This window comes from Streptomyces sp. NPDC005494 (assembly GCF_042872025.1).
Taxonomy (GTDB): Bacteria; Actinomycetota; Actinomycetes; order Streptomycetales; family Streptomycetaceae; genus Streptomyces.
Genome location: NZ_JBIAJR010000004.1, coordinates 56653 through 114323, shown reverse-complemented (window position 1 = coordinate 114323; position 57671 = coordinate 56653). Strand labels below are relative to the sequence as shown.

The 57671-nt window shown below is 70.6% G+C and carries 45 protein-coding genes (2 of these 45 only partly in view); 25 read left to right on the top strand and 20 right to left on the bottom strand.

Annotation, left to right across the window (positions count from 1 at the left end; all coding sequences use genetic code 11):
- Nucleotides 1-2125, bottom strand: partial view of a GH92 family glycosyl hydrolase gene (locus ACFYQ6_RS14350; protein WP_361583789.1) — the 5' portion only. It extends 1724 nt beyond the left edge of the window; the window shows 2125 of its 3849 coding nt (coding positions 1-2125); its start codon is at nt 2123-2125; the stop codon falls past the left edge of the window.
- Between the two features lie 494 nt (nt 2126-2619).
- On the opposite strand from ACFYQ6_RS14350, the gene ngcE reads away from it, so the two are divergent.
- The 9 genes from ngcE (at nt 2620) to ACFYQ6_RS14305 (ending at nt 14792) form a co-directional block, all read left to right on the top strand.
- Nucleotides 2620-4068, top strand: a complete 1449-nt coding sequence (ngcE, locus tag ACFYQ6_RS14345) for an N-acetylglucosamine/diacetylchitobiose ABC transporter substrate-binding protein (protein WP_361583792.1) — start codon at nt 2620-2622, stop codon at nt 4066-4068.
- Between the two features lie 50 nt (nt 4069-4118).
- Nucleotides 4119-5042: a sugar ABC transporter permease gene (locus ACFYQ6_RS14340; protein WP_361583795.1), complete on the top strand. Its 924-nt coding sequence runs from the start codon at nt 4119-4121 to the stop codon at nt 5040-5042.
- A 97-nt stretch (nt 5043-5139) separates the two neighbouring features.
- Nucleotides 5140-6057, top strand: coding sequence for a carbohydrate ABC transporter permease (locus ACFYQ6_RS14335; RefSeq protein ID WP_361583798.1), 918 nt, complete (start codon nt 5140-5142; stop codon nt 6055-6057).
- A gap of 311 nt (nt 6058-6368) precedes the next feature.
- Nucleotides 6369-7568, top strand: a complete 1200-nt coding sequence (locus tag ACFYQ6_RS14330) for an ROK family transcriptional regulator (protein ID WP_145812074.1) — start codon at nt 6369-6371, stop codon at nt 7566-7568.
- Nucleotides 7569-7687: 119 nt separating this feature from the next.
- Nucleotides 7688-8797: a substrate-binding domain-containing protein gene (locus ACFYQ6_RS14325; protein WP_361583802.1), complete on the top strand. Its 1110-nt coding sequence runs from the start codon at nt 7688-7690 to the stop codon at nt 8795-8797.
- 196 nt (nt 8798-8993) lie between these two features.
- A complete protein-coding gene (locus tag ACFYQ6_RS14320; protein WP_014153351.1) occupies nt 8994-9782 on the top strand; it encodes an ATP-binding cassette domain-containing protein in 789 nt (262 codons plus the stop codon).
- Complete coding sequence (locus ACFYQ6_RS14315; RefSeq protein ID WP_361583804.1) at nt 9779-11056, top strand: sugar ABC transporter permease; 1278 nt, start codon at nt 9779-9781, stop codon at nt 11054-11056. The genes ACFYQ6_RS14320 and ACFYQ6_RS14315 overlap by 4 nt, the downstream gene beginning before the upstream one ends.
- 173 nt (nt 11057-11229) lie before the next feature.
- Nucleotides 11230-13143 carry a 1-deoxy-D-xylulose-5-phosphate synthase gene (gene dxs, locus ACFYQ6_RS14310; RefSeq protein WP_361583806.1) on the top strand — a complete coding sequence of 638 codons (1914 nt, stop codon included), beginning with the start codon at nt 11230-11232 and terminating at the stop codon, nt 13141-13143.
- Nucleotides 13144-13289: 146 nt separating this feature from the next.
- Nucleotides 13290-14792: an amino acid permease gene (locus ACFYQ6_RS14305; protein WP_388763102.1), complete on the top strand. Its 1503-nt coding sequence runs from the start codon at nt 13290-13292 to the stop codon at nt 14790-14792.
- 5 nt (nt 14793-14797) lie between these two features.
- Here the strand turns inward: ACFYQ6_RS14305 and ACFYQ6_RS14300 are convergent, their stop codons facing one another.
- Together ACFYQ6_RS14300 and ACFYQ6_RS14295 are read right to left on the bottom strand one after the other, a co-directional pair.
- On the bottom strand, nt 14798-15199 hold the full coding sequence (locus ACFYQ6_RS14300) for an NTP pyrophosphohydrolase (protein ID WP_388763100.1): 402 nt from the start codon (nt 15197-15199) through the stop codon (nt 14798-14800).
- 17 nt (nt 15200-15216) lie between these two features.
- Nucleotides 15217-16320 carry an LCP family protein gene (locus ACFYQ6_RS14295; protein WP_361583814.1) on the bottom strand — a complete coding sequence of 368 codons (1104 nt, stop codon included), beginning with the start codon at nt 16318-16320 and terminating at the stop codon, nt 15217-15219.
- Nucleotides 16321-16666: 346 nt separating this feature from the next.
- Between ACFYQ6_RS14295 and ACFYQ6_RS14290 the strand changes: the two genes are divergently transcribed.
- From ACFYQ6_RS14290 to ACFYQ6_RS14265, 6 genes are all read left to right on the top strand, one after another.
- The gene (locus ACFYQ6_RS14290; protein WP_361583817.1) at nt 16667-17791 is read left to right on the top strand and encodes a hypothetical protein; all 1125 of its coding nucleotides are present in this window, start codon (nt 16667-16669) and stop codon (nt 17789-17791) included.
- A gap of 269 nt (nt 17792-18060) precedes the next feature.
- Nucleotides 18061-19737: a stealth family protein gene (locus ACFYQ6_RS14285; protein WP_388763098.1), complete on the top strand. Its 1677-nt coding sequence runs from the start codon at nt 18061-18063 to the stop codon at nt 19735-19737.
- Nucleotides 19738-19752: 15 nt separating this feature from the next.
- Nucleotides 19753-21363: a sugar phosphotransferase gene (locus tag ACFYQ6_RS14280; protein ID WP_388763097.1), complete on the top strand. Its 1611-nt coding sequence runs from the start codon at nt 19753-19755 to the stop codon at nt 21361-21363.
- Between the two features lie 92 nt (nt 21364-21455).
- Nucleotides 21456-23123: a stealth family protein gene (locus ACFYQ6_RS14275; protein ID WP_361583824.1), complete on the top strand. Its 1668-nt coding sequence runs from the start codon at nt 21456-21458 to the stop codon at nt 23121-23123.
- On the top strand, nt 23120-25216 hold the full coding sequence (locus ACFYQ6_RS14270) for a glycosyltransferase family 4 protein (RefSeq protein ID WP_388763095.1): 2097 nt from the start codon (nt 23120-23122) through the stop codon (nt 25214-25216). The genes ACFYQ6_RS14275 and ACFYQ6_RS14270 overlap by 4 nt, the downstream gene beginning before the upstream one ends.
- A 21-nt stretch (nt 25217-25237) precedes the next feature.
- A complete protein-coding gene (locus tag ACFYQ6_RS14265) occupies nt 25238-26635 on the top strand; it encodes a GDSL-type esterase/lipase family protein (protein WP_361583829.1) in 1398 nt (465 codons plus the stop codon).
- 143 nt (nt 26636-26778) lie between these two features.
- Here the strand turns inward: ACFYQ6_RS14265 and ACFYQ6_RS14260 are convergent, their stop codons facing one another.
- From ACFYQ6_RS14260 to ACFYQ6_RS14240, 5 genes are all read right to left on the bottom strand, one after another.
- A complete protein-coding gene (locus tag ACFYQ6_RS14260; RefSeq protein WP_388763093.1) occupies nt 26779-28908 on the bottom strand; it encodes a 3-hydroxyacyl-CoA dehydrogenase NAD-binding domain-containing protein in 2130 nt (709 codons plus the stop codon).
- On the bottom strand, nt 28905-30125 hold the full coding sequence (locus ACFYQ6_RS14255) for a thiolase family protein (RefSeq protein WP_388763092.1): 1221 nt from the start codon (nt 30123-30125) through the stop codon (nt 28905-28907). Before ACFYQ6_RS14255 ends, ACFYQ6_RS14260 begins: the two co-directional genes overlap by 4 nt.
- A 268-nt stretch (nt 30126-30393) precedes the next feature.
- Nucleotides 30394-31668: an HRDC domain-containing protein gene (locus ACFYQ6_RS14250; RefSeq protein ID WP_361583838.1), complete on the bottom strand. Its 1275-nt coding sequence runs from the start codon at nt 31666-31668 to the stop codon at nt 30394-30396.
- A gap of 117 nt (nt 31669-31785) precedes the next feature.
- Nucleotides 31786-32448 carry a response regulator transcription factor gene (locus ACFYQ6_RS14245; protein WP_033300087.1) on the bottom strand — a complete coding sequence of 221 codons (663 nt, stop codon included), beginning with the start codon at nt 32446-32448 and terminating at the stop codon, nt 31786-31788.
- A gap of 218 nt (nt 32449-32666) precedes the next feature.
- Nucleotides 32667-33326: a DUF3000 domain-containing protein gene (locus tag ACFYQ6_RS14240; protein WP_361583841.1), complete on the bottom strand. Its 660-nt coding sequence runs from the start codon at nt 33324-33326 to the stop codon at nt 32667-32669.
- A gap of 92 nt (nt 33327-33418) precedes the next feature.
- On the opposite strand from ACFYQ6_RS14240, the gene hemE reads away from it, so the two are divergent.
- Nucleotides 33419-34528 carry a uroporphyrinogen decarboxylase gene (gene hemE, locus ACFYQ6_RS14235; RefSeq protein ID WP_388763090.1) on the top strand — a complete coding sequence of 370 codons (1110 nt, stop codon included), beginning with the start codon at nt 33419-33421 and terminating at the stop codon, nt 34526-34528.
- Here the strand turns inward: hemE and ACFYQ6_RS14230 are convergent, their stop codons facing one another.
- Nucleotides 34529-35917: an FAD-dependent oxidoreductase gene (locus ACFYQ6_RS14230; RefSeq protein WP_388763088.1), complete on the bottom strand. Its 1389-nt coding sequence runs from the start codon at nt 35915-35917 to the stop codon at nt 34529-34531.
- A 50-nt stretch (nt 35918-35967) separates the two neighbouring features.
- Nucleotides 35968-36978 carry a DUF4349 domain-containing protein gene (locus ACFYQ6_RS14225; RefSeq protein ID WP_388763087.1) on the bottom strand — a complete coding sequence of 337 codons (1011 nt, stop codon included), beginning with the start codon at nt 36976-36978 and terminating at the stop codon, nt 35968-35970.
- A gap of 128 nt (nt 36979-37106) precedes the next feature.
- Here ACFYQ6_RS14225 and hemG point away from each other — a divergent pair, with 128 nt between their 5' ends.
- Nucleotides 37107-38594, top strand: coding sequence for a protoporphyrinogen oxidase (gene hemG, locus ACFYQ6_RS14220; RefSeq protein ID WP_361583850.1), 1488 nt, complete (start codon nt 37107-37109; stop codon nt 38592-38594).
- 4 nt (nt 38595-38598) lie between these two features.
- A complete protein-coding gene (gene hemQ, locus ACFYQ6_RS14215) occupies nt 38599-39312 on the top strand; it encodes a hydrogen peroxide-dependent heme synthase (RefSeq protein ID WP_277331306.1) in 714 nt (237 codons plus the stop codon).
- Between the two features lie 277 nt (nt 39313-39589).
- Here hemQ and ACFYQ6_RS14210 read toward each other — a convergent pair whose 3' ends face one another.
- The 5 genes from ACFYQ6_RS14210 to ACFYQ6_RS14190 form a co-directional block, all read right to left on the bottom strand.
- A complete protein-coding gene (locus ACFYQ6_RS14210; protein WP_361583853.1) occupies nt 39590-40366 on the bottom strand; it encodes a TIGR04222 domain-containing membrane protein in 777 nt (258 codons plus the stop codon).
- A 219-nt stretch (nt 40367-40585) separates the two neighbouring features.
- The gene (locus ACFYQ6_RS14205) at nt 40586-41590 is read right to left on the bottom strand and encodes a TIGR04222 domain-containing membrane protein (protein ID WP_388763085.1); all 1005 of its coding nucleotides are present in this window, start codon (nt 41588-41590) and stop codon (nt 40586-40588) included.
- Nucleotides 41591-41595: 5 nt separating this feature from the next.
- Nucleotides 41596-42888, bottom strand: coding sequence for a DUF692 domain-containing protein (locus ACFYQ6_RS14200; RefSeq protein WP_388763083.1), 1293 nt, complete (start codon nt 42886-42888; stop codon nt 41596-41598).
- A gap of 498 nt (nt 42889-43386) precedes the next feature.
- Complete coding sequence (locus ACFYQ6_RS14195; RefSeq protein WP_388763422.1) at nt 43387-44136, bottom strand: DUF4142 domain-containing protein; 750 nt, start codon at nt 44134-44136, stop codon at nt 43387-43389.
- Between the two features lie 236 nt (nt 44137-44372).
- Nucleotides 44373-45137 carry an aminoacyl-tRNA hydrolase gene (locus ACFYQ6_RS14190; protein WP_361583860.1) on the bottom strand — a complete coding sequence of 255 codons (765 nt, stop codon included), beginning with the start codon at nt 45135-45137 and terminating at the stop codon, nt 44373-44375.
- A 72-nt stretch (nt 45138-45209) separates the two neighbouring features.
- On the opposite strand from ACFYQ6_RS14190, the gene ACFYQ6_RS14185 reads away from it, so the two are divergent.
- Genes ACFYQ6_RS14185 through ACFYQ6_RS14175 form a run of 3 tightly spaced genes read left to right on the top strand, consistent with a single transcriptional unit; the run spans nt 45210 to nt 47868 of the window.
- Nucleotides 45210-45887, top strand: a complete 678-nt coding sequence (locus ACFYQ6_RS14185) for an AIM24 family protein (protein ID WP_361583863.1) — start codon at nt 45210-45212, stop codon at nt 45885-45887.
- A gap of 11 nt (nt 45888-45898) precedes the next feature.
- Complete coding sequence (locus tag ACFYQ6_RS14180; RefSeq protein ID WP_388763081.1) at nt 45899-47674, top strand: ATP-binding cassette domain-containing protein; 1776 nt, start codon at nt 45899-45901, stop codon at nt 47672-47674.
- A 14-nt stretch (nt 47675-47688) separates the two neighbouring features.
- Nucleotides 47689-47868, top strand: coding sequence for a hypothetical protein (locus ACFYQ6_RS14175; RefSeq protein ID WP_361583869.1), 180 nt, complete (start codon nt 47689-47691; stop codon nt 47866-47868).
- A gap of 85 nt (nt 47869-47953) precedes the next feature.
- Here ACFYQ6_RS14175 and ACFYQ6_RS14170 read toward each other — a convergent pair whose 3' ends face one another.
- From ACFYQ6_RS14170 to zapE, 4 genes are all read right to left on the bottom strand, one after another.
- Nucleotides 47954-48913 carry a polysaccharide deacetylase family protein gene (locus ACFYQ6_RS14170; RefSeq protein ID WP_388763080.1) on the bottom strand — a complete coding sequence of 320 codons (960 nt, stop codon included), beginning with the start codon at nt 48911-48913 and terminating at the stop codon, nt 47954-47956.
- A gap of 113 nt (nt 48914-49026) precedes the next feature.
- Entirely contained in the window at nt 49027-50418 is a 1392-nt protein-coding gene (locus tag ACFYQ6_RS14165; RefSeq protein ID WP_361583874.1) for an alkaline phosphatase PhoX, read from the bottom strand.
- Nucleotides 50419-50551: 133 nt separating this feature from the next.
- Nucleotides 50552-50977: an OsmC family protein gene (locus tag ACFYQ6_RS14160; RefSeq protein ID WP_356746051.1), complete on the bottom strand. Its 426-nt coding sequence runs from the start codon at nt 50975-50977 to the stop codon at nt 50552-50554.
- A gap of 82 nt (nt 50978-51059) precedes the next feature.
- Nucleotides 51060-52181, bottom strand: a complete 1122-nt coding sequence (zapE, locus tag ACFYQ6_RS14155) for a cell division protein ZapE (protein WP_361583877.1) — start codon at nt 52179-52181, stop codon at nt 51060-51062.
- 37 nt (nt 52182-52218) lie between these two features.
- Between zapE and ACFYQ6_RS14150 the strand changes: the two genes are divergently transcribed.
- The 4 genes from ACFYQ6_RS14150 to msrB all read left to right on the top strand — a co-directional run bounded on the left by ACFYQ6_RS14150 (nt 52219) and on the right by msrB (nt 55493).
- Nucleotides 52219-52992, top strand: a complete 774-nt coding sequence (locus ACFYQ6_RS14150) for a pyrimidine reductase family protein (RefSeq protein ID WP_361583879.1) — start codon at nt 52219-52221, stop codon at nt 52990-52992.
- A gap of 190 nt (nt 52993-53182) precedes the next feature.
- The gene (locus ACFYQ6_RS14145; RefSeq protein ID WP_361583882.1) at nt 53183-53635 is read left to right on the top strand and encodes an indole-3-glycerol phosphate synthase; all 453 of its coding nucleotides are present in this window, start codon (nt 53183-53185) and stop codon (nt 53633-53635) included.
- Nucleotides 53636-53680: 45 nt separating this feature from the next.
- A complete protein-coding gene (murC, locus tag ACFYQ6_RS14140) occupies nt 53681-55075 on the top strand; it encodes a UDP-N-acetylmuramate--L-alanine ligase (protein ID WP_388763078.1) in 1395 nt (464 codons plus the stop codon).
- 10 nt (nt 55076-55085) lie between these two features.
- The gene (gene msrB, locus ACFYQ6_RS14135; protein ID WP_203183216.1) at nt 55086-55493 is read left to right on the top strand and encodes a peptide-methionine (R)-S-oxide reductase MsrB; all 408 of its coding nucleotides are present in this window, start codon (nt 55086-55088) and stop codon (nt 55491-55493) included.
- A gap of 104 nt (nt 55494-55597) precedes the next feature.
- Here the strand turns inward: msrB and ACFYQ6_RS14130 are convergent, their stop codons facing one another.
- A protein-coding gene (locus tag ACFYQ6_RS14130) for an MMPL family transporter (RefSeq protein WP_388763075.1) crosses the window boundary here: on the bottom strand, nt 55598-57671 show its 3' portion. It continues 119 nt past the right edge of the window; 2074 of the gene's 2193 nt are visible here — the last part of the coding sequence; its start codon lies beyond the right edge, outside the window; it ends in the stop codon at nt 55598-55600.

The window sequence follows — 57671 nt, the reverse complement described above, 5'->3', positions numbered from 1 at the left end:
GCTCGAAGCCCGAGTTCGGGTAGAGGTAGAGCCGGTACAGGCTGGAGTAGAGCGTGGTCAGCTGGTCGGCGTTCGCACCCTCGACCTCGACCTTGCCGAGGATCTTGTCCCAGGCCTTCTGCGCGTTCTTCCTCACCTTGTCGAAGGAGGCCTTCTCCGGCAGCTCCATGGCCAGGTTCTTCTTCGCCTGGTCGACGCTGATGAGCGAGGTGGCCAGCCGCAGGTTCACCGTGCGGTCCTTGCCCGCGTCGAAGCGGAAGAAGCCGGTCACGTCGTCACCGCCGCCGCCCTTCAGCTTTCCGCTGTCGGTGACGGGAGCGTCGAAGACGCCGTATACGAACAGCCGGGTGGCCCCGGTCGAGCCGCCGCTCTTCACGTCGGAGAAGCCGGTGAAGGAACCGGTCGCCGGGTCGAGGGTGAGACCGCCCCTGTTGTCGACGTTGTCGAAGACCAGGCTCGCGTCGTCACCGGGATAGGTGAAGCGCATCCGCGCCGCGTGGTCGGTGGGCGTCATCTCGGCCTTCAGGCCGTTCTCGAACGTCACCCCGTAGTAGTGCGGGGTCGCCTTCTCGTTCTCGTGGCGGAAGGGCAGCGCACGCGCCGTGCGGGAGGCGTCGGGCGTGCCGGAGGCCGCCGACGGCATCATCTGGAACGTCTGGCGGTCGCCCATCCAGGGGCTCGGCTCATGACTGGCGCTGAACGCCTGCAGCGTGGGCAGGTTGTCCTCGTTGTTGCCGCGCGCGTAGTCGTATATCCAGCTGGTGGAACCGGCGTTGGTCACCGGAGTCCAGAAGTTGAAGCCGTGCGGGACCGCGGTGGCGGGGAAGTTGTTGCCGCGGGAGAAACCGCCGCTGGAGTTGGTGCCGCGCACCGTGGACGCGTAGTCCGAGAGGTGCGCCTTGCGCTTCTCGGGGGCCTTCGGGGCGATCGTGACGTCGTCGATCCAGCCCTGGAACTTCGAGGAGCCCTTGGGGGAGTCGTACGCCACCAGGATCCGGTCGACCGTCTTGCCGGCGGCGACCGCCCCGATGCGAGAGGCGACCTTGTTCCACTGGTTCACGTACAACCGCTTGGCGTCGGCCTGGCCCTGCGGGGTCAGCAGTCCGCCGTGGCTGTCGGTCGCCTTCAGCCGGCTCAGGTAGGTGCCGTCGGTGAAGGCCAGGTCCACCGCCACGTGCGTCGCGGGGTAGTCCAGGTCGGTCTCGGTCATCTGCGGGTAGACCAGGTAGGACAGCTGGGTGTCCTTGGTGACGACGGTGTCGACGTCGAAGACCTTGTTGTACGAGTAGGCCCGGCCGTCCGGCTTGTGCGTGCCCGCGTACCGCAGGGCCTTCTTGCCGGTGAACCCCGCGCCCTGCTTGGCGGTCGGGGAGCCCGAGGGGCCGCGGTCGGGCTGGGAGCGCATGTCGTCCGGGGCGGGCGTGGAGGTGTCACCGTCGGAGAACTGGACGTCGGCGAGCTGGATCGCGTCGGACGCCCCGTTGTTCTTCGAGATCTCCAGCCGGAAGTGCTGGTAAGCGGTGTCCGCCGTGAAGTCGTACGACTTCGTCTGGAAGCGCTCGGAGAACGTCTGTCCGGTGCGCGTGTCCAGATCGGTCCAGGACTTCCCGTCGGTGGAGCCCTTCAGCGTCCAGTCCTTGGGGTCCCGCTCGTCGTGGTCGTTGGCCGAAGTGAGGGCGTACGTCACGACTTTGACGGGCTCGGCGAGGTCGAACTCGACCCAGCCGGAGGACTCGAAGGCCAGCCACTTGGTGCCGGACTCCACGTCGACCAGGTTCTCCTTGACCTCGCCGCCGCCGGTGTTCTCGCCGCTGGCGCGGACATCTGTCACCTGATCGGTGACATTGCCCGGGATTCCGGCGGAGAATCCGCCGTCGACACCCGATGCCCGCTTCTTCCCGTCAGGACCTTCCTCGACCGTGTTGCGCCAGTCCGGCTGCTTCTCGTCGGCCTCGAAGGAGGAGCTGAACGACGTGTCGCCGGACGGCTTCTGCGGGGCGCCGAACGACTGGGCGACTGCCGTGGCGGGGGCTGCGAGGGTCAGCACGAGAGAGGCCGCGAGCACCGCGGCCGACCGGCTGTGTCTGTGGCGCGAGCCTTGCTGGGGACCACGTGGGGGCTGCATACGAGCCATTCCTCCCGGGGGGCGTGCTGAGGACAACGTTGTCATCGTGGGATACGGGTTCCAGTAGGGAGGCAAGTGGCCGGATGTGTCAAGGGTGTTGCATGGGATGGTCCTGGTGATTCGACCGTATTGCGGAAAGCGGTGTTTCCGTGAGAAGGCACTCCGTGCCGAGGTGACCGTGAGGTCTCAACTCGGGAAAGACTGCCGCTCAACCATGCATTCGATCTTGCTCAGTTGGCGGCAAGTGGACTATACCTGTCGGCGTCTGCACAGCCGCTTCACAACGGCGCGCGGACACGGGGGAGGGGGCACGGCTGCGGGCGCGTGAAAGGGTCCGCCGTACGGTCCTCCGTAAATCCCCCACTGCACCTGGAATCCGGCAATATGCACGACCCAAGCGCAACTGACCGCGGTGGCGGGGCCCTTCGCCTAGGCGAATTCTTTACGGGTGACCGGTACACCGCCTGAGTCCTGGAGAAGGCGAGGACTTGAGCATGGGATCCACCTCCGGCCGCACGAATGAGGGCCTTGGCCGTCGCGATGTGATCAAGCGTTCTGCCGCACTCGGCCTGATCGCCGTCCCGACGATGAGCTTCCTGGCGTCCTGTGCGAGCAGCGACAGCGGAAGTGACGAGAAGGTCGAGAAGGGCACCAAGAGCGCGAAGAACCCGCTCGGTGTCAACGAGACCGCAGCCCTCGAAGTCGTGATCTTCAACGGTGGCTTCGGCGAGCAGTACGCCATCGACGCCGAGAAGAAGTACAACGAGGCCTTTCCCAAGGCACCGAAGGTCAAGCACTCCGCGACCGAGAAGATCCAGTCGATCCTTCAGCCGCGCTTCAACGGCGGAACCCCGCCGGACCTGATCGACAACTCCGGTGCCGAGCAGATGGACATGGGTGTCCTGGTCGGCAAGAAGCAGCTCGCCGACCTGACGCCGCTGATGGACGCCCCGTCGTACGACGACCCGGCGAAGAAGGTCCGCGACACGCTGCGCCCCGGGGTCCTGGAGATGGGCCAGTTCGACGGCGACCCGGTCTGGGTCATGTACTACGCGTACACCGTCTACGGCGTCTGGTACTCGCAGACCAACCTCGAGAAGCTCGACGCCGCGTACCCGGAGACCTGGGACGACATGCTCGCCCTGTGCGAGAAGGCGAAGAAGAAGGGCATCGCCGGCTGGACGTACCCCGGCAAGTACCCGTACTACCTGCCGTTCTCCCTGTACCCCTTCATCGCCAAGATCGGTGGCCGTGAGGTCCTCGACAAGATCGACAACCTGGAGCCGAACGCCTGGAAGGACCCGGCCGTCAAGGCCGCGTTCGAGGCGTACTACGAGCTCTACAAGAAGGGCTACATCCTCAAGGGCACGCCCGGCCTGACCCACATCCAGTCGCAGACCGAGTGGACCAAGGGCAAGGCGCTCTTCATCCCGAACGGTTCGTGGGTGGAGAACGAGGCCGCGCCCACCACGCCCGAGGACTTCAAGATGATGGTCGGGGCTCCCTCCAGCCTGGACGCCTCCGACAAGCTGCCCTTCGGCACCGTCTGGGCGTCCGGCGGCGAGCCCTTCATCGTCCCGGCGAACTCCAAGAACCCCGAGGGCGGCATGGAGCAGCTGCGCATCATGCTCAGCGAGGCCTCCTCCAAGAACTTCACCCAGAAGGTCAAGTCGCTGACCGCCCTCAACGGCGGCACCGACGGCCTGACGCTGTCCACCGCGCTGCAGTCCGGCGTAGACGTCCTGGCGAAGGCCGGCGAGAACGTGGTGAACCCGCGGCTGCAGGACTGGTACGCGAAGCTGCAGAAGGAGCAGATCGGTATCGCCGGAATCGGCGAGATGATGGCCGGCCGCGCGACCCCGGCGGAGACCATCAAGAAGATCCAGGGCTTCGCCGACGCGGCGGCCAAGGACCAGTCCATCAAGCACTACAAGCACCAGTGAGCAACCGTCACCAGCGGCGGCACCCGCTCGGAAATCGGGGTCGGTAAACGATGCAGCACGGCAAGTACCGGTTCATCGTGGGGTTTCTCGTGGCCCCACTGGCGTTGTACGCCATCTTCGTCATCTGGCCCTTCGCCCAGTCCATCTACTACTCGTTCACGGACTGGACCGGACTGAGCCCGGACTTCCAGATGGTCGGCTTCGACAACTACAGCCGGATGCTCGACGACGACATCTTCTGGAAGTCACTGCAGCACAGCGTGCTGCTGGCGCTGCTGCTGCCGCTGGTGACGCTGGGCCTCGCGCTCTTCTTCGCCTTCATGCTCAATGTCGGCGGCCGTCGGCGCAAGAACGCCGCGGTCGCCGGGGTGCGGGGCTCCTCCTTCTACAAGATCGCCTATTTCTTCCCGCAGGTCCTGTCGATCGTGATCGTGGCCCTGCTCTTCCAGTTCGCGTTCAACCCCACCTCCGGAATGCTGAACGCGACGCTGAAGTCCGTCGGCCTCAAGAGCCTTCAGCCGGACTGGCTCGGCGATCCCGATCTGGCGCTCTACTGCGTGATGGTCGTGCTGATCTGGTCGACGGTGGGATTCTTCGTCGTCCTCTTCTCCGCCGGGATGGCGTCGATCCCGAAGGACTTCTACGAGGCCGCCCTGCTCGACGGAGCCGACCGCGTCACGACCTTCTTCAAGATCACGCTGCCGCTGCTGTGGGACACGGTGCAGTCCGGCTGGGTCTACATGGGCATCCTGGCACTCGGTGTCGAGGCGTTCACCGCCGTACAGGTCATGACGGTGGGCCCCGGTGGCCCCGACTACTCCACCACCGTCCTGCCGCTGTACGTCTACCAGACGGCCTTCCGGGACGCCCAGGCCGGCTACGCGACCACGATCGGGGTCGGGCTGCTCATCGTCACCATGCTCTTCGCGGGCATCGTGATGCGGCTCGGCCGACGCGAGCGGCTGGAGTTCTGATGCCGTACCCCGCGCGGTCCGGCGACCGGAAGGCCGGCTCCAGGCAGAACAGTTCGGTCCCGGTGGCCGGCCCGACAGTTGCACGAGGTGAGCACCGATGAAGGTCACTGAGACTCCGCCCGCCGTCCCGGCACCGCGCTCGCCGGTGACCAAGGCGCACACCCCGGAGGAGGGGCCGGCGAAGAGCAGCGAGGGCAAGGTCCTCAACGTCTTCTCGCACGGTGTGCTGGTCATCTGGGCGGTGCTCGTGGTCATGCCGCTGCTCTGGGCGGTGATGTCGTCCTTCAAGACGGACGACGCGATCCTGTCGACGCCGTGGAAGCTGCCCGACGGCCTGCACTTCGAGAACTGGTCACGGGCCTGGAACCAGGCCCATATGAGTGACTACTTCTTCAACACCATCCTGGTGGTGGGCGGTTCGCTCATCGGCACGCTGCTGCTCGGCTCGATGGCGGCGTACGTGCTGGCGCGGTTCGACTTCCCCGGGAACCGTTTCATCTACTTCCTCTTCATCGGCGGGATGAGCTTCCCGATCATCCTGGCGCTGGTCCCGCTGTTCTTCGTCATGAACAACATGGGCCTGCTGAACTCGGTGCACGGGCTGATCCTGGTCTACATCGCCTACTCGCTGCCGTTCACCGTCTTCTTCCTCACCTCGTTCTTCCGGACGCTGCCGACCTCGATCGCCGAGGCGGCGATGCTCGACGGGGCCTCGCACACGCGGACGTTCTTCCAGGTGATGCTGCCGATGGCGAAGCCCGGCCTCATCAGCGTCGGCATCTTCAACTTCCTGGGCCAGTGGAACCAGTACATGCTGCCGACGGTGCTGAACACGGACCCGGACGGCAAGGTGCTCTCGCAGGGCCTCGTCGAACTGGCCACCAGTCAGGGCTACAAGGGGGACTGGTCCGGTCTCTTCGCGGGTCTGGTCATGGCGATGCTGCCGGTGCTCGCCGCCTACATCGTCTTCCAGCGCCAGGTCGTGGCGGGACTCACGGCGGGGGCGCTGAAGTAGGGAGACCCCCGGGCACGTGGGGGCGCTGAAGCAAGGGAGACCCCTCGGCGCGCGTTCACGTATCAGCTCTTGTCGTCACCCTGGCAACAACAGTCACCAGAAACGAACAGGCCCTCCGGGCCAGGAACCACCCCCCGGTCCTCGGCCGGGGGGTGGTTCCGTACTGGTTGAGCCCGTTTTCGCCCCTGTCCGGATGTGGAGGCTCGATGCTCATCGGAGGCTGTCACTGCTCAAGGTCTTGACGGGGAGCACCCCAAAACGCTCAGCTTAGAGTTCACATGTTAGAGAAAACGGCAGGAGTGAGTGAGTCGATGGAGACTCCGGGGTCGCAGACATCTCTGCATCGGGCCAACCTTGAGCGGGTCGTACGTGCCGTGAGGATGGCGGGGTCCCTGACCCAGGCGGAGATCGCCAGGAGCACCGGCCTCTCCGCAGCCACTGTCTCCAACATCGTGCGTGAACTCAAGGACGGCGGCACGGTCGAGGTGACCCCCACCTCGGCGGGCGGGCGCCGCGCCAGGAGCGTCTCCCTGAGCGGGGACGCGGGCATTGTCATCGGGGTGGATTTCGGGCATACCCACCTCCGGGTGGCGATCGGCAACCTGGCCCACCAGGTCCTGGCCGAGGAATCCGAGCCGCTGGACGTGGACGCCTCGTCGGCGGAGGGCTTCGGCCGGGCGGAACAACTGGTCAACCGCCTGATCGAGACCACGGGCATCAGTGCCGCGAAGGTGATCGGCGTGGGCCTCGGCGTGCCGGGCCCGATCGACGTGGAGTCCGGCACGCTGGGCTCCACCTCGATCCTGCCGGGCTGGACGGGCATCAACCCGAGCCAGGAGCTCGCCGGCCGCCTCGGCGTGCCGGTGTACGTGGACAACGACGCCAACCTGGGCGCGCTGGGCGAGCTCGTGTGGGGCAGCGGCCGCGGGGTCAAGGACCTCGCCTACATCAAGGTCGCCAGCGGCGTCGGAGCCGGGCTGGTGATCGACGGGCACATCTACCGCGGCCCCGGCGGCACCGCCGGCGAGATCGGCCACATCACGCTCGACGAGGCGGGCCCTGTGTGCCGCTGCGGCAACCGCGGCTGCCTGGAGACCTTCACGGCGGCCCGGTACGTCCTGCCCCTGCTCAGGCCCAGCCACGGGCCCGATCTCACGATGGAGCGGGTGGTGCAGCTGGCCCGCGAGGGCGATCCGGGCTGCCGCAGGGTCATCGGGGACGTCGGACGGCACATCGGCAGCGGGGTGGCCAACCTCTGCAACCTGCTCAATCCGAGCCGCGTCGTGCTCGGCGGATCCCTCGCGGAGGCGGGGGAGTTGGTCCTCGGGCCCATCCGGGACTCGGTCTCGCGCTACGCCATTCCCAGCGCCGCGCGGCAGCTCTCCGTGCTGCCCGGCGCGCTCGGCGGGAGGGCCGAGGTGCTCGGTGCACTGGCCCTCGTGCTCAGCGAGATGGGGGATTCAACCCTTTTGGAGAGCACCCTCCCCGCCGCGACGCCTGCCTTCACTTAGATAACGAATGGCACCGTTGTCATCTCGTTAAGTATTTACTCCTTGACGCTGACCTCGCGGCCGAGTTGACTTCCAGCCACCTCGGCCGCAACGTCGCGGCCTCGTCAGGGAGGTTCGAAATGAACACGCGTATGCGTCGTGCCGCCGTTGCCGTTGCCGCCACCACCATGGCCGTCTCGCTCGCTGCTTGCGGGAGTGCCAAGGAGTCGGGCGACAAGGCCTCCACCGACTCGGGCAAGAAGGGCGACGATCTCAAGATCGGTCTGCTCCTCCCCGAGAACGTCACGGCCCGTTACGAGAAGTTCGACAAGCCGATCATCGAGAAGAAGGTCGGCGAGCTCACCGGCGGTAAGGCGGAGGTCGTCTACGCCAACGCCAAGCAGGACGCCACGCTGCAGTCGCAGCAGGTCGACACCATGATCACGAACAAGGTCGACGCGCTGATCATCGACGCGGTCGACGCCAAGGCCATCGAGAACAGCGTGAAGAAGGCCAAGGACGCGGGCATCCCCGTCGTCGCCTTCGACCGCCTCGCCGAGGGCCCGATCGACGCCTACACCTCCTTCGACAACGAAGAGGTCGGCCGCGTGCAGGGCACGGCCCTGCTGGAGGCCCTGGGCGACGCCGCCAAGCCCACCATCGTGATGATGAACGGCTCGATCACCGACCCGAACGCCGCGCTCTTCAAGAAGGGCGCCAAGTCCGTCCTCGACGGCAAGGTGACGTACGGCAAGGAGTACGACACCAAGGAGTGGAAGCCGGAGAACGCCAACGCCAACATGGAGGGCGCGATCACGGCCCTCGGCAAGGACAAGATCGCCGGCGTCTACTCCGCCAACGACGGCATGGCGGGTGGCATCATCCAGGCCCTCAAGTCCGCCGGTATCTCCAAGCTCCCGCCGGTCACCGGCCAGGACGCCGAACTCGCCGGTGTGCAGCGCATCGTCACCGGTGAGCAGTTCATGAGCGTCTACAAGCCCTACCCGCAGGAGGGCGTCGTCGCCGCGGAGATGGCCGTCGCGCTCGCCAAGGGCGAGAAGCTCGACACCATCGCCACGTCCGAGGTCGACAACGCCGGCACGAAGGGCATCGCCACCGTGCTCGTCCCGGTCGTCTCGCTGACCAAGGACAACATCAAGGACACCGTCATCAAGGACGGCATCTACACGCTCGACGAGATCTGCACGGCCAAGTACAAGGCCGCCTGCACCGCCGCGGGCCTGCAGTAGGCCCCTTCCGCCCGGCCGGCCCTCCACGGCCCGCCGGGCGGACCCGAAGCCTGTCCGGTGCCCCGCCCACCAACTGTCCCGCTGCCGGGCGGGGCGCCGGACGGAACGCTTCGTCCCCTCCTTTTTCATGCTTCTGCTCAAACCACCGCGCCTTCCCCCAGGCGCGGTATCCCCGCCGGGTCAGGCGGCGAAGGAGATGGTTCACGTGTCCGCTACGCCCGTGTTGGCGTTGCGAGGGGTCTCCAAGCGATTCGGTGCCGTCCAGGCGCTCACCGACGTAGAGCTTGAGGTCCACGCCGGTGAGGTGGTCGCCCTGGTGGGTGACAACGGTGCCGGTAAATCAACGCTGGTCAAGACGATCGCCGGGGTCCACCCCATCGATGACGGAGTCATCGAGTGGGACGGTCGCGCGGTCCAGATCAACAAACCGCACGATGCCCAGAACCTGGGGATCGCGACCGTCTACCAGGACCTCGCGCTCTGCGACAACATCGACGTCGTCGGCAACCTCTACCTCGGCCGGGAGCTCCGCAAGTTCGGAATCCTCGACGAGGTCGAGATGGAGCGGCGGTCCCGCGAGCTCCTGAGCACGCTGTCGATCCGCATCCCCAGCGTCCGCATACCGATCGCGTCGCTCTCCGGCGGTCAGCGCCAGACGGTCGCCATCGCGCGTTCGATGCTGGGCGAGCCCAAGCTCGTCATCCTCGACGAGCCCACCGCCGCACTCGGCGTCGAGCAGACCGCCCAGGTCCTCGACCTCGTCGAGCGGCTGCGCGAGCGAGGCCACGCGGTCATCCTCATCAGCCACAACATGGCCGATGTGAAGGCCGTCGCCGACAAGGTCGCCGTGCTCCGGCTGGGCCGGAACAACGGGGTCTTCGACGTGAAGACCACCTCGCAGGAAGAGATCATCTCCGCCATCACGGGTGCCACGGAGAACGCCGTGACCCGTCGTGCGGCGCGCAACGCGGAGGCCCAGAAGTGACAACCGACAAGACGTCCACCGCAGTGGTCAACCCGGAGGCGGCCAAGGGCGCCGACACCGTGGTCGACCCCAGGCTCCTCGTGCGCGAGCAGGGCCTCGGCGGCTACATCACCGAGTTCAAGCGCAAGATGCGCGGCGGTGACCTCGGCTCGATCCCCGTGATCATCGGCCTGATCATCATCTGCGTCGTCTTCCAGAGCCTGAACTCCGAGTTCCTCTCCGCGAAGAACGTCAGCGACATCGCCGTCACGATGGTGGCCACCGGCATGATGGCCGTCGGCATCATCTTCGTGCTGCTGCTCGGCGAGATCGACCTCTCGGTCGGCTCGGTCAGCGGTGTCTCCGGCGCCGTCGTCGCCGTCCTCAGCGTCACGCACGGGATGAACGAGTGGCTCGCCGTCCTCGTCGCGATCCTCAGCGGCGCCGTCATCGGCGCCATCCACGGCTTCTTCTTCGCGCGGATCGGCGCTCCCGCGTTCGCCGTCACCCTCGCCGGCCTGCTGTTCTGGCTGGGCTTCATGCTCCAGCTGCTCGGCGACACGGGCACGATCAACCTGGACAGCGACGGTGTCGTCGGCAAGCTGACCACGTACTACTTCGCGGACGTCGCCGCCGCCTACGGCCTCGCCGCCGTCGCGGTGATCGGTTACTTCCTCTCCGCGTTCCTGGACACCCGCCGCCGCGAGGCCGCGGGCGTCCCGTCGCGGCCGCTGGTCGACATCGTGATCCGCACCGCCGTCCTCGCCGTCTTCGGCTTCGGCGCTGCGTTCATGTTCAACCAGTACCGCGGTCTCCCGCTGGCCCTGGTCCTCTTCCTCGTCGTGCTGGTCGGTACGGACTTCGTCCTGCGCCGCACCGCCTACGGCCGGAAGATCTTCGCGCTCGGCGGCAGCGTCGAGGCCTCCCGCCGAGCGGGCATCAACGTCACCGCGATCCGCGTCTCGGTCTTCGCCATCGCCGGCACCTTCGCGGCGATCGGCGGCCTGTTCTGGGCCTCCAAGATCGCGGCGGCCAACCAGGGCTCCGGCGGCGGCGACCTCCTGATGAACGTCATCGCCGCGGCCGTCATCGGCGGCACCAGCCTCTTCGGTGGCCGGGGCCGCACCTGGAACGCGCTGCTCGGTGTCATGGTGATCGTCTCGATCCAGTACGGTCTGGCCCTCGAAGGCATCGCCACGCCGATCAACTACATGATCACCGGTGCTGTTCTTCTCGTCACGGTCGTCATCGACTCCATCACCCGCAAGACGCAGAAGACGGCCGGTCGCGCCTGACCGTCGTACCTGCACACACGTGCCCGGCATCCTCCGCGATGCCGGGCATGTGCGCGTCCGGCCGACCCCGGCGCGGCGCGGCTGAATGCGCCGCCCGATGACCGGGCCCGCCGGCGGAACATTAGACTCATCGGATCGACTCGCTCGACCAGCTCACACGCAAGGAGGCACGGGTGGATCTGCTGACCCGCATCAGGGGACCGCGCGACCTGGACCGGCTCGACTCCGAGCAGCTGGACCAGCTCGCCGGCGAGATCCGTACCTTCCTCGTCGAGGCGGTGTCCAAGACCGGCGGCCACCTCGGCCCGAACCTGGGCGTGGTCGAGCTGACCATCGCCCTGCACCGGGTCTTCGAGTCCCCGCAGGACAAGGTCCTCTTCGACACGGGCCACCAGAGCTATGTGCACAAGCTCCTCACCGGCCGGCAGGACTTCTCGAAGCTCAAGAGCAAGGGCGGCCTCTCCGGCTACCCCTCCCGCGCCGAGTCCGAGCACGACGTCATCGAGAACTCGCACGCCTCGACGGTGCTCGGCTGGGCCGACGGCCTCGCCAAGGCCAACGAGGTCCTGGGCAAGGACGACCACGTCGTCGCCGTCATCGGTGACGGCGCGCTCACGGGCGGTATGGCCTGGGAGGCGCTGAACAACATCGCCGCCGCCAAGGACCGCCCGCTCGTCATCGTCGTCAACGACAACGAGCGCTCGTACGCCCCGACCATCGGCGGCCTCGCGAACCACCTCGCCACCCTGCGCACCACCGACGGGTACGAGCGGTTCCTGGCCCGTGGCAAGGACCTCCTGGAGCGCACGCCCGTAGTCGGCAGGCCGCTGTACGAGACCCTGCACGGCGCGAAGAAGGGTCTCAAGGACTTCATCGCACCGCAGGGCATGTTCGAGGACCTCGGCCTGAAGTACGTCGGCCCCATCGACGGCCACGACATCGAGGCCCTGGAGTCGGCGCTCCAGAGGGCCAAGCGCTTCGGCGGGCCCGTCATCGTCCACTGCCTCACCGAGAAGGGCCGCGGCTACACCCCGGCGCTCCAGGACGAGGCGGACCGCTTCCACGCGGTCGGCAAGATCCACCCGGACACGGGGCTGCCCATCTCCACCTCCGGCCTCGACTGGACCTCGGTCTTCGGCGAGGAGATGGTCAAGCTCGGCCACGAGCGCGAGGACATCGTCGCGATCACGGCCGCCATGCTCCAGCCCGTCGGCCTCGGCAAGTTCGAGGAGGCGTTCCCGGACCGGATCTACGACGTCGGGATCGCCGAGCAGCACGGCGCGGTCTCCGCGGCCGGCCTGGCCACCGGTGGACTGCACCCCGTCTTCGCGGTCTACGCGACGTTCCTGAACCGCGCCTTCGACCAGGTCCTGATGGACGTCGCCCTGCACAGGTGCGGGGTGACCTTCGTCCTGGACCGGGCCGGTGTCACGGGCACGGACGGCGCCTCGCACAACGGCATGTGGGACATGTCGATCCTGCAGTGCGTGCCGACCCTGCGCATCGCCGCCCCGCGCGACGCGGACCAGGTGAGGGCCCAGCTGCGCGAGGCCGTCGAGGTCGACGACGCCCCCACCGTCGTCCGCTTCTCCAAGGGCGCGGTCGGCCCGGCGGTCAAGGCCGTCGGCACGGCGGGCGGCATGGACATCCTGCGCGAGGCGGGCTCGGACACGCCGGACGTCCTCCTGGTCTCCGTCGGCGCCCTCGCGCCGATGTGCCTGGAGATCGCCGCTCTGCTGGACGCCCAGGGCATCTCCACGACGGTCGTCGACCCGCGCTGGGTCAAGCCCGTCGACGAGGCGCTCGCCCCGCTCGCGGCGCGGCACCGGGTCGTCGTCACCGTCGAGGACAACAGCAGGGCCGGCGGCGTCGGCTCCGCCATCGCCCAGGCACTGCGGGACGCGGACGTCGACGTACCCCTGCGTGACTTCGGCATCCCCCCGGTCTTCCTCGACCACGCCTCGCGCGGCGAGGTCATGGCGGAGATCGGGCTGACCGCGCCGGACATCGCCCGTCAGGTCACCGGCCTCGTCGCCAAGCTCGACGGACGGTACGAGAGCCGGGCCGTGGAGCCCGTCCGCGACTGATCCACCACGCGTGCCCGATGGGCCGGTCGCCACCCCGCACGGGTGGTCCGACCGGCCCATTCGCGTGAAATCGGGCCGCGCGGAGCCTGCCGGGGGCGGCCGTTTACGAATCATGGCGTGCACGACGAGTGCGTGGAGGTACGCCGGTGAGCACGCAGCAGGACATGCCGCCCAGCGGAGACGGACTGTTCAGGACCAAGACGGTCGAACAGTCCATCCGTGACACAGAGGAACCGGAGCACGCGCTCAAGAAATCCCTCTCCGCGCTGGACCTCACGGTCTTCGGAGTGGGTGTCATCATCGGCACCGGCATCTTCGTCCTCACGGGCAAGGTCGCCAAGGAGACCGCGGGCCCCGCGACGGCCCTCGCCTTCGTCGCGGCGGGCATCGTCTGCGCGCTCGCCGCGCTCTGTTACGCGGAATTCGCCTCCACCGTCCCGGTGGCCGGATCGGCGTACACCTTCTCGTACGCCTCCCTGGGCGAGCTCGTCGCCTGGATCATCGGCTGGGACCTGGTGCTGGAGTTCGCCCTGGGCACCGCGGTGGTCGCGGTCGGCTGGTCGGGCTACGTCCGCTCGCTGATGGACAACATCGGCTGGACCATGCCCGAGGCGCTCTCCGGCCCGGACGTGGCGAGCGGATTCGGCTTCGACGTCCTGGCGTTCGCCCTGGTGCTGATCCTGACGGTCATCCTGGTGCTCGGGATGAAGCTCTCCGCCCGGGTGACCACCGTCGTCGTCGCCATCAAGCTGGCCGTCGTCTTCATCGTGATCATCGCCGGGCTCTTCTTCATCAAGGCGTCCAACTACACGCCCTTCATCCCCGAAGCCCAGAAGCAGGAGGGCGGATCGGGACTCGACGCCCCCCTGGTCCAGCTGATCTTCGGCTACGAACCGACGAACTTCGGCGTCATGGGCATCTTCACCGCCGCGTCCATCGTCTTCTTCGCGTTCATCGGCTTCGACGTCGTGGCCACCGCGGCCGAGGAGACCAAGCTCCCGCAGCGTGACATGCCGCGCGGCATCCTGGCCTCGCTGGTCATCTGCACCCTGCTCTACGTCGCCGTCTCCATCGTGGTCACCGGCATGCAGAACTACACCGAACTCTCGGTCAGCGCCCCGCTCGCCGACGCCTTCAAGGCGGTGGGGCACCCCTTCTACGCGGGTGTCATCAGCTTCGGCGCCGCGGTCGGTCTCACCACGGTCTGCATGATCCTGCTGCTCGGCCAGACCCGGGTGTTCTTCGCGATGAGCCGCGACGGGCTGCTCCCGAGGTTCTTCTCGGTGACGCACCCGCGCTTCGGCACCCCGTACCGCCCGACCATCCTGCTCGGCGTGATCATCGCCGTCGTGGCCGGCTTCACGAGCATCAACGAGCTCGCGACCCTGGTGAACATCGGCACGCTGTTCGCGTTCGTGGTCGTCGCACTCGGCGTGATCGTGCTGCGCCGCACCCGCCCCGAGCTGCACCGCGCCTTCCGCACCCCGTGGGTTCCGCTGCTGCCGATCGTCTCGGTGGCCGCGTCGGTCTGGCTGATGCTGAACCTTCCGGCGGAGACATGGCTCCGGTTCGGGATCTGGATGGTGATCGGCGTGCTCATCTACTTCGCGTACGGGCGGCGCAACAGCCGTATGGCGAAGGGCCGTTGAGCCGGTCACTCACGCCGCGTCGGAGGCAGAGGCCGTACCGTGCGAGGGCCCGCGCACCGGGCCCCGTACGCCTCGGCCCGCTGCCGCAGCTCGCGGTCGGCCGTGACCACGAGGCAGGAGCGTACTCCGTGGGCGGCGGCGGCCAGCGTGACGATCAGATCGTCGCCGCTGCCCGGCGCCGCCTCCACCCGTACTCCCGGTACGGAGGCGACCGCGCGCGCGGCGCCCTCCACGACCAGCACGACCTCGACGGGACCGGGCTGCCCGGGCAGGCCGTCCGCGGCGTAGGAGACCAGTGAGTCGCGCAGCCGCTCAGCCGCCCGGCGCCGGTCCCGCCACCATCCGTCGGGGACCGAGCCGACGACATTGGCGGCGTCGACGATCACGAGGGTCTTCTCACCGGTCATCCCTGAAGGATGACAGGTCAGCCGCCGGTGGCCGGAGACTTCTTGGCCGACTCGGGAATGGTCCCGTCCGTCCGGATCGCCTTCCAGAGGTCACCGGCCTGGGGCTCCGCCGCCACCACGCGGTTCGGGTCCTGCTTGTCGTAGGCGACCGGCAGCATGATCGTCTCCATGCTTGAGGGGTCGACGCCGTTCATCGAGCGGGCGAACTCCGCGAGCGAGGTCAGCGAGGCGAGCCCCTCGTCGGTCGTGAGCGACTTTGTCGCGGAGTTGGCGATCTTGTACGTGCTCGTCGGGCTGCCCAGCAGGTCCTGCGACTTGATCTCCGTCAGCAGGGCCATCAGGAACTGCTGCTGGAGCCCGATCCGGCCCAGGTCGCTTCCGTCGCCCACGCCGTGGCGGGTACGCACATAGGCGAGAGACTCGGTGCCGTTGAGCTTGTGCGTGCCGGCCGTCAGGTCGAGCCCCGAGGCGGAGTCCTTGATCGGCTCGTCGACCTTGACGGTGACCCCGCCGATCGCGTCGACCAGATCCTTGAACCCGGCGAAGTTGATCTCCAGGTAGTGGTCGATCCGGACCCCGGACATCTTCTCCACGGTCTTCACGACACAGGCCGGACCGATCTGGGAGTAGACGGAGTTGAACATGACCCGCTCGGCGGACGCCGTCTTCGAACCGTCACTCTTGACGCACTCGGGCCTGGTCACGAGGGTGTCGCGCGGGATGGAGACCGCGGTGGCCTCGGTGCGGCCCTCGGGTATGTGCACCACCAGCGCCGTGTCCGATCGGGCCCCGCTGACACCGCCGCCCCCGCCCAGCTCCTTGTTCTCCGCCCCGGCGCGCGAGTCGGAGCCGAGGACGAGCAGGTTCTGCCCTGTGGTGGGGAGCTTCTCGGGACGGTCCTCACCGAGCGCCTTGTCGATGTCGACGCCCTTGATGTTGCCGTCGAGGTCCTGGAACATCCAGTACGCCGTGCCGCCACCGGCGAGCAGGAGGACGACCAGCACCCCGAGCGTGATCTTGAGGCCGCGGCGGCGCTTCTGTTCCTTCTTCCGGCCGCGCTTCGGCGCTTCCGCCCGTCGAGAGGCGCGCGGGCCCGTGGGTACGGCGTCGTCGTGGCTCATCCTGCACGAGTCCCTTGGTCTGTGGCCCGTGAGGGCTGGGTACGGAGTTGGGGACTCGGGTGGGGCCGGTCCACTCATGTGGGGGGCTGGCCGAGTAGTATAGACAAATTTTCGAATCGTGTGTAATTCTTCGCGGGCTCTTCGCGCCCCGTACGCATTCACCTCCGGCCACACGGGCGGCGAACACCGGCGTGCGGAAAGGTGAACGCGGGTCGGCAGTTCGGTGGCGATCGAACGGAGATTCTATGATGGCGGGTGCCAAGCCCTTCGCGCGTCCCTGACGCGGCCGTGCGGCAGCCGGTGCCGGGGTCCGGGCGGGGAATCGTGGGAAGGACGACCTCACATCATGCGGGTCAAGTCTGGGCGCGCCGACCGAGGGACCACCCCGGTACGAGCTGTTCGGAACAACGAGAGCGGCGAACGCCACGCGGCCGTGGGCGCCGTCGCGGGTCAGTGGCTGCTGCGAGGCAAGGACGGAAGGCTCACCGCTTACGCGCGCCACCCGGACGGGGTGCTCCGGTGGACGGAGACGCGACCGGGGGGACCCGAGTGGTCGGGCCCGGACCTCTTCAGGATTCCGCGGCTGACGCACCTGTCCCTCGCGCAGGGTGCCGACGGATACGTGCATTTCCTCGGCCGCCGTTCCGTCCCGAAGAAGGACGGCCCGCCCGTCGTCGATGTGATGCATGCCATCCAGTACCAGAGCGGCAGGGCTCTCAGCTCGTGGCACTCCCTCGGCAATCCGCGCAAGAACACCGACCAGGCGTCCGGCATGGGCGCACCCGTGGGCACCGTGGGTCCGTCCGGGCTGCTGAACTTCTTCGTGCGGACCGGTGCCGGCGGTGTGATGCTCCGGCGCGACGACAAGGACGGCAAGTGGGAGTCGTGGCACAACATGAACGCCCGTGGAGCCGAGGAGGGGATCGCCGTCACGCCGGGCGCGTCAGGCGCTGTGGATCTCCTCGTGCAGGGACCGGGCGTCGCGATGCACTGGAGTCAGACCTCTCCGGGCGGGGCTTTCACACGGGAGCAGGACATTCCCGTGCAGATGGCGCCGGCCAGTGTGACGGGACTGGAGACAGCCCCGGGGCGGTGCACGTACTACTGGACCGATCCCGCGACGGGCGGCGTGATGGCGTACCGGGTCGGGGGCTGGGTCATCCCACTGGGCGGGACCCCGGCCGACGGGCCGGTCTCCGTCCTGAGGGCAGTCCTCGACGGCTACGACTGCACGGTGCTGGCCCACCGTGATCTCGACGGGCACGTCATGGTCGCGGCGTGCGGCACCGAGAACGAGGGGGGAGGCCTGTGGTGGTCGCCGACCGGTGAACGGACGGACATGCCTCCGGCCCTGGCGGTCGACAGCGCGGGGCGCGTGGTGCTGGCGGTGATCGGAGCCGACGGGGCTCTGTACGTCGCCCGTCAGAACCGCGAGCCGGGCCTGGCCATGGCGCCCGCCGTGCGCGTCTGACATTCGAACCCACGCACGAGACCTGTCGGTCATCAGCGCCATGGTCGATATGTACCCGATATCAAGCCTTTTGGCGTTTTGTGGCTTTCGAGCCTGACATTGACACGGAGCCTACAACTGATGAAGATGTGATCGCTCTGTGAAAGTTGAAAGTTCTTTCAGTCGCCATCAATGACTACTTGTGGCAGACGAAGCCCGCAGAGTAGCGGCATCCACGGGGGATCCGCGAAGGCTCTGCTGGTCGTCGGCCGCAGGCAGATCAAGGAGTGATGGCGCGTGCTTCGGCGATGGTCCGGCCCCGGTGGGGGGTGGCGGGGGTGACGATCATTCCCGGACCCGCTGTGCGGCCTGTCGCCGGCACGGTCCCCGGCCTCGCGCGGACCCCTCTCGCGACCGCGCCCTCGCCCGCTCCGCAGCCGAGCGCGCCCGGCGGTGCGAGGGACGACGTCTACGTCGAGCCGGGACTCACTCCCCTCGGCGCCCGGGAGGCCAATCGCTCCGCCGTCGCCGACCTGCTCCAGTCCGCAGGGGTGTCCTTCTTCGCCGTGCGCGGAACCTCCGACCACGGGACCGTCGTCGCGGTCGCCGAGGAGGACAGGGAGGCCGTCCTCGGCGCCCTCTTCAGAGGCATGGGGCAGTACGCCGGCCATCTGAGTGTCATCGACGCCGGCCAGGCCGCGCCCGTCGCCCCGCGTTCGTCCCGGGACCCCAAGGCCTGGCGGGGTGTCCGTACGGCGTCCGCCGTGCAGGTCAGCTGGTACCGCACCGACCCCGGCAGGCACCTGCTGATGGGCCACGAGTACGGCTGCACGGTGGAGTTCTGGCGGTGGCACGGGACACATCTCGTCGCTCCCCGGGCCAACCGTGTCACCTGGGCCGTGTCGGGTGAGGGCGGCAACGTCCTCGGAGCCCCGCGTCTGTTCAGCCGTTTCGTGTCCGACCACACGTCGCGCCGCGACGCGCCCCCGCTCGCCACGCGTCCCGAGTTCCTGGTCAGTTGTGTCGAGGACATCGCCTTCCCGGTCGATGCCGTCTACACGTGGGTGGACGGGAACGATCCCGCCTGGCAGCAGCGCAAGGCATCGGCGAAGGGTGAGGTCTATCACGCCGAGTCCGCGAGCGACGCCCGCTTCATCAGCCGCGACGAGCTGCGCTACTCGGTCCGCTCGCTCCACATGTTCGCCCCCTGGGTGCGCACCATCTACATCGTCACCGACGACCAGGTCCCGGCATGGCTCCGCGAGGACGTACCCGGCATCCGGGTGGTGAGCCACCGGGAGATCTTCCGGAACCCCGCCGACCTGCCGACGTTCAACTCGCACTCGATCGAGAGCCAGCTGCATCACATCGAGGGGTTGTCCGAGCACTTCCTGTACTTCAACGACGACATGTTCATCGGCCGCCCGGTGGCGCCGCACGCCTTCTTCACACCGAGCGGCACAGCCCGTTACTTCCCCTCGCGCAACCGGATACCGCAGGGGCCCGTCGTCGAGACCGACACCCCCGTCGACGCTGCCTGCAAGAACAACCGCGCGCTTCTGAAGGAACGCTTCGGCAGGGTGATCACCCAGCCCATGGAGCACATCCCCTACGCGCTGCGCCGCAGCGCGATGGAGGAGGCCGAACGCGACTTCCCCCAGGCGTGGTCCCGTACGGCGGCCAGTCGCTTCCGGGCCATGACGGACCTGTCCACCACGTCGTCGTTCGGGCTGTACTACGCGGCGCTGACCGGCCGGGCGCAGCCCGGCACCATGCCGTTCACCTACCTCCAGCTGGCGGTCCCCGACCTGGCGGACCGGCTGCAGCGGCTCCTCGACGGCCGGAGCCAGGACTCCTTCTGCCTGAACGACGCGTTCTCCACGCCCGAGGACATCGAGGCGCAGCAGGAACTGCTCGACGGATTCCTCAACGCCTACTTCCCTGTCACCAGTCCCTACGAGCGATGAATCGGGGTTCATGACATGACCGATTCGAGTTCGGCCGCAAGGGTCTACAAGCGCATCGTCCCCCAGCCGGTGCGTGCCGTCGCGGGCAGCCGGGTACCGCCCAAGGTCCGGCGCAAGGTCAAGGGCGGCCTCGTGCGCACCCTGAACCGCCGTGAGGCGCGCCTGCACCGACGCGCCCTCCGGCTGGTCAGGAAGGGGGACTTCGCGAGCGCGTCCGAACGCAGGACGCGCACTCCGGACGGTCGTGTCGGGCATGTGCACCAGGGCCTGACCGTCGACCTGGCGCGCCGCCTCGACCACGATCTGGTGACCTCGGCCCTGGACGCCGCAGACATTCCCTGGTTCGCGGTGCCCGCACTCGACGACCGGCGTATCTGCCTCGCCGTCGAACAGCAGGACAAGGGGCAGGTCCGCAGGGTCCTGCGCGCACTGCTCGAGGAGCACACCGGCTACGTCGTGTCGGCGTCCCCCGTCAACAACGAGACCCGCACGGTCCCGGGCAGCCACCTCAAGGCGTGGAAGAACTACGGCAGGGCCAAGGCCATCCGCATCACCTGGCTGCGCACCGAACCCACCGAGAACCTGTGGGTGGGCGAGGACCAGGGCATCGAGATCGAGTTCTGGACGGTCAACACCGATCTGCCGCACGAGCGTCTCGTGGGGCCCCGGCCCAACCGTGTCCAGCGCGTCGTCTCCAGGGACGCCGTGGGCATCGAGATCGGCTTCGACCGGCTGTCCGGCTACAGCGACATCGACGGTGACATGGACCCGTCGGTCACCCTCGAACAGTTCGACATCCCCCGCCTCGAAGAGATCTCCTTCCCCGTCGACGCCGTGCTGCTGTGGCAGCATCCGGGAGCCTGGGGCGAGGAACTGCTCAGGGCGTCGCTGCGGTCCCTCCACCAGTACGCCCCGTGGGTCGACGTCGTCCACGTGGTGGCCCGGGAACCGGTTCCCGCGTGGCTGAAGGGCGATGACGGCAGGCTCGCCGTGGTCCCGGACCGGCACGGGGCCGAGGGCCATCTCCACCTGCTCCCCGACATCGCGGAGCACTTCCTGGTGTTCCGCCCCGGGGCGCTGCTCGGACGCCCCACACGTCCGTTCGACTACTTCACACCGACCGGCACGACCCGCCCCCGGCGCGGGCTGTGGACGGCCGAAGAGTCCTTCGCACCCTGGACGGCGCAGGCGTACTCGGCGACCGGCCGGGCCGTGACGCAGTCCTTCGCCCCAGGACCCCAGCCGTACACCTGCTCGGTCCTCAGCCGCCTCGCGGAGAGCGGGGCGGTGGCGGAGGCCCCGGCCGACGGGCAGGTGCACCCCAAGCTCCCCGGCGCCCACCCGGCCGACGGGCTGGTCCACCACTTCGCGTACGCCCACGGGCTCGCCGATCCGTCGGGCGGGACGACGGCCGTCGTGCACGCGGCGCTGCCCGACATCGCTCGCCGCCTGGAGCGACTGCTCGTGCGCCGCGACCTGCAGCAACTTCACTTCTTCGGGCTCGGGAGCGACGAAGCTCTCCGCCGTGGCGGCAGTGAGGCGGTCGTCGACTTCCTGCACCGCTACTTCCCCGTGGCGAGTCCGTTCGAGCACGGCCATCCAGAGGACCCGGAAACGTACACGTGAGCACAAGTAATCCGGAGGCTTCCGCTGTCGTCGGGGTGTACCGCACGTTCGTTCCTCGCTCCCTGAGACGACGCGTCGCCCGACGCGTTCCCATGCGCCTGCGCACCGGTCTCAAGGGGCTGCTGCGGCGCCTCCACATCCTCACCCTGGCCGCGCGCTTCGTCCGGGGACGCCGGGCGCGCCGTCGCTGGCCACACCTCTTCCGCACCTCGGAAAGCCTCGCCGTGCTCTCCGGGCGGGGAGGGATGATCGCACTCGTGCGGTCCACCGCGTCCCCGCTCGGTCTGCGGGAGGCCAACCTGGAGCTGATCGTCTCGCTCCTCGACGAAGAGGGCATCGACTACTTCGCCGTCCGGGGCAGCTCCGACTTCAGATCCGTGCTCGGCGTGTCGGAGGCGGACCGGCAGCGGGTCGTCGCCGCCCTGGCGACGACCCGGCGCACCGCCCCGGTGTACGTCTCCGCCCTCGCCGGGGAGCGGCTTGCCGGGAGAACGGCCCTCTGCGGCTCCGCCCGGGCCCGTCGCACCGGCAGCCGGGCACGTGTGCTGCGCACCGGCATGGTGTGGGCCGATCCCGGCAACTCCCTGGTGCTCGGCCTCCGTTACGGCTGCGACATCGAGTTCTGGCGCCCCGAGGACGGCCGGCTCGTCGCACCCCGGCCGAACCGCGTCACCGAGGACGTCGCCCTGGACGAGCCGCGGGTCGAGGTCCCCGTCAGCCGGCTGACCGGGTTCGCCGCCCTGCACACCCGCCGCACCCGCTCGGTGCGCACCATCGAGGCCTGCGCCGACGTGCTTCCCGAGGACGTGCGCTTCCCCGTCGACGTCGTCTACACCTGGGTGGACGGATCGGCCCCGGAATGGCAGCGGCGCCGCGCCCAGTTCGGCGACGGCGGCTACCACACCGAGTCGGCGAACGCGGCCCGCTACATCAGCCGTGACGAACTCCGCTACTCCCTCCGGGCGCTGGAGCAGAACGCGCCTTGGGTACGCCACGTCTACCTCGTCACCGACCGGCAGCGGCCCGACTGGCTCAGCCTGCGCAGTTCCCGTCTCACGGTGGTCGACCACACGGAGATATTCCAGGACCAGGCCGCCCTGCCGACCTACAACTCGCACGCCATCGAGAGCCAGCTGCACCACATCGACGGCCTGTCCGAGCACTTCCTGTACTTCAACGACGACATGTTCCTGGGCTGCCCGACCACGCCCAAGGACTTCTTCCTGTCCAACGGGATGACCCGCACCTTCTTCTCCCCCTCACAGGTCCCCAGGTGGGGCCTCACCGTCGGGGACCGGCCGGTCGACGCCGCCGGGAAGAACAACCGGAAGATCATCCTCGACAACTTCGGCTCCGCCATCGTGCAGAAGCTCCGGCACGCGCCGTACGCCCTTCGGCGCAGCGTGCTCTACGAGATGGAGAAGGAGTTCGCCGAAGCCCACCACAGCACCTCGCACAGCAGGTTCCGCAGCGCGACCGACATCTCCATCCCGTCCTCGCTCTACCACTACTACGCGTACTTCACAGGACGAGCCGTGCCTTCCGACATCAGCTTCGCCTACCTCGATCTGGCGAAGCCCGAGATCGCCAGAAGGCTGGGCATCCTGCTGGCCCGGCGTGACCGGCAGGCGTTCTGCATCAACGACACGGTCTCCGACACCTTCGAGGTGAACAGGCAGACCGTCATGCTCAACACCTTCCTGGAGTCCTACTTCCCGGTGCCGAGCCCGTTCGAGCAGAGGGAACGTGAGGTCCGGTGAAGATCTCGTTCCTGATCAACAACATCTACGGCATCGGCGGCACCAACCGTACGGTGATCAATCTCGCCGAGGCGCTGGCGGTCCGGCACGAGGTCGAGATCGTCTCCGTCTTCCGGCGGACCACCGCGACCAAGTTCGAGATCTCCCCGCGCATCACCGTACGGGCCCTGGTGGACCTCCGCTCCGGGTCGGCGGACGTGAAGGCCACGGGCAGCGACGAGCCCAGCGAGGTCGTCCCGCGCCAGGAGGAGTTCTACGCCCAGTACAGCAAGTTCACCGACACCAGGATCATCCAGGACCTCAGCCGGACCGGCGCGGACGTGGTGGTGGGCACCAGGCCCAGCCTGAACCTGTTCGTGGCGCGGTACACCCGCGACTCGGCCCTGCGCGTCGCGCAGGAGCACATGACCCACCTGGCGATCCCGCCGGCCGTCCGGGCCGAGATGGCCCGTGTCTACCCGCGCCTCGACGCCGTCACGACCGTCACCGAGGCCGACGCCCGCTCGTTCGTGGAGAACACGCCGGTCCCGGGCATCCCCGTCATCGGCATCCCCAACAGCGTGCCGCGCCCCGTGGTCGAGCCCGCCGACGGCTCCCACAAGGTGATCGTGAGTGCCGGCCGTATGCACCGCGTCAAGCGCTACGACCTGCTGATCCGTGCCTTCGGCATGCTCGCCGACGAGTTCCCCGACTGGCAGCTGCGGATCTACGGCGACGGAGGCGAGTCGGCCGAACTGCGGGCGCTCGCCACCGAACTCGGGCTCGCCGGCCGAGCACTGCTCATGGGCGGTTTCTCGCCCATCGAGTCCGAGTGGGCCAAGGGATCGATCGCGGCCGTCACCTCCAGCGCCGAGTCCTTCGGCATGACGCTGGTGGAGGCCATGCGCTGCGGGCTGCCCGTCGTCTCCACCGACTGCCCCGTGGGGCCGCGGGAGATCCTGCGCCACGGCGAGGACGGCCTGCTGGTGAGGACCGAGGACGCGGAAGCCGTCGCGCAGGGACTGCGTACGCTGATGGCCGACGACGCGCTCCGCCGCGCCATGGGTGCGGCCGCCCTGCGCAACTCCGCGCGCTACGACCCCGAGGCGGTGGCGGCACGGTACGTCGAGCTGTTCGAGGATGCGGCACGCCGCCGCGCCGCGTCGGACCGCGGCTACCGGGTCCCCGCCACGGACACGCGCACCGTCGCCGCGCCGCCGACAGTGCCGCCCGTCTCCATCGCCGCCGCCACCGTGGACGTCGCGGCCGACGACGCGGGGTGGCTGAGGTTCTCCGCCGTCGGACCGCAGGACGGAAAGCACCGCTGGCAGTTCGTCCTCCGGCACAACCCGTCCGACGGGAAGCGGCTGCCGGACATGCCCCTGCGCACCACCCGCAAACCCCTCGGTAACGGAGGCACGCGCTACACGGCCGCGCTGACCCCCTCGGCACTGGACGACCTCGGCGACGGCAGGTGGCGGGTCACCATGTCCAACGCCAAGTCGGTCAACGTCCACATGAAGGCCGGGATCCGCGACACGCGGAAGCTGATCGGGGCACGGGCGGCCGTACTGGCCGACTCCGGCCCGGCTCCCGTCGGGTGGAACCTCCCCTACGCACAGCCGAACGGCAAGCTGATGCTCCGCACCGTCCTGCGGCAGGACCACGTCGAGTCGACCGCCGTCGACGTCGACGAGCACGGGATCACGCTGACCGGTGTCCTGTGCGGTGCGAGCCGGATCGAGCCCGGAGCGCTCCTCGTGGTCAGCAGACGGGGGCACCACCCGGCCAACTTCACCGTGCCCGTCAGCGTGCTCGGGGACAACACCTTCCGCGCCGAGGTGCCGGTCAGGAAGGTGGTGGACCACCGCCTCGACCGCTGGGAGGACTGGGACTGGTGGCTCCAGCCCTCTCCGGACAACTGGCGCAAGTTCAGGGTGTGTCACCTCCTGGAGGACTTCCCCGACGTCAAGGGTGCGTTCGTGTACCCGGCCGTACCGGTCGTGGGGGACGAGACGTCGGACTTCGTGTGCGTGCACCCCGCCAAGCCCGTCCGGGTGCGCCCGTACTGCTCCGCGTCAGGGGCCATGGCCATGAACGTCGTCGACCGCTAGAACTCCTTGAATGGGGATAAAATGAACCGCACAATATTTGTCCTCGGGGATTCCGTTCCGGCGCCGCGTACGGACGAGGAGGCCCCCATGGCCGGCTGGGGGCAGAAGATCCAGGAACTGCTCGTCGGCCCGATCGAGGTCGCGAACTACGCGCGCAGCGCGATGACCACGCGCAAGTACTACACCGAGCGGTTCGCGGGGCTGCTCAACCGGATGAAGCCGGGGGACATCGTCCTCCTCGGGTTCGGCGGTGTGGACCACATGATCCACAACGGGATGCGCTACGTCCCGGTGCCGGAGTACCAGGAGCTCCTCGGGCTCTTCACCGAGTACATCCGGAGCGAGGGCGGAGTGCCGGTCATGGTCACTCCCACGGCGCGCTACGCCTTCTCCGCGACCGGCGAGGTGAAGAACACCCGGGGCGAGTACCCGCGCGCCATGGCGGAGACCGCCGCCGCGATCGGCGTCCCCCTGATCGACCTCACCGGCATCACGATGAGCCTGTGGTCGAGGATCGGCCCGACCCGGCTGCGCCAGTACTTCTGCTGGGTCGACGCCGGCGAGCACCCCCTGCACCCGGACGGCAACATCGACTCCAGCCATCTGAACCACCCCGGGGCCTACGAGGTCGCCCGGCTGGTCGTCGCCGGCCTGGTCGAGCGGTCCGTCCTGACCCGGGCCGACGTGGACATCGCGGCGCTCATGGAGCCCGAGGGGCTGCCCCCGGTCTCCCACGAGTTCACGGTCCAGTCGCCCGAATCGGCCCTCGGCTACGGCGTGCGCACCGGCGGGGCACCGACCTTCGCCCGCCCGGTCGCGGGCGCCACCGTGGGCCCCATGACCAAGTTCTCCGGCACGGCCGCACCCGGGACGGACTACCTGCTGTTCTTCGAACAGGGGCAGTACATCGGCGGAACCGGCGTGGGCGCGGCGGGCCAGTGGCTGTGGCGCCGGGCGGTCGAGTGGACGCCGGGGGAGCACGTCATCCAGTGCGTCGGTCTCAGGGCCGACGGGTGCTCACCGACGGCCGAGCAGCACTTCCAGGTGATCTCCGGAGTGGCGCCCGCCGTCATCACCGCGCCGAAGGAGGACAAGTTCGCGGGACCGAAGGTGCGCTTCGCGGGCCGTACCCAGCCGGGCGCCACCAAGGTCGTGCTGATGGAGAACGGACGGCTGATCGGTGCGACGGCCGTCGACGAGAAGGGCGAGTGGCACTTCACCCACGCCCACCGCTGGCGGGCGGGCCACCACGCCGTGGACGTCATCGCGCTGTTCGGCGCGCAGGAGTCCGCGCCCTCGACCGTACGGTTCAAGGTCGTCGGCATCCCGGAGAACAGCAGCATCCGCACGGCGGGGAGTTCCCGCGAGGACGAGTGCGGCGAGACGTGCAACCACAGGCCGTTCACCGGTACCTGGTGACGGGCGGGACAGGAGATGGGCCGGCCGGGGTCGCCCCCGGCCGGCCCTTCGTCTGTTTCCGTACCCTTCCTGCGCCGGTACGGAAAACACGAACGGGCCGTACGGAAATGATCCCGTACGGCCCGCCCATGGAGAAACGCGAGTTACGCCGGAACGCTCGCCACGCCCCGCGCCAGGAACGGCTTGCCGTTGACCCGCTCGGAGACGCCCTCGCGGTCCAGGTACGGCGTGATGCCGCCCAGGTGGAAGGGCCAGCCCGCGCCGGTGATCAGGCAGAGGTCGATGTCCTGCGGCTCGGCCACGACGCCCTCGGCCAGCATCAGGCCGATCTCCTGCGCCACCGCGTCCAGGACGCGGTCACGGACCTGCTCCTCGGTCAGGACGCTGTCGCCCTGCTTGAGGAGCGCGGCCACCTCGGGGTCGAGGACCGGCGCACCGGAGTCGTAGACGTAGAAGCCGCGCTTGCCGGCCTTGACGACCGCCGCGAGGTTCTCGGAGACCGTGAAGCGGTCGGGGAAGGCGCGGTTCAGGGTCTCGGAGACGTGCAGACCGATCGCCGGGCCGACGAGCTCCAGCAGCACCAGCGGGGACATCGGCAGGCCGAGCGGCTCGATGGCCTTCTCCGCCGTCTCGACCGGGGTGCCCTCGTCGATGATGTTCTGGATCTCGCCCATGAAGCGGGTGAGGATGCGGTTGACGACGAATGCCGGGGCGTCCTTCACCAGCACCGCGGTCTTCTTCAGCTTGCGGGCGACACCGAAGGCCGTGGCCAGCGAGGCGTCGTCGGTCTGCTCGCCGCGGACGATCTCCAGGAGGGGGAGGATCGCGACCGGGTTGAAGAAGTGGAAGCCGACGACCCGCTCGGGGTGCTTCAGCTTCGACGCCATCTCGGTGACCGAGAGGGACGAGGTGTTCGTGGCGAGGATCGCGTGCGCCGGGGCGACCGCCTCGACCTCCGCGAACACCTTCTGCTTGACGCCGATCTCCTCGAAGACGGCCTCGATGATGAAGTCGGCGTCGGAGAAGCCCTCCGCCTTGTCCAGCACACCGGAGACCAGGGCCTTGAGGCGGTTGGCCTTGTCCTGGTTGATGCGGCCCTTGCCGAGCAGCTTCTCGATCTCGGCGTGGACGTAGCCCACACCCTTGTCGACGCGCTCCTGGTCGATGTCGGTGAGGACGACCGGGACCTCGAGGCGGCGCAGGAAGAGCAGGGCGAGCTGGCTGGCCATCAGGCCGGCGCCCACCACGCCCACCTTGGTGACCGGGCGGGCCAGGGACTTGTCCGGGGCACCGGCCGGGCGCTTGGCGCGCTTCTGGACCAGGTTGAAGGAGTAGATGCCCGAGCGCAGCTCGCCACCCATGATCAGGTCGGCGAGGGCCTGGTCCTCGGCGTCGAAGCCGGCGGACAGGTCGCCGGACTTCGCCGCGGCGATGATCTCCAGCGCGCGGTAGGCGGCCGGGGCGGCGCCGTGCACCTTGGAGTCGGCGACGGCCTTGCCGCGGGCGACGGCCTGGTCCCAGGCGTCACCGCGGTCGACCTCGGGACGCTCGACCGCGATCTCGCCCTTGAGGACGGAGGCGGTCCAGATCAGCGACTGCTCCAGGAAGTCCGCGCCCTCGAAGATCGCGTCGGCGATCCCGAGCTCGAAGACCTGCTTGCCCTTGAGCTGGCGGTTCTGGTTCAGCGAGTTCTCGATGATCACCGAGACGGCGCGGTCAGCGCCGATCAGGTTGGGGAGCAGCGCGCAGCCGCCCCAGCCGGGGACCAGACCGAGGAAGACCTCGGGCAGCGAGAACGCCGGCAGCGCGGAGGAGACGGTGCGGTACGAGCAGTGCAGACCGATCTCGACGCCACCGCCCATCGCCGCGCCGTTGTAGTACGCGAACGTCGGGACCGCGAGGCCGGAGAGGCGGCGGAAGACGTCGTGGCCGCCCTTGCCGATGGCCAGCGCGTCCTTGTGCTCCTTGAGGAGCTCGACGCCCTTGAGGTCCGCGCCGACCGCGAAGATGAACGGCTTGCCGGTCACACCGACACCGGTGATCGAACCTTCGGCCGCCTCCTTCTCGACCTGGTCGATGGCGGCGTTCAGGTTCGCCAGCGACTGCGGGCCGATGGTGGTCGGCTTGGTGTGGTCGAAGCCGTTGTCCAGCGTGATGAGCGCGAAGCGCCCCGCGCCGCCGGGAAGGTCGAGGTGGCGTACGTGCGCCTGCGTGACGACCTCGCCGGGGAACAGCTCGGCCGCACCCTTCAGAAGCTCAGTGGTGGAGCTCACTTGCTGCCTCCGTTGAAGTTCGGGTTCTCCCAGACGACCGTCGCGCCCATGCCGAAGCCGACGCACATGGTCGTCAGGCCGTAGCGGACCTCCGGCTGCTCCTCGAACTGGCGGGCCAGCTGAGTCATCAGGCGGACGCCGGAGGAGGCGAGCGGGTGGCCGTACGCGATCGCGCCGCCGTACTGGTTGACGCGCGCGTCGTCGTCGGCGATGCCGTAGTGCTCCAGGAAGGCGAGCACCTGCACGGCGAAGGCCTCGTTGATCTCGAAGAGACCGATGTCCTCGATGGAGAGACCGGCCTTGGCCAGCGCCTTCTCCGTCGCCGGGATCGGGCCGTAGCCCATGACCTCCGGCTCGACACCCGCGAAGGCGTACGACACCAGGCGCATCTTGACCGGGAGGCCCAGCTCGCGGGCGGTCTCCTCGGACGCGAGCAGCGAGGCGGTGGCGCCGTCGTTGAGGCCCGCGGCGTTACCGGCCGTGACGCGGCCGTGGGCGCGGAACGGGGTCTTCAGGCCGGCCAGCGACTCCAGCGTGGTGCCCGGGCGCATCGGCTCGTCGGCGGTGACCAGGCCCCAGCCCGTCTCGCCCGCCTCGGCGTTGGTGCGGCGCACGGAGACCGGCACCAGGTCCTGCTGGATCTTGCCGTTGGCGTACGCCTTCGCGGCCTTCTCCTGCGAGCGGACCGCGTACTCGTCGGCGCGCTGCTTGGTGATCGAGGGGTACCTGTCGTGCAGGTTTTCTGCGGTCATGCCCATGAACAGGGCGGACTCGTCGACCAGCTTCTCCGACACGAGACGCGGGTTCGGGTCCACGCTCTCGCCCATCGGGTGGCGGCCCATGTGCTCGACACCACCGGCGATGACCACGTCGTACGCGCCGAAGGCGATGGAGCCGGCCGTCGAGGTGACGGCCGTCAGGGCGCCCGCGCACATGCGGTCGATGGAGTAACCGGGTACCGACTGCGGCAGCCCGGCCAGGATTCCGGCGGTGCGCCCGAGGGTCAGGCCCTGGTCGCCGATCTGCGTGGTCGCGGCGATGGCGACCTCGTCGATCTTGGCGGGGTCCAGATCCGGGTTGCGGCGCAGCAGCTCCCGGATGGCCTTCACGACGAGATCGTCGGCGCGGGTCTCGTGGTAGATGCCCTTCGGGCCCGCTTTGCCGAACGGGGTGCGGACGCCGTCGACGAAGACGACGTCCCGGATGGTACGAGGCACGGTGGCTCTCCTCCAGGGTGCGGGATGGCACTGCTGCGGGGCGCACGCATCGGCGCGCCGCCACCCACATGCTACTTGCGGGTAACCAGACTGCCCACCCCCCACCACCGGAGCGGCGAACGTCACACGGGACGAGCCGCCACCGGTGCCCGGGAGTGGACGGTAACTGGCGCGAATTCGATCCTCGCCGACGGGTGGTACGGGGGTACGGCCCCGACACGCGTGTGCCCCCCGCCGGTCCTCCGGCGGGGGGCACACGCGTGCGAGCTCAGGCGCTCTTGTCCAGGGCGTGCAGCAGGAGCGGTCCGACCTGTTCGATCTGCCAGCGGCGCGCGCCGTAACCGGCGAGGGCGGTCTCCACGGCCCCCGGCGTGAGGGTCTTGGGCGGCTCCCAGCAGACCCGGCGCACGGTGTCCGGGGTGATCAGGTTCTCCTGGGGCATGTGCAGCCGCTCCGCGAGCTCCGACACCGAGGCGCGCGCGGCCGACAGGCGGGCTGCGGCGGCCGGGTCCTTGTCCGCCCAGGAGCGGGGCGGCGGCGGGCCGGCCGGCTGCTGACCGGGCTGCGGCAGCTCCGATTCGGGCAGCGCCTTGGCGCGGTCGACGGCCGCCTGCCACTGCTCCAGCTGACGGCGTCCCATGCGGTGGCCGAAGCCGGGCAGCGCGGTGAGGGCCTGTACGTTCGCGGGCAGCGCCAGGGCCGCCTCGATGATGGCGGCGTCGCCCAGCACCTTGCCGGGGGAGACGTCGCGACGCTGCGCCACCTGGTCGCGGGCGTTCCACAGCTCCCGTACGACGGCGATCTGACGGCGGCGGCGCACCTTGTGCATGCCGGAGGTCCGGCGCCACGGGTCCTTGCGCGGGGGAGCGGGCGGCGCCGACGCGATCGCCTCGAACTCCTCCAGGGCCCACTCCAGCTTGCCCTGGCGGTCCAGCTCGGCCTCCAGGGCGTTGCGCAGGTCCACCAGGAGCTCGACGTCGAGGGCGGCGTAGCGCAGCCACGGGTCGGGAAGCGGACGGGTGGACCAGTCGACCGCCGAGTGGCCCTTCTCCAGGGCGTAACCGAGGACGTTCTCCACGATGGCGCCCAGTCCGACGCGCGGGAACCCCGCGAGCCGTCCGGCGAGCTCCGTGTCGAAGAGCGACGTCGGGGTCATGCCTATGTCGCGCAGGCAGGGCAGGTCCTGGGTGGCGGCGTGCAGGATCCACTCACTGCCGGTCAAGGCCTGGCCGAGCCCGGAGAGGTCGGGACAGCCCACCGGGTCGATCAGGGCGCTGCCCGCGCCCTCGCGCCGCAGCTGCACGAGGTAGGCGCGCTGCCCGTAGCGGTAGCCGGAGGCACGCTCGGCGTCGACGGCCACCGGGCCGGTGCCCGCGGCGAAGGCCGCGATCACCCCGGCCAGCGCGTCGTCGGTCGCCACCACCGGAGGGATGCCCTCGCGCGGTTCGAGCAAGGGGATCGGCGCCGGGGCGACGTCGTCCGGGGGAGCGCCCCCGGTGGTTCGCAGTGATGTGTCTTCTGCGGTCTCTTGGGCGTCGGTCACATGCCAAGGGTATCTGTGTATGCGCGTCGCCCGTCGACGGAACGTTCCGCCGACGGGCGGCCATGCGCGTAAACCGGCCGGGTGCGCGTCCGCGCAGGTGCCGGTGGGGTGGGGGCGTCAGTGGATGATGCCCGTACGGAGGGCCACGGCGACCATTCCTGCTCGGTCTCCGGTGCCGAGCTTGCGGGCGATGCGGGCGAGGTGGCTCTTGACGGTGAGCGCGGAGAGGCCCATCGAGACGCCGATGGCCTTGTTGGACTGGCCTTCGGCGACCAGGCGGAGCACCTCCACCTCACGGCCGGAGAGTTCGCGGTAGCCGCCCGGGTGGCTCGGGGAGCCGGGAGGCCTGCGGTGCATGCGGGCGGCGTTGGCGCCGATCGGGGCGACGCCGGGACGGGTGGGGTGGCCGATGTTGGTACGTGTGCCGGTGACGACGTAGCCCTTCACGCCGCCCGCGAGGGCGTTGCGTACCGCGCCGATGTCATCGGCGGCGGAGAGGGCGAGGCCGTTCGGCCAGCCGGCGGCTCGGGTCTCGGACAGCAGGGTCAGCCCGGAACCGTCGGGCAGGTGGACGTCGGCAACGCAGATGTCGCGCGGGTTGCCGACGCGGGGGCGGGCCTCCGCGATGGACGACGCCTCGATGACGTCACGAACACCGAGAGCCCACAGATGGCGGGTGACGGTGGAACGGACGCGCGGGTCGGCCACGACGACCATGGCCGTCGGTTTGTTCGGGCGGTAGGCGACCAGGCTTGCGGGCTGCTCGAGGAGAACGGACACCAGGCCTCCTGGGGAGTGTCGGGACGGGCCGGCTAGGGAGGAAGCCGGGGCGAACCGTGCTTGAAGGGTCATTGACCTCTTCGGCAGCAGGTGCGTCCTCCTTTAGAGGAAGATCACGGATTAGTGAGTAACAATTCGGGCAAATAGGACGCGCGATCGATTGTACGAAAAGAGAGCCGGTCCCTGTGCGACCGGCTCTCCCGAATGATGACGCTGCGTTATGGCGCCTGCGGCCCGCGCCGCTGCGGCAGGGTCACCACCGCCGCGTCCGCGGTGCCCGACGGAGGCAGGCCCGCCAGCTGACAGAGCAGATCGCCCCACGCGGACAGGTGCGCCGCGGTGTCCGGCACCCCGCCGCGCCCCTCGCGCGGCGTCCACGAGGCGCGGATCTCGATCTGCGTGGCGGGACGCCGCGCACCGAGCGCCCCGAAGTAGTGCGAGCCGGCCCGCGTCACGGTGCCGCCGGCCTCTCCGTACGACAGCCCTCTGGCGTCCAGCGCGCCCGTCAGCCAGGTCCAGCACACCTCGGGCAGCAGCGGGTCCGCCGCCATCTCCGGTTCGAGTTCCGCCCGCACGAGGGTCACGAGCCGGAAGGTGCCCTGCCAGGCCTCGTGCCCCGACGGATCGTGCAGGAGCACGAGGCGGCCGTCGGCGAGATCGTCGTCACCGTCGACCACCGCGGCTTCCAGGGCGTACGCGTGCGGGGCGAGCCGTTTCGGCGGGCGCGTCGGCTCGACCTCCAGTTCGGGGCGCAGACGGGCGGAACGCAGCGCGTCGACCGCCGACCGGAACGCGGACGGAACCGTTTCGCCGTCCGCACTCTCCTCGCTGTCAGTGCCATCGGAATGATCGGAATATTGTCCCTGAGCCGGAGCCATGCGGGGAAGAGTAGGCGGAACCGGAGCCCCGTGCAGGGAGGGACACCCATGCGGGGTCCGGCTCGTTGCCGCTCCGTGCGAAGATTCTGTGCGTGAGTGCCAACGACCTTCCCCAAGAGCTCAGCTCCGTCCGATCGGGGGAGGGCCCGTCCTCGGGCCTGCCAGTGACCCCCGCCACCCACGACTCGGCGTTCCTGAAGGCGTGCCGCCGCGAGCCGGTGCCGCACACGCCGGTCTGGTTCATGCGTCAGGCGGGGCGGTCGCTGCCCGAGTACCTGAAGGTCCGTGAGGGCATCGCGATGCTCGACTCCTGCATGATGCCGGAGCTGGTCACCGAGATCACGCTGCAACCCGTGCGCCGCCACAAGGTCGACGCCGCGATCTACTTCAGCGACATCGTCGTGCCCCTCAAGGCCATCGGCATCGACCTCGACATCAAGCCCGGCGTCGGCCCGGTGATCGCCGAGCCGATCCGCACCCGCGCCGATCTGGCCCGCCTGCGCGATCTCACCCCCGAGGACGTCCCGTACGTCACCGAGGCCTTCGGGATGCTCACCGCGGAGCTCGGCGCCACCCCGCTGATCGGCTTCGCCGGTGCGCCGTTCACCCTGGCGAGCTATCTCGTGGAGGGCGGCCCGTCCCGCAACCACGAGCGCACCAAGGCCATGATGTACGGCGAGCCGGAGCTCTGGGCCGATCTGCTCGACCGGCTGGCGGAGATCACCGGCGCCTTCCTGAAGGTTCAGATCGAGGCCGGCGCCTCCGCGGTCCAGCTCTTCGACTCCTGGGTCGGGGCCCTGGCCCCGGCCGACTACCGCCGCTCCGTGATGCCGGCCTCCGCGAAGGTCTTCGACGCCGTCGCCCCGTACGGCGTCCCGCGCATCCACTTCGGCGTCGGCACCGGCGAGCTGCTCGGCCTGATGGGCGAGGCCGGCGCGGACGTGGTCGGCGTGGACTGGCGCGTCCCGATGGACGAGGGTGCCCGCCGGGTCGGTCCCGGCAAGGCACTCCAGGGCAACCTCGACCCGGCGGTGCTCTTCGCGCCGACCGAGGCGGTCGAGGCGAAGACCCGCGAGGTGCTCGAAGCCGCCGCAGGGCTCGAGGGTCACATCTTCAACCTGGGACACGGCGTCCTGCCGTCCACCGACCCGGCGGCCCTGACGCGCCTGGTGGAGTACGTCCACGAGCAGACGGCCCGTTAGTCAGACGTCCTCCCGGAGGCTCGCCCGCACCGCCGAGACGGCCTTGCGGGCGGCCACCAGGACCGGGTCCCACACCGGGGAGAACGGCGGGGCGTATCCGAGGTCGAGCGCGGTCATGGCCTCCACCGTCATCCCGGCGGTGAGTGCCACGGCCGCGACGTCCACGCGCTTCGCCGCCCCCTCACGGCCCACGATCTGCACGCCCAGCAGCCGTCCGGTGCGGTACTCCGCGAGCATCTTCACCGTCATCGGCTTCGCCCCCGGGTAGTAGCCCGCGCGGCCCGTCGACTCGATCGTCGCCGTCACGAAGCGCAGCCCGACCGCCGTCGCGTCCTTCTCGCGCAGTCCGGTCCTCGCGATCTCCAGGTCGCAGACCTTGCTCACCGCCGTACCGACCACGCCCGGGAACGTGCCGTAGCCACCGCCGACGTTGGCGCCGATGATCTGGCCGTGCTTGTTCGCGTGGGTGCCGAGCGCGATGTGCCGGGTGCGTCCGGCGACGAGGTCCAGGACCTCGACGCAGTCCCCGCCCGCCCAGATGGCGTCCTGCCCGACGACCCGCATCGACAGGTCCGTCAGGAGGCCGCCGTGCGGGCCCAGCGGCAGACCCGCCTCGCGGGCCAGGGTGGTCTCCGGCTCGACGCCGATGCCGAGCACCACGATGTCCGCCGGATAGGTCTCCTGCTCCGTGGCCACCGCCGTGACCCGGCCGTCCTCGCCCGTGTCGATCCGGGTGACCGAGGCGCCGTTGACGGTCGTGATGCCCAGCCCGTCCATCGCGTCGTGGACCAGCTGCCCCATGTCCGGATCCAGCGTCGCCATGGGCTGCGCGCCACGGTTGAGCACCGTCACCTCGAAGCCGCGCTTGAGCATCGCCTCGGCCATCTCGACCCCGATGTAACCCGCGCCCACCACGACGGCCCGGCGCCCCGGGGCCCGGTCCAGCGAGTCCAGGAGCGCCTGGCCGTCGTCCAGGGTCTGCACCCCGTGGACGCCCGGGGCGTCGATCCCGGGCAGCGCGGGACGGACGGGCCGGGCGCCCGTGGCGATCACCAGCTTGTCGAACGGTGTCCAGTACGTCTCACCGCTGTCGCGGTCCAGCGCCCGCACCCGCCGCCCGGCGACGTCGATCTCCGTCACCTCCGTGCGGGTGCGCAGATCGATGGAACGGGCCCGGTGCTCCTCGGGCGAACGGGCGATGAGGTCGTCGGGGCCGTCGACGTCGCCGCTCACCCAGTAGGGGATGCCGCAGGCGGAGTACGACGTGAAGTTGCCGCGCTCGAAGGCGACGATGCTCATCTCGCCGGGCCCCTTGAGCCTGCGGGCCTGCGACGCGGCGGACATGCCCGCCGCGTCGCCTCCGACGACCACCAGTCGTTCCGCCGCCATGCCGGGTCCCTTCGCCGCCGTGTGCAGATCGGGGACCAACGCTACGGCGGTTACGGGGCCGGTGTGGCCCGCGGGGTCTGCGAGGGTTCGCCGGACGCGGCCGGCGGGGTCTGCGGCGGCGCCTGGGGCGCCCTGCGGCGCCTGGGCAGGCGGCCGCGCAGCAGCCGCCACAGGACGGCAAGCACGACCGAGGCGGCCAGGAACGGAGCCGTGGTGCCGATGGCGACCGCGATCCACCGGAGCATGGTCAGGAACGCGTCCCACCCCCCGGCCAGGGCGTCCAGGAAGCCCGTGTCCTCGTCCTCGGGGTCCTTGCCCTCCTCGTACGGCTCACTGAGTTCGAGGGTGATCGTCGCCAGCGACGTACGGTCCTTCAGGGACGCCTGCTGGGCGAGCAGGGACTCCAGGTCGGCCTGCCTGGTGCTCAGTTCTCCTTCCAGCGCCACCACGTCGGTGAGCTTGACGGCCTTGTCCATCAGGTCGCGGACCCGGGTGACGCTCGCCCGCTGGGTGGCGATCCGGCTCTCGACGTCGACGACCTCCCCGGTCACGTCCTTCGCGTTCGACGTGCGGGACAGCAGCTTCCCCGACCCCGAGAGGCCGCGCAGCACCTCGTCGTACCGGTCCTGGGGTACGCGCAGGACGAGACGGGAGACGTCGTGCTCCTCGTCGAGCCGTTCGGTGCTCTCGTCCGCGACGAGTCCGCCGGCCCCCTCGGCGGCGGCCCGGGCCGCGGCGACCGCCTTCGGCACGCTCTTCACCTCGACGTCGAGCGTGGCCGTGCGGATGACATGGACCGCGACCGCGGAGTCCGTCTTCCGCGTGGACGAGGAACGGTCGGCCTCCTTGCCCGCGGCCTGGTCGGTGGCTCCCCCCGCGGCGGGAGCCGCCGCCTTCTTGTCGGACGCGGAGTCGAGCCCCTGCGAACCGCCGTCCGAGCCGGCCCCGCACGCACCGGTGCCCAGGAGCACCACGAGCAGGCCGGCGGCGGCCAGCACGCGTGAGCGCCGCGGTCCGGAACGAGTGGATGGATGACTGCCGGTGCGGTGTCCGTAAGGCATGACGTGTCCCCCCGAGGGTCGTTGTCGATGGTGCCGGTTCGACGTAGGAGACCCTTGTGCGGGTTGCCGTCGGGCGGTTTCGAAGTGGTCACGTTCGGGACTCGGTAAGGGTTTGAGAGAGTGGACCCATGCAGCGTCCTCTTCAGCGCGACACCACAGGTCCGGGCCATGCCGTCGTCATCGGCGGTGGCATCGCCGGACTCGCCGCCGCCCACCGGCTGTTGGCCTCCGGCCTCCGCGTCACCGTCCTGGAGGCGACGGAGCGGCTCGGCGGCAAGCTGATGACGGGGGAGATCGCGGGCACCCAGGTCGACCTCGGTGCCGAGTCGATGCTCGCGCGGCGCCCGGAGGCGGTCGGGCTCGCCACCGCCGTGGGCCTCGGCGAGCGGCTCCAGCCGCCGGCGACCGCCACCGCCTCGGTCTGGACCCGCGACGCCCTGCGGCCCATGCCCAAGGGCCACGTGATGGGCGTACCGGGCGACCCCGCGGCGCTCAGCGGCGTGCTCTCGCCCGAGGGCCTGGCCAGGATCGCCGAGGAGCGTGACCTCACGCCGACCGCCGTCGGCGACGACGTCGCGGTGGGTGCGTACGTCGCCGACCGGCTCGGCCGCGAGGTCGTCGACCGGCTGGTGGAGCCCCTGCTCGGCGGGGTGTACGCGGGTGACGCCTACCGGATCTCCATGCGCGCCGCCGTGCCCCAGCTCTTCGAGGCCGTGAAGGAGGGCGGCCCGCTCCTCGACGGCGTGCTCCGCATCCAGGAGCGGGCCGCCGCCCGGCAGCAGACGGGGCCGGTCTTCCAGGGCATCGAGGGAGGCATCGGCACCCTGCCGGGCGCGGTGGCCGACGCCGTACGGGCCGGGGGCGCCGAGATCCTCACCGAGACCCCCGTGCTCGGCCTGACCCGGTCGGCGCGGGGCTGGGACGTGCGCACCGACAGCCGGGTGATCGCCGCCGACGCCGTCGTCCTGGCCACCCCCGCGTGGTCGGCGTCCACGCTGCTCGCCGCCGAGTGCCCGGCAGCCTCCGTCGAGCTGGCCGCCGTCGAGTACGCCTCGATGGCCCTCGTCACCATGGCCTTCCGGCGCTCCGACCTCGCGGGCACCGGAGCCCTCCAGGGGCGCTCCGGCTTCCTCGTGCCCCCGGTGGACGGCCGCACGATCAAGGCCGCCACCTTCTCCACCAACAAGTGGCGGTGGGTCGCCGACTCGGCCCCCGATCTGTTCCTGCTGCGGACCTCGGTCGGCCGCTACGGCGAGGAGGAGCACCTGCACCGCGAGGACGACGAACTCGTCGACGTGTCCCTGGGGGACCTGGCCGCGGCGACCGGTCTGACGGCTCGGCCCGTGGACACCGAGGTCACCCGGTGGATCGGCGGGCTGCCCCAGTACCCCGTCGGACACCTCGGCAGGGTCGCCCGGATCCGTGACGAGGTCGCCAAGCTGCCCGGTCTGCGGGTGTGCGGAGCCGTCTACGACGGGGTCGGGATCCCGGCCTGCGTCGCCAGCGCCCACCGCGCGGCGGACGAGATCGCCGCGGACCTCGAGGGCCACTCCACGGGGGAGATCGACAACACCCCGACCCGGGTTCGGGGCACGCGGAGCGAGGCGGGACAATAGCCGTATGAGTGCGCCAGAAAAGCTTCCGAACGCAGGCAAGAAGGCCAAGGACCTCAACGAGGTCATCCGCTACACCCTGTGGTCCGTCTTCAGGCTGAAGGACGTCCTTCCGCTGGACCGCGCCGGTTACGCCGACGAGGTCCAGGAGCTGTTCGACCAGCTCGCGGCCAAGGACGTCACGGTCCGCGGCACCTACGACGTGTCCGGTCTCCGGGCGGACGCCGATCTGATGATCTGGTGGCACGCGGAGACCTCCGACGAGCTCCAGGAGGCGTACAACCTCTTCCGGCGCACGAAGCTGGGCCGCGCCCTCGAGCCGGTCTGGTCGAACATGGCGCTGCACCGCCCCGCCGAGTTCAACAAGTCGCACGTGCCGGCCTTCCTGGCCGACGAGACCCCGCGGGACTACATCAGCGTGTACCCCTTCGTGCGCAGCTACGACTGGTACCTGCTGCCCGACGAGGACCGCCGCCGCATGCTGGCGGACCACGGGAAGATGGCCCGCGGCTACCCCGACGTGCGCGCCAACACGGTCGCCTCCTTCTCGCTCGGCGACTACGAGTGGGTCCTCGCCTTCGAGGCCGACGAGCTGTACCGCATCGTCGACCTGATGCGTCACCTGCGCGCCTCCGAGGCGCGCCTGCACGTGCGTGAAGAGGTCCCGTTCTACACCGGACGCAGGAAGTCCGTCGCAGACTTGGTGGCCGGACTCGCATAGCCAGCGTTTCCGGTCATCCCGACCCGGAAGATCAGTTGGCGGGCAACGGCGCGTGTGACGCCGCCCGTCGTTCCAGCGACACCGGGTCCGGTACCGGGTACACATCGGCCGAGGGCCGGCGAAGCGCCGCGGCGCGCGGGGGAGTCAGCCATTCCTCCCCGTGGGCCGCTCCATCTCGCCGTCCCAGGCCGATGTGTCCCGGGCCGCACAACTGGACAGCACGCCGCAAGGGCCGCCCTCCGGGGCGGCCCTTGCGGCGTCCTCACGTCCATACGGGTCATCCGCCGGTGCGGGCCCCGCTCAGCAGCGCGGCCCGCAGCGCCGGATCCTGCACGGCGGCCACGCCCCGCACGGCCACCGCGGCCAGCAGGTCGCGGTCCGCGCCGTGCACCGGCGCGGGCAGGGAGTCCAGCCAGCGCTGCCCGGACGGCGAGGCCCACGGGCTGTACGGATGGTTCTCCACCCGGGCGATGGCCAGACAGCCCAGCGTCAGCACCAGCGGCAGCCCGAACCACGCCACCACCGGGCCTGCCCAGTCCGTCTCCTGACCCGGCATCAGCAGGGCCGTGGCGGCCAGGACCACGACCAGCACGGCGGCGCCCCGAACCGCGCGTACGGCCGACTCCAGGCTCGTCCGGGTGCCGTGGGGGACGGCGAGTCCTGCCGCGACGAGGCGGTCGGCGAGGGAGCGCACGGCTTCGGCCGCCGCCGCGGCGGCCCGTATCGGAGCTATCCGGGACTGGCCCTCCGGGCCGATCGCGCGGATCACGGTGCGCTCGACCTCGTCCCGGCCCTCCGGGTCGACCACCGTGGCCCAGCCGGTGTGGGCGAGCAGCAGCCGGCGCCGCAGATGCATGGAGACCAGGGCCAGATCGGCGACCCGGTGCGGGCCGCCGGCCAGGAACGCCGTCTCGTACAGGTTGAGTTCAGGGGCGACGGGCGCCGGTGCGGAGTGCGGCGGCCGCTGGGCCGCACCCGCGGTGACGAGGCACAGCCGGATACAGGTGACGGCGGCGGCGCTCCACGCCACCAGAAGAAGCAGAACCCAGAGCATGGCGGAGTTCTATGCGAAACCGGCAGGGAAGCGCCATGCCTTGTTCACGATATGGACCAATCTCGGTCACGGGCGGTCATCGGTGGCTGAATCCGTATGGATGCCGAATCTGTATGCGTGCGGATCCGGGCGTACGGGGCACCGCCACACGCACCGCACCGCACCGGCCCGCCGGCCCCGACGCCCCGAGACGAGGGGGCGCGGGGCCGCGGCCGGGTCTCAGGAACTGCTGCCGCAGCTCGAACCGCAGCTCGATCCGCAGCTCGAACTGCTCCCGCCCCCACAGCTGGAGCCGCTGCTCCCGCAACTCGACCCCGAACTGCAGGAGGAGCCCGTCCCTGAGTCGCCGCCACCACCGGTGGAACCTCCGCAGCCGCCTCCGCCGGGGCCCACCCCCGCGCACCACATCACCGGCACGAACGTGGCCGCGGAAGCGGACGACGCGGAGGACGAGGAGGAGGGGTGCATGGAGGACCGTTGGCGGGCAGCGGCCGTCAACTGGCCCTGGAGCTCGGGGTCGGGGAGTGCGCCGAGCCCTCGGGTGGCCACCAGGTGGGCCGGGTCGGTCACATGGGCATTGGCCTCCTGGAAGCCGTCGGCTGCCCAGCGCCCCGCCACGGTGAGCCGGGACTTCGCCGCCGACGCGGTGACGAGACCGACGACCGCGCCGGCCACGAGTGCGGGCAGGACCTTCAGGAAGAAGGGGAACGGGATGTCCGAGTAGCCGTCGTGCAGGGCGTACTGCGTGATGGTCAGGGCGATGCTGACGGGGAAGCCCACGATGCACCCGATGCCCAGGACGAGCCCCCAGGTGCGGCGGCTGCGGCTCTCATCGGGTGCGACCAGCAGTCCACGGGCGGCGAGGCCGTCGCCGATCTCCTGTACCGCCGGGTGCCGCATCACGTTCTCCCGGAGGGTGTGCAGCGCGCCGCTCGGGGCCGTGGCCAGCTCCTGGAGCACGGCCCGCTCCACCGCGTCGCGTGCCTCGTCCCGCCGGACCGCGACGACACCGGGCCCGCCGATGGCCAGCCGTCCGTCCATGTACATGCGGGTGAGTGCGGTGTCCACGGCCCTGGCCGGGCCGCCCTTGAGGAAGGCCTCCTCGAAGAGGTCGTGCACCTGAGCGTCGCCGCCGTCCAGCAGGGCGGCGCGGCGCCTCGCGGCGACCAGGAACACCGAGGAGACGGCCACGGCCAGCGTGAATACGAGCGCAAGAGTGTTCATCGCGGTCACTTTCCGAGGAGGGCTGCACGGGCGGCGTGGACCAGGCGGGTTGCCCGGCGCGGGGGGCGGGGGCCGGAGCGCTCCTGCCACCAGCGCGTCAGCCTCCGCCGGGCCGCCTCGTCGGCCGGCCGGCCGGTGATCAGGAGGTGCTCGGCGAACCCGAGCGCGTCGTGGCGGTAGCCCCCGGACATCGGCCGGTTCCTGGCGTACGAGAGGAACGCCTTCCGGTAACCGTCACCGAGGATTTCGGGCAGTTCCGGCGCCACTCTGGCGACGACGTCGGCGCGCTTGGCGGCCAGCGCGCGGCTCTGCACCTCCAGGCGCCGGCGGTCGAAACCCTCCGGTGCGGGAGTGCCGGCCACGAGCGAGGAGAGCAGCGCGGTCTGGGCGACGGCGACCCGGTCGCGGGCCCCCGCTCGCCGGGTGGGCGGCTCCTCCGGCACCTCAGGGCTTCGACGGGGCACCGCCGGAGCGGCTGCCGCCTTCGCCAGCGTGCCGCGGATCGCGGTCAGTTCCCCGGCCAGTTCCCCGGCCGGCGGGAAGTCGTCGTCACGTTCCAGCAGGACCCCCGGCGGGTCGACGCGGGAGCGCAGTTCGCTCAGGACGTCCAGGACGGGCCGGGTCACGGGGTGGGCGTGCGTGTCGTGCCAGACGCCGTCCTTCTCCACGCCGCCCGCCACGTGGACGTAGGCGATGGCCTCCACCGGCAGTTCGTCGAGGGCGGTCGCGGGGTCCTCGCCACGGTTCACGTGGTTGGTGTGCAGATTGGCCACGTCGATCAGCAGCCGTACCCCGGTACGCTCCACCAGTTCCGCGAGGAACTGGCCCTCGGTCAGCTCCTCGTCCGGCCAGGAGACCAGCGCGGCGATGTTCTCCAGGGCCAGCGGCACGGGCAGCGAGTCCTGCGCGATGCGTACGTTCTCGCACAGCACCTCCAGCGCGTCCCAGGTCCGGGGCACCGGCAGCAGATGCCCCGCCTCCAGGGACGGCGAGGCGGTGAGCGGCCCCCCGGCCCGTACGAAGGCGATGTGCTCCGTGACCAGGGGCGCGCCCAGAAGGGCGGCCCGTGCGGCCAGTCCGGCGAGGCGGGCTGGGTCAGGGCGGTCGGCCCCGCCCAGGCCCAGCGCCACACCGTGCGGGACGACGGTGACGCCGCGCTCCCGGAGGCGCTCCAGGGACGCGGGGAGATGGTCCGCGCAGATGTTCTCCGCCACCGCCTCGACCCAGTCGATCCCCGGCAGAGCCTCGACGGCGTCCGCGATCTCCGGCCGCCAGCCGATCCCGACTCCCAGCTTCATGGTGTCTCCTCCCCGTTGTGCAGGGGTCATGGCCCCGCCACGCGGCGGTGAATCCGAAAGGAGGGACGTTCAGAGCTGAATTTGAGGTTCCCGGAGCTGCTCACGGCGCCCGTCATGCGATCGGGACCTCCGCGGCGGGTCGGCCGGTCCCGCATCCGCCTGCGGAACCGGGTGCCGGCCGCTCGGAAGCGGCGCCATCCGGAGGACTGGCCCGACCCCGAGCCGTACGGCCGCGAGGACACCCGGCCGGACCTGTGGCCCCGGGATGACGACTCCTTCCCACTCCCGCCGGAGCTGCGTCCCCGCGACGAGGAACGCGGTCCGGTGTGGATGAGTGACACCCGACTCCGGCCACCGGTCCGTCACGCCTCGCCGACGCGGCGGTGCCCGGAGTCGTCCGGGTGGAACGGACCGGCCCCGGGGGAACCGCCGGTACGTCCGCCGCCGGGACCGCGGCCGAACCCCGTGCTCCGGCCGCCGCCGGAACGGCTGGGGGCGCTACGGCTGGGGCAGCGGGGCCATCGTCGGGGGCACGGGGCGTGACGTGAACGACTGGTCGCCGCTCGGGGTCACCGGCACCGGCACCTGGGGTACGCCGCCGGACGGCGCGGGCGGCCCCGAGGGACTGGCCGTCGAAGCTCCGGCCGCTTCGCGCGCCAGGCCGTCGAAGTCCACGAAACCGGTGCGCTCCAGCACGGTGATGTGGTCCAGCACCGTCTGGTTGGCATCGGAGGCCAGCTGCCTGATCAGTGAGTTGCGTGTGGTGTGCCGGACCTGTGCGATCAGCGCGAACACCTTGCCGTGCGCGGCACGCAGGAGGTTGGCGAACTTCAGCTGGTACTCGTCGCCGCCGGCGGCGGTGAGTTCCCGGAGCCAGCCCTGCTGCTGCTCCGTGGGCTGGTTCGGGAGCTCCACCCCGAGCTTCGAGGCCACGTCCCGGGCCCGCCGGTCCAGGTCCGTGTGGCCCACCACCAGGTGGTCACCGGCGAGCTTCACCGCCTCGCTCGGCGCGCGTTCGATCGCCTGCTGCCCCGCGGGGAGCTCCCACAGTCCGGCCAGCCGCACCTTGACCAGGAAGTCCCGGTCCGTCGCGGAGAGGGGGCCCCACTGGGTGGCCACGCTGGACGCGTTCAGGTTGGCCGCGCCGGTGCCTGAGCGGTCGGCGTAGGACCACACGGGGAAGGCGAGTGCGCCGATCGTGGCCACCAGTGCGGCGATGATGAGGGCCGTTCCGTTGATGCGTCGCAGCAAGATGTCTCCCGGGCCGGTGCGTATCAGCTCGAATCAACCGCCAACTGGACCGGCGTTCCACCTACTTGGCGGTAATGCCGGTGTGGCAGTACGAGGAGATACGTAGATCGGCGCAGAAGTGTTCAGCCGGGTGGGAGGAAGCTGCGCGACGGGGGAGCGTCGGGGCGGGTCGGGCCCGCCCCGCCACCCGGTGGCGCGCCGCCGGGTGGGTCAGTGGCACGGCGCCGGTCGGGTCAGTGGCGCAGCGCCGGGTGGTCGGCGACGACCGTGCTGGACCCCGGAGCGATCTCCGTGAACCCCGCGTCCCGCACCACCGGCAGTCCGCTCGCGGCCAGTTCGCGCCAGTGACCGGCGTCCGGGGTGGCCACCGAGAGCGGGAAGCCCGCCTCGCGCCATGCCTTGCGCTCGGTGTCCGACAGCTCCCACCAGGCGAGCTGCGCGCCGTGCCCGGCCTGCGCCATCGCCTTCCCCGCCGACATGCCGGTCTCCGGGCTCATCCAGAGCACCGGACCGTCGAGGGCGGGGGCGGCCGGGGGCTCGGCGTCCTCCAGGTCCGTGCCAGACACCTGGAGCTTGGCCAGCTCCTTGGGCCAGCCGTCCAGGGGCACCGGCGGGTACACCCGGACCTCGGCTCGCTCGCCGGTGACCGTGATCCCCGGGAGCGTGCACGCCTTGCGCCACTCCGCGCCGCGCGCCCGCCGCACCACCTTGCGGATCCTGGCGTCCTGCCAGTCGCGCATGGCCTGGGCCCACTCGCCCTCGCCCGCCCCCTCGTCCTCGCCGAGCGAGCGGGGGTCGGAGAGGATCGTGAGCACCGCGCGGGCCGCGGTCACCAGGGCGTCGTTGCGCGCCGGGGGGTCCGCCTTCTCGATGTGCACGACGAGCGGCAGGACGAACTGCGGGGCTTCGTCACGGGCCGTCGGCTCCGTACGGAACGGGCTGTCGGCGGGGGTCGCGGAGGGTACGGGAAGGGGCTCAGGGATGCTGTCGCTGCTCACGCACCCAGTCTGCCAGGCCCCGCGACGACTCGTTCTTGGCGGAACAACTGCCTCCGGGTGAGGATGCACGCCATGAAGAGCGACCTCTTTTCCAGCGAGCACATGGCTCAGCAGGCCACGGCCCCCGGCATGACCCTGCAGAACGCCAAGTCCATCAAGTACGCCGTCAACGGCGAGATGCACGCGCGGCAGGGGTCGATGATCGCCTTCCGCGGCAATCTGCAGTTCGAGCGCAAGGGCCAGGGCATAGGCGGCATGCTCAAGCGTGCGGTGACCGGTGAAGGGCTGGCGCTGATGGCCGTCACCGGTCAGGGCGAGGCGTGGTTCGCCCACGAAGCGGCCAACTGCTTCATCGTGGAGATGGAACAGGGCGACGTCCTCACCATCAACGGCCGCAACGTCCTCTGCTTCGACGCGAGCCTGTCCTACGAGATCAAGACCGTGAAGGGCGCCGGTATGACCGGTGGCGGCCTCTTCAACAGCGTCTTCAGCGGATACGGGAAGCTCGGCCTCATCTGCGACGGCCAGCCCATAGTGATTCCCGTCACCGCACAGCAGCCGGTGTACGTGGACACGGACGCGGTCGTCGGCTGGAGCGCGCAGCTCTCCACCTCCCTGCACCGCTCGCAGAGCTTCGGCTCGATGGTGCGCGGCGGATCGGGCGAGGCGGTCCAGCTGATGCTCCAGGGCGAGGGGTTCGTGATCGTACGTCCCAGCGAGCTCAAGCCGGAGAAGGCGTCGGCCCATTGATCCTGCGCGGAGTGGGCCGACGGTACGGGCTGCGGGGGCCCTGGGTGCTGCGCGGTGTCGATCTGGACCTGCCTCCGCACACCCTGGTCCGCGTCGAGGGCGTCAACGGCACCGGCAAGTCGACCCTGTTGCGGTTGCTCGCCGGGGTCGACGCGCCCACCGAGGGGCGGATCACCGGCCGGCCGCGCACGGCTTACGTCCCCGAGCGGTTCCCCGCCGCGCTGCCGTTCACGGCGTTCGGCTACCTCGTCCACATGGGCCGGACGCACGGTCTCCCGAGCGCCGAGGCCGCCGCGCGTGCGCTTGAGTGGCTTGAGCGGTTCGGGGCCGCCGGACACGCGCGTACGCCCATGGCGGAGCTCTCCAAGGGCACCAGCCAGAAGGTCGCGGTCGCCCAGGCGCTCCTGGCACGACCGGAGCTGCTCGTCCTGGACGAGGCGTGGACCGGCCTGGACACGGGCGCCCGGGGCGAACTGGACCGGGCCGTCGCCGAGCGGGTCGCCGAGGGCGCCACGGTGGTGTTCGTCGACCACGACCCTCGGCGGCTCGCCGGATCGGCCGGCCTCGCGTACCGGCTGGAGGGGCTCACCCTCACTCCGGCCGGCTCCGCCGCCGCGGACCCCGGACCAGGCGTCCGGATCGAGGCGACGGGCGTGGCATCGGCCACCGTGCCGGGCGGGCTGCCAGGCACGCCCGTGGTGGAACGCGATCCCGGGAACCCGCGGCTGCTCCGTCTCACGACGACCGCGGCGTACTCGGACAGCGTCCTCCACACCCTGCTCACGGTCCGGCCGCCCTGGCACATCACGGGGGTCTTCGTGCTTCCGGACCCTGTTCCGGCCGTCGCGGCCACAGGCCTGCTGCCGGAGCCGGCCGCCGGTGCGGGAACACGCGCCGAGGCCGCACGGGCGGCCGTGCCCACGCCGGAGCGCACAGGCGTGCCTGCGCCCGCTGCGCCGTCTTCGTCCGCGCCCTCGCGTGCGCCTGCGCCCGCTGCGCCGTCTTCGTCCGCGCCCTCGCGTGCGCCTGCGCCCGTGCCGTCGCTCGCAGCCGCGCCGGCGCAGGTGTCCCCGCCGGGCGGTGCACCGGAGCGCGCGCCCCGTCCCGCGGTGCGCCTCGTCGCCGCGCCGACGCGCTACCACGTCGCTCTGCTGGCTCGCTCACAGCGCTGGCTCGCCCCCGTCCTCCTGTACGCGGCAGTCCTCGGCGTCGGCCTCCGACCCGGGCAGCCCGTCCTGGACTCGCTCGGCTACGCCGCCGCCGCGCTGGTCCCGGTCGCCGCCTGGCTCGCCCGGCTCTGTGTCACCCAGGAGCCGCCAGCCGCCCGGACCGTCACCGCGTCGGCCGCCGGGCCTTCGCGCGCGCACGTCGCCTCACTGCTCGCGGCCCTGGGCAGCGCGCTCGCCCTGGGCGTCGCGGGCACCGGGATCACGCTGCTGATCAGCGAGCCCTCCAGCACCGGCCACACCGTCGACGTGCCGCTCCCGCCCGCCGCTCTCGCAGGGCTGCTCGCCACCGCGTGCTGCGCCCTGCTCGGTACCGCCGTGGGGGCGCTCTGCTCCCGCCCGGTCCTGCGCCGCCGAGGATGGTCGCTGCTGGTGACGCTGCTCGGTGTGCTGCTCGCCCTCGTGGGCAGGGGCTCGCCCGCCCGGGAGGCGGTGACCGGCCTCGTCTCCGGGTCGGCGACCGGCGCGGTGCGGGTGCCCCTGCTGCCGCTCGGCGTGGCCTTGGCCGTCGCCGTGACGGTGGCCGCCCTCACGTCCCGGATCGCCTCGCTGCGCGAGTGAGTACGCTCGGCGGTATGGACGACGCTTACTGCGAGACGCCCGGGCCGGCCCCCGCTCCCCAGGACGCGGGACCGCCGTACGCCGAGTGCGTGCTGTGCCGGAAGCCGACCGAGTACCCGGAGTCCACGAAGGGCAGCACCCTGTGCCCCGTGTGCGCCTGGCAGGAAGCGGGACGCACGGCCTGCTCCGGCTGACGGGCATGGCGTGCGGGACGAGGCCGGGCGTGTCTGAAGGGCCCGGGCGCCCCGCCCGAGGACCGGGCGCGCCGCAGCGTCCCGTTCAGCCGCGCATGAGCTCGGAGACCTTGACGAAGCGGTAGCCCCGTTCACGCAGCTCCGGCACGATCCGGCGTACGGCTTCCTCGGTCACGGGCGCGGCGCTGCGTGTGCAGTGCATGACCACCAGGGACCCGGGCCTCACCCCGTCCAGCACCTGCTCGGCCACCGCGTCCGCGTCGGTCGCGAAGGCGTCGCCGCTGACGACGTCCCACTGGACCGCGGTCACCCCCGTGGGCGCCAGGGCCTTCAGCGAGGCGTCGTCGTAGCAGCCCCCGGGGAAGCGGAAGTACGGCACGACGTTGCGCGCCCCGGTCTTCCGGATCGCGGTGAAGGCCCGGTCCACGTCTCTGCGCATGTCGGCCTTCGCGACGGCCGGCAGGCCGTAGCAGGGCGAGGCGAAGGCGTAGTGGCTGAAGGAGTGGTTGGCGATCTCGAACAGGGGATCGGTGCCGATCGAACGGGCCTGAGCCGGGTACTCCTGCGCCCACCGGCCCGTCATGAAGACGGTCGACGGGATCTTCAGCCGGCGCAGCGACGCGATCAGCCCGGGGTTGTCGAAGTGCTCGCCCTGGGCGGCCCGTGGCCCCTGATCAGCCGTCATGTCCGCGTCGAAGGTGAGCGCCACGACCTTGTCGGTGCCGCTCCGGGACGGGGCGTTCTCCGCGCGGCGCTCGAAGACCGGCGTGAGTCCGGCGGGTCCGGGAGCCAGGACGGGCGGCTCGCTCCGCAGGGCCGGCGACGGGCTCGCGGACCCCGTCGCCGACCGTGCCGCGGACTCAGGCTCAAGCTCGGACTCGGGCTCGGGGGAGGCCGCCGGGAGCGCGGAACCTCCGGACGGCGCGGCCGCGACGCCGCCGGAGGGCGCGGCATCCGGGCTTCCGGCCCGCACGGTCCCCGACCCTGCGCAGCCGACGAGCGCCCCGCTCAGAACGGCCCCACCCACAGCAGACAGAACGATCATCGTACGAACGGATTTGATCACCGAAGGACGCTAGCTGACAAAGGATCAGCTGCCGTCCACGGCACTCCGGGCCGGCGCGCGGCCGGCCCGGATCACCCGTCTGCCGAACCCGGTCAGCGCCAGGGGCCCGACACCGCGAAGGTGGTTCCCGGCGTGTAGCAGTTCACGAACATGGTTCTGCCGTCCGGCGAGAACGTGACGCCGGCGAACTCACCCCACTCCGGCTCCTCGGCCGTCCCGATGTTCTGCCGCCCCCGCGCCATCGGATAGACCTCGCCGCGCCGCGTCACCCCGAGCACGTGCTGTGCGCCGCCGCCGTCCTCGCAGACCATCAGCCCGCCCCCGGAGGCCAGGCAGATGTTGTCCGGGGACTCGCCGGGGAGCTGCACGTCGGTGTCCGGGCCGAAGACGATCACCAGCGTGAGCCGGCGCCGCTCCGGTTCGTACCGCCACACCTGGCCGAAGTGGTCGGCCGCCGAACCCTCCGCGCTGCGCGCGTAGCTGGAGACGAAGTACACCGACGAGCCGCCCCAGTAGCAGCCCTCCAGCTTCTGGGCGTGGGTGACGCCCTTCGGTCCGAAGTCCTGGTGCCGGATGGGCGTCCCGGCCGCCTGCGGATCCGGTACGGGGACCCACTCGACCCGGTCGAAACGCGCACCGGTCTCCTGGATCCGGGACAGATCGGGCACCCCTGGCACCCGCATGGCCTCCAGTGCGCCGCCTGCCCGCAGCGAGCCCGTCCCGCCGAGCGGCTTCTCGGGAAGGAAGCGGTAGAAGAGCCCGAAGGGCCTCTCGAACGCGTCCTCCGTCTCGTACACGATGCCGTTCGCCGGGTCGATCGCGACGGCCTCGTGCTGGAAGCGGCCCATCGCGGTCAGCGGAACGGCCCCGGTCCGGCGCGGATCGGCGCCGTCCACCTCGAAGACGAAGCCGTGATCCTTCGTGTAGCCGTTGGTACCGGCCTTGTCCTCGGTCTCCTCGCAGGTCAGCCAGGTGTTCCAGGGAGTGGGGCCGCCCGCGCAGTTGACGGCCGTCCCCGCGACGGCGACGCGCTCGCCCCGGACCTCGCCGCGCGCGTCGAGTTCTATGGCCGTACAGCCGCCCTTGCCTGCCGGGTCGTAGGTGAGGCCGTCGACCGTGGGGACGCCGATCTTCCCCGTGACCCTGTTCTCGTGGTTGCGCACGAGATGGACCCGGCCGTTGCGGCCCCTGAAGGCGGCCATGCCGTCGTGGTTGCTGGGGACCAGGCCCTCGCCGGAGCGGAGCGGGTCGCCCTCCCGGGAGAGGACCCGATAGCGGAAACCTTTCGGCAGGTCGAGCATGCCGTCGGGATCCGGCAGGAGCGGGCCGTAGCCGCTGTGGCCCCGGGCGCCGGCGGTGCCGGCGAAGAGTTCGGTGAAGGCGCCGGTGAAGGCGACAGCGGCGCTGCCGGCCAGGATCTGTCGTCGTGTCGCGAGCCGGCGGGACGCTGTTTCCGTCGCGAGGCGTCGAGGTGCGGATGTCATGAGGCAACTCCCTGTTGGCGGACAGGTGAAGTGACCCGCATGTGTGTACCACGCGTCGCGGCGCGCGGGAACCATGCGGGCCACGGTGCCCCCTGTGTCCCTGGGCCGCGAGAGGCCCCAGGGACGTACGGGATCAGGCCAGCGACGCGCTGAGCGTGATGGTGGTGCCCGTCAGCGCCTGGCTCACCGGGCAGTTCGCCTTGGCGTCCTCGGCGGCCTTCACGAAGCCCGCCTCGTCGAGGCCCGGAACCTCACCTTCCACGGTGAGGTGGATGCCCGTGATGCCCGTGCCGGGCTGGAAGGTGACCTCGGCCTGGGTGTTCAGCCGGGTCGGCGGAGTGCCCGCGGTGGCCAGTCCGTTGGACAGAGCCATCGAGAAGCAGCTGGAGTGCGCGGCGGCGATCAGCTCTTCCGGGCTGGTCTTGCCGTTCGCCTTCTCCGCGCGGGAGGGCCAGGAGACCGGGTACTCCCCGATCCCGGAGGAGTCGAGGGTGACAACGCCGTTGCCCTCGATCAGGTTGCCTTCCCAGACCGTGTGCGCCTGACGCGTGGTAGCCATGCTGGATCCCTTTCGGACGGTGTGCGCGGTTGTGAGCGGCGGGCGGGCACCGGACGGCACCCGCACGCGCTCGACCCCGAACCTACTGCCCCACAAGTCCCTTTGCGTCACGTGCCAGCGCAGTGAGCCGCGAGATGGCCCGGAAGTACTTCTTGCGGTACCCGCCGTTCAGCATCTCGTCGCTGAACAGTTGGTCGAAGGGGAGACCGGATGCGAGCACCGGGATCTCGCGGTCGTACAGCCGGTCGGCGAGCACCACCAGGCGCAGAGCCGTCGACTGGTCGGGTACCGGACGCACATCGGTGAGGCAGACCGCCGTGATGCCGTCCGTCAGCGCGCCGTACCGGCTCGGATGCACGCGCGCGAGGTGGTCGAGCAGGGACGGGAAGTCGTCGAGGGCGGCGCCCGCGGTCGCGTAGGCGGCCCTGGTCACCTGGTCGTCGGAGTACGGCGGCGGCGCTTCGGGCAGCCCTCGGTGCCGGTAGTCCTCGCCGTCGATGCGCAGCGGCCGGAAGTGCGAGGACAGCCCCTGGATCTCGCGGAGGAAGTCGGCCGCGGCGAAGCGGCCCTCACCGAGCTTGCCGGGCAGCGTGTTCGACGTGGCGGCCAGTGCCACCCCTGCCTCGACGAGCCTGCTGAGCAGGGACGACACCAGGACGGTGTCACCCGGGTCGTCCAGTTCGAATTCGTCGATGCAGAGCAGCCGGTGCCCGCTCAGCGTCTGCACGGTCTGCTGGAAGCCCAGCGCGCCGACCAGGTTCGTCAGCTCGACGAACGTGCCGAACGCCTTGAGGGAGGGATCGGCGGGTGTGGCGTGCCAGAGGGAGGCCAGCAGGTGCGTCTTCCCGACCCCGTACCCGCCGTCGAGATAGACCCCCCGCGGCCCGGTGGGGGCCGCCTGCTTCTTCCCGAACCGCGCACTCGCCGCCCGCCACCACCCCCCGGAGGACGCCTTCCCGGAGCCCGTCGCGTGCGCACCGCCGAGCCCGGCCGCGAACGAGGCGAGCACCTCGACCGCCTCGGTCTGGCTCGGCTGGTTCGGGTCGGGTACGTACGTATCGAAGCGCACCGAGTCGAAGCGCGGCGGGGGCACCATCTCCGCGACCAGCCGGTCGGCGGGGACGCGCGGTTCGAGGGCGCACAGGGACTGCGGGGCCGTTTCGGCTATGGGGCTCTGCCCCGGCACGGCTGTGGAGGACGACACAACTCTCCACTCTAAGGGCCGTGCCAGACTGCTGGGCATGCGACGCCTGCTCCCTGTGACGGACCTGACAAACCCAGCCGCTGCCGCCGCCGACCGCGAGTGGACGCTCGACGAGCTGGCCGAGGCCTACGCGTATCCGGAGGCCGGGCGCTCATGGCTGCGCGCCAACATGGTCTCCACCCTCGACGGCGCCGCCCAGCACGACGGCCGCTCCCAGGGCATCTCGTGCCCCACGGACATGCGGATCTTCGGCACCCTGCGAGGGCTGGCCGACGCGGTCGTCGTGGGCGCCGAGACGGTGCGCCTCGAGGGCTACCGGCCCGCCCGGGCGCGCGAGGCGTTCGCCGCCCGGCGCGCGGCGGCCGGGCAGGGCCCGGCCCCCGCCATCGCCGTCGTCAGCGCGAGCCTGGACCTGGACTTCTCGCTCCCGCTCTTCGTCTCGCCCCTGGTGCCGACCTTCGTGATCACCGGTACGGCGGCGCCCTCGGACCGGGTCCACGCCGCCCGGGCGGCGGGGGCGGAGGTCCTGTTCGCCGGGGACGGCGCCGCCGTCGAGCCGGCCCGCGCGGTGGCGGAGCTGACGGACCGGGGCTTCGGCCGGCTCCTCACCGAGGGGGGACCGCGCCTGCTCGGCCAGTTCGTGGCGGCCGGGGTGCTGGACGAGCTCTGCCTGACGGTCTCCCCGCTGCTCACCGCCGGAGCCGCGCAGCGGATCGCCGGCGGGCCCGCCGTGGCCGTGCCGGAACGTTTCTCCCTCGTTTCGCTCCTCGAAGAGGCAGGATTCCTCTTCAGTCGTTATACGAAGATCTGACACTCGCCGGACGCTGGTGCACGAAGATCTGACACTTAGCGGAATTTGCCGTTCCGGTTGGCTTCCGATGGGCACACTTAGTCCTGCGACCCCGTGCGACCGCGGGGAAAAATGGTTTCAGCAACAGCGGCCGTCCCCGCGGCCGACGAGATGAAGCGGAAGGGCGCCTGCCGTGTTCACAAGCGTTTTGATGATCGAGAAGCCGCTCACTCCCGAGGACGTGGAGTTCGTCACCACCCTCCACGGCGAGGAGCGGATCTCGTTCGTCGTCCTGATGCAGCCCCGCAGCGACCAGGCCGACGTGCTGCTCCGCGCGATCGACGACGTGGCGATCGGCGAGCTCCGGGAGGCCGTCCGCGAGGGGGAGCGGCCGGAGGGCAAGGAGGCGAGAGAGCCGGCCGAGATGGCCCTGGAGTACTCACTCCGGGAGCTGCGGCAGGCGGGCTCGGAAGCCGTAGGACAGGTGATCGAGGACCACCCCCTGGACAAGCTGAAGACGGTGGTCGACGACTCCGGGGCCGACGAGGTCATCGTGCTGACGGCGCCGCACTACGTCGAGGAGTTCTTCCACCGGGACTGGGCCTCGCGGGCCCGCCACAAGGTCGGCGTACCGGTGCTCAAGCTCTTCGCGCACAGCGAATAGGCTGGGGCGGACCCAGACACACGTCACACCTCGGGAGAGACACGTATGGCACCCGGTATTCCTGCCGCCCTGGAACGGCCGCACTTCATCGGCATCGGCGGCGCCGGAATGTCGGGCATCGCGAAGATCCTGGCCCAGCGCGGCGCGAAGGTGGCGGGCAGCGACGCCCGGGAGTCCGCGACCGCCGACGCCCTGCGCGCGCTGGGCGCGACCGTCCACATCGGGCACGCCGCCGGGCACCTCGCGGACGACGCCACCTCGGTGGTCGTCTCCAGCGCCATCCGCGCCGACAACCCCGAGCTGGCCCGCGCCGCCGAGCTGGGCATTCCGGTCGTGCACCGCTCCGACGCGCTCGCCTCCCTGATGGACGGCCTGCGTGCCGTGGCGGTCGCCGGCACCCACGGCAAGACCACCACCACCTCGATGCTCGCCGTGGCCCTGTCCGAGCTGGGCCTCGACCCCTCGTACGCCATCGGCGGAGACCTGGAGGGCCCCGGCACCAACGCCACGCACGGCGGCGGCGACATCTTCGTCGCCGAGGCCGACGAGAGCGACCGGAGCTTCCACAAGTACGCCCCGCAGGTCGCGATCGTCCTCAACGTCGAGCTGGACCACCACGCGAACTACGCGTCGATGGACGAGATCTACGAGTCCTTCGAGACCTTCGTCGGCAAGGTCGTCCCCGGCGGCACCCTGGTCGTCGCCGCCGACCAGCCCGGCGCGGCCGAGCTCACGCGGCGCGTCCGGGACATCTCCTCGCTCGACGTCGTCACCTACGGGGAGTCCGAAGGCGCCGACGTACGCGTCCACAAGGTCACCCCCCGCGGCCTGACCAGCGAGGTCACGGTCGTGCTCAACGGCAAGTACCTCACCTTCACGGTCTCCGTGCCCGGCCGCCACTACGCGCACAACGCGGTCGCCGCGCTCGCCGCCGGTGTCGCCCTCGGCATCCCCGCGCACAACCTGGCCTCCGCCATCGGCAAGTACACCGGGGTCAAGCGCAGGCTCCAGCTCAAGGGCGAGGCGGCCGGCGTCCAGGTCATCGACTCGTACGCGCACCACCCCACCGAGATGACCGCCGACCTGGAGGCCATGCGCGGGGCGGCCACCGACGCGCGCATCCTGGTGGTCTTCCAGCCGCACCTCTTCTCCCGCACCCAGGAGCTCGGCACGGAGATGGGGCAGGCACTCGCCCTCGCCGACGCGTCCCTGGTCCTGGACATCTACCCGGCCCGTGAGGACCCGGTCCCGGGGGTCACCAGCGAGCTGATCATCGACGCCGCGAAGGCAGCGGGCGCGGAGGTCACAGCCGTCCACGACAAGGCCGCGGTCCCGGCCGCCGTCGCGGGAATGGCGAAGCCCGGCGATCTCGTTCTCACCATGGGAGCGGGCGACGTCACCGACCTCGGCCCGCAGATCCTGGACCACCTGTCGAGCTGAGGGAGCCACCGTGTCGTACGACGTCGAGAAGCCGGACGAGCAATGGCGGGCGGAGCTGACCCCCGCCGAGTACGCGGTGCTGCGCAAGGCCGGCACCGAACCCGCCTTCGTGGGTGAGTACACCGACACCAAGACGGCGGGCGTCTACTCCTGCCGTGCCTGTGGCGCGGAGCTGTTCCGCTCGGACACGAAGTTCGAGTCGCACTGCGGCTGGCCGTCCTTCTACGACCCGAAGGACACCGACGCGGTCGAACTGCTCCAGGACAACAGCCTCGGCATGGCCCGCACCGAGGTGCGCTGCGCCCGCTGCGGCTCGCACCTGGGCCACGTCTTCGAGGGCGAGGGCTACCCGACCCCCACGGACCAGCGCTACTGCATCAACTCCATCTCGCTGACCCTGGCGCCGGACGAGAGCTGATCACGCCACCGGACGCGTGACGGAACGGCCCCGCCGGGAGGACTCCTCCCGGCGGGGCCGTTCCGTCACGCGAGGCCCGCTCCCGGACGGGGGCGGGCGCGTGCTCACGTCTTCACGAGCTCGACGGCCTGCTCCGGCACCGGGATCCGGCTGCTCAGCCGCTCGCCCTCGATGTCCAGGTCGGGCAGCGCCCGGTCGACCGTACGGGGCAGCCACCAGGCCGCGCGTCCCAGCAGGTGCATGACCGCGGGCACCAGCGCCATCCGTACGACGAACGCGTCGATGAGCACGCCGATCGCCAGGGCGAACCCCATGGACTTGATGACCGGGTCGTGCATGAAGACGAACCCGCCGAACACAGCGGTCATGATCACCGCGGCGGCCGTCACGACGCGCGCGTTGTGGCCGACACCGCTGATGACGGCCTCGCGCGCGTCGGCACCGTGGACGAAGTCCTCCCGCATCCGCGAGACCAGGAAGACCTCGTAGTCCATGGCCAGGCCGAAGAGGATGCCGATCAGCAGGATGGGCAGGAAGCTGACCAGCGGGCCGGGAGTGTCGAGGCCGACCAGCGACGCGAGGTGGCCCTCCTGGAAGATCGCGACGGTGATGCCGAAGGTGGCCCCGATGGTCAGCAGGAAGCCCAGCGCCGCCTTGACGGGCACCAGGAACGACCGGAAGACGAGCATCAGCAGCAGGACGGACAGCCCGACCACCAGCAGGAGATAGACCGGCAGGGCGTCGGCGAGCTTCTCGGAGACGTCGATGCCGACGGCGGTGGCACCGGTCATCGCGATCGCCGCGCCCCGGACCTCTCCGACCCGGTCACGGATCGCGTGGACCGTCTCCTCCGTCGCGGCGGCCGTGGGCCCCGTCTTCGGGATCACGGCCAGCAGGGCGGTGGTGCCCTTCTCGTTCATCTGCGGGGCGGCGACGGCCAGGACGCCTTCGGTCGACGTGATGAGCGCGGCGGCCTCCTTCGCCGCGACCTCGGTCGAGCGCGCGTCGTCGCCGGACACGACGGCGATCAGCCGGCCGTTGAAGCCCTCGCCGAACCCTTCGGTGGTCAGGTCGTAGGCCTCACGGTTGGGCGACCCGACCGCCTCGGTGCTCGCGTCCGGAAGGGAGAGCCGCATGTCCTGCACGGGCAGCGCGAGCGCCCCGAGGCCGACCACGCCGAGCAGGAGGACCGGGACGCGCAGCCGCGCCACGATCCGGCCCCACCGGAAGCCGAACGCGTTCCCGGCCGGTGCCCCGGCCGTCTCGTCCGCCGGCTGGGCCGGAGCGGGCACGGGAGTGCGGCCCCGAAGCCTGCGGGGCAGGACGCGGTCACCGGCGAAGCCCAGGACTGCGGGAAGGAGGGTGAGCGAGACGAGTACCGCGAGAGCCACCGTGGCGGCGGCCGCCAGTCCCATGACCGTGAGGAAGGGGACACCGGCGACCGAGAGGGCCGCCAGGGCGATGACGACCGTGGCCCCGGCGAAGACGACGGCCGAACCGGCGGTTCCGGTGGCCCGGCCCGCCGCCTCCTCCGCGTCCATGCCTTCCGCGAGGTACTGGCGATGACGGGAGGTGATGAACAGCGCGTAGTCGATGCCTACGGCCAGCCCCAGCATGAGCGCCAGGATGGGCGCCGTGCTGGTCAGTTCCACGGTGCTGCTGAGCGAGAAGAGTCCGGCCATGCCGGCACCCACCCCCACCAGCGCGTTCAGCAGGGTCATGCCCGCCGCCACCAGGGAGCCGAAGGTGAGGACCAGCACCAGGGCGGCGACCGCGACACCGAGGGCCTCGGTCGAACCGACCTCCGGGACCCCGCGCATGATCTCGCCGCCGTGCTCCACGCGGAGGTCCGCGACGGACGAGCCCGCCTCCCGGAACGCCTCCCGCTGCGCGTCGGTGATGCCGTCCACGCCGGACGTGAACTGCACCTGTATCAGGGCGTAGCGGCCGTCCTGCGAGACGGCCTTCGACACGAACGGGTCGACGGCGGCGACGACACCGGGAACCTTCGCGGCCTCCTCGGTCACCGGGGCCACGGCGGCGGGCGTGAGCTTCCCGCCCTCGGGCGCGGCGACGACTATCGTCCCGGTCGCGCCACCCGCCTGCGGGAACTCCCGGGCGAGCGAGTCGAGGGCCTTCTGGGACTCGGTGCCCGGTATGGAGAACTTGCTGGTGGTG

What these genes read in the sequence shown, in the direction of transcription:
- ngcE (WP_361583792.1), top strand. Translation starts at nt 2,620, where the DNA reads ATGGGATCCACCTCCGGCCGCACGAATGAGGGCCTTGGCCGTCGCGAT.
- ACFYQ6_RS14340 (WP_361583795.1), top strand. Translation starts at nt 4,119, where the DNA reads ATGCAGCACGGCAAGTACCGGTTCATCGTGGGGTTTCTCGTGGCCCCA.
- ACFYQ6_RS14335 (WP_361583798.1), top strand. Translation starts at nt 5,140, where the DNA reads ATGAAGGTCACTGAGACTCCGCCCGCCGTCCCGGCACCGCGCTCGCCG.
- ACFYQ6_RS14330 (WP_145812074.1), top strand. Translation starts at nt 6,369, where the DNA reads ATGGAGACTCCGGGGTCGCAGACATCTCTGCATCGGGCCAACCTTGAG.
- ACFYQ6_RS14325 (WP_361583802.1), top strand. Translation starts at nt 7,688, where the DNA reads ATGAACACGCGTATGCGTCGTGCCGCCGTTGCCGTTGCCGCCACCACC.
- ACFYQ6_RS14320 (WP_014153351.1), top strand. Translation starts at nt 8,994, where the DNA reads ATGGTTCACGTGTCCGCTACGCCCGTGTTGGCGTTGCGAGGGGTCTCC.
- ACFYQ6_RS14300 (WP_388763100.1), bottom strand. Translation starts at nt 15,199, where the DNA reads ATGACCGGTGAGAAGACCCTCGTGATCGTCGACGCCGCCAATGTCGTC.
- ACFYQ6_RS14295 (WP_361583814.1), bottom strand. Translation starts at nt 16,320, where the DNA reads ATGAGCCACGACGACGCCGTACCCACGGGCCCGCGCGCCTCTCGACGG.
- ACFYQ6_RS14290 (WP_361583817.1), top strand. Translation starts at nt 16,667, where the DNA reads ATGCGGGTCAAGTCTGGGCGCGCCGACCGAGGGACCACCCCGGTACGA.
- ACFYQ6_RS14285 (WP_388763098.1), top strand. Translation starts at nt 18,061, where the DNA reads ATGGCGCGTGCTTCGGCGATGGTCCGGCCCCGGTGGGGGGTGGCGGGG.
- ACFYQ6_RS14280 (WP_388763097.1), top strand. Translation starts at nt 19,753, where the DNA reads ATGACCGATTCGAGTTCGGCCGCAAGGGTCTACAAGCGCATCGTCCCC.
- ACFYQ6_RS14275 (WP_361583824.1), top strand. Translation starts at nt 21,456, where the DNA reads ATGCGCCTGCGCACCGGTCTCAAGGGGCTGCTGCGGCGCCTCCACATC.
- ACFYQ6_RS14265 (WP_361583829.1), top strand. Translation starts at nt 25,238, where the DNA reads ATGAACCGCACAATATTTGTCCTCGGGGATTCCGTTCCGGCGCCGCGT.
- ACFYQ6_RS14240 (WP_361583841.1), bottom strand. Translation starts at nt 33,326, where the DNA reads ATGGCTCCGGCTCAGGGACAATATTCCGATCATTCCGATGGCACTGAC.
- ACFYQ6_RS14230 (WP_388763088.1), bottom strand. Translation starts at nt 35,917, where the DNA reads ATGGCGGCGGAACGACTGGTGGTCGTCGGAGGCGACGCGGCGGGCATG.
- ACFYQ6_RS14225 (WP_388763087.1), bottom strand. Translation starts at nt 36,978, where the DNA reads ATGCCTTACGGACACCGCACCGGCAGTCATCCATCCACTCGTTCCGGA.
- hemG (WP_361583850.1), top strand. Translation starts at nt 37,107, where the DNA reads ATGCAGCGTCCTCTTCAGCGCGACACCACAGGTCCGGGCCATGCCGTC.
- hemQ (WP_277331306.1), top strand. Translation starts at nt 38,599, where the DNA reads ATGAGTGCGCCAGAAAAGCTTCCGAACGCAGGCAAGAAGGCCAAGGAC.
- ACFYQ6_RS14210 (WP_361583853.1), bottom strand. Translation starts at nt 40,366, where the DNA reads ATGCTCTGGGTTCTGCTTCTTCTGGTGGCGTGGAGCGCCGCCGCCGTC.
- ACFYQ6_RS14205 (WP_388763085.1), bottom strand. Translation starts at nt 41,590, where the DNA reads ATGAACACTCTTGCGCTCGTATTCACGCTGGCCGTGGCCGTCTCCTCG.
- ACFYQ6_RS14200 (WP_388763083.1), bottom strand. Translation starts at nt 42,888, where the DNA reads ATGAAGCTGGGAGTCGGGATCGGCTGGCGGCCGGAGATCGCGGACGCC.
- ACFYQ6_RS14185 (WP_361583863.1), top strand. Translation starts at nt 45,210, where the DNA reads ATGAAGAGCGACCTCTTTTCCAGCGAGCACATGGCTCAGCAGGCCACG.
- ACFYQ6_RS14175 (WP_361583869.1), top strand. Translation starts at nt 47,689, where the DNA reads ATGGACGACGCTTACTGCGAGACGCCCGGGCCGGCCCCCGCTCCCCAG.
- ACFYQ6_RS14170 (WP_388763080.1), bottom strand. Translation starts at nt 48,913, where the DNA reads ATGATCGTTCTGTCTGCTGTGGGTGGGGCCGTTCTGAGCGGGGCGCTC.
- ACFYQ6_RS14165 (WP_361583874.1), bottom strand. Translation starts at nt 50,418, where the DNA reads ATGACATCCGCACCTCGACGCCTCGCGACGGAAACAGCGTCCCGCCGG.
- ACFYQ6_RS14160 (WP_356746051.1), bottom strand. Translation starts at nt 50,977, where the DNA reads ATGGCTACCACGCGTCAGGCGCACACGGTCTGGGAAGGCAACCTGATC.
- ACFYQ6_RS14150 (WP_361583879.1), top strand. Translation starts at nt 52,219, where the DNA reads ATGCGACGCCTGCTCCCTGTGACGGACCTGACAAACCCAGCCGCTGCC.
- ACFYQ6_RS14145 (WP_361583882.1), top strand. Translation starts at nt 53,183, where the DNA reads ATGATCGAGAAGCCGCTCACTCCCGAGGACGTGGAGTTCGTCACCACC.
- murC (WP_388763078.1), top strand. Translation starts at nt 53,681, where the DNA reads ATGGCACCCGGTATTCCTGCCGCCCTGGAACGGCCGCACTTCATCGGC.